We start from the raw sequence: 55,377 nt of genomic DNA on the forward strand, positions 1-55,377 counted from the left end.
TTGCAAGGTTTCAAAGCCCGGACACCCACGTGATCCATGTCGAGAAACACAGGAAAGGACCAAAGGGCATGGCCAGATGTGTGATAGGCTGTCGGCGCAGTGCAGCGAGTGTCAACATCAGTCCGAGCGCGGAGAGGGTCGCGAACAGGACCATGTTCGCCGTTGCGACGGGACCGCAAAACAGGGCCAGTGGCACCATGAGTTTCACGTCACCAAAGCCGAGCCCATCGAACCCGGAGCGCCACAAGAACATGCGCCGGATCGCTTCGAACCCGATAGGCCAGAAAACTGCGCCGGCTATGTGCGCCTGCCAAGGGACACGAGGGTCAGTGGCAATCCAGAACAGGGCGGCACAGATCAGCCCGATGGTCGCGAGGTCCGGGATTTCGAATTGCCGGAAATCGACAATGCTGACCCAGATGAAACCTGCGCTTACCGCCCAGACCAGCCAAATGCCGGGCCACGGTCCGAGCAGCGCCAATCCACTTGCATAGACCGCCATATGCAGGACAATGACAAGGCAAGCTGCTGGGATTGAGTGACTTTGTGATGCGGCAAACTGTGAATGGATCATCCGTGCTCTCGCCTGATGCGAGGCGGCACGGGTATGCCCTGATTGTTGTGTTGGGGGCGTTGGTGATTCTGACATTTCTGGCATCCCTTAGCAGTAAAACACTGCTTTCAGAACATCACAGCAGTGTTGCGACACGTGAGTTTCAGGACCGTCAGGCTTTGTCTGCAGACGGTGTGAGCTATGTCATGGATTTGGCGCGTGGTGCGCGAACGCCCGCGCGGTTGGCCTTGCCGGGCCATGACGACGTCTGGGTTGATCTGGTCGACGTCGGCGGGTTGATTGATCTCAAGACCGCCCGCTCTGCATTGTCGGCCAAGGTGATGGCACATCTGGATCTGACACAGGATCAGACGAGGCGATATCGAAACTGGCAGCGCAATCCGGGTCAGGAGGCCGATCTGTCTGCTTTCCTGCGCGCGATAGGTGGTACACCAGATCAATTGGTGCCGTTGTCCCGAGTGGCGACATTGCGGTCCGGTCGGCCAGGTATCTCCCCGATGCACGCGCCGCGTGCGGTTCTGGAATTGGTGACCGAGGCGGATGGGTCGCGTGAAGTTTTGATGTCCCGTGTTCCGCCAGCCTTTGTCAGTCAACCGCGAAGGACGCTTCGACAAGTGTGGATAACGCGGGGCGATGTGCAATGGCTTGCTGGCGAAGTTCGCGTTTCGGATGGTTCCGGCGCCGCGTGGCTATGGGCGCCTTAACTCAGCACGCCGCAAAGATGAGGGATGCAAAGACAAAGCTGTTGTTGCGCTTGATCCTTTGCGTTTTTTGCCGGATATTCAGCCCATAGTTATTTCACAACATTATAGGTGACGTGTGATCCGGACCGTGAATCGGCGCCGATGGGGTAGCCGTGCTGGCGCGACCATTCTGGAGGTGCTTGTTGTCCTGTCTATTATCGCGATGATCGCGGCCGTTGTTGGTCCGCGCGTCATTGGGTATCTCGGGCAGGCAAAAGCCGAAACTGCGGCTTTGCAGATTGACCAGCTGCGCAACGCTGTGCAGCTCTTCTATATTGATGCCGGGCGCTATCCATCGGGGGCCGAAGGGCTTTCGGTGCTTTTTGAGGCACCGGCTGGCCTTGCACGATGGAATGGTCCTTATCTTGAGACATCAGATGCCTTAGTCGACCCTTGGGGACGGGAATACATTTATGCTGCTCCCTCCAACGAGGGCGATTTTCGAATTACGAGCCTGGGGCGCGATGGCGTGGCGGGGGGCACAGGAGAGGATGCCGACTTGCCCAGCTGACTAGTCAGCGGACAGGCGAGGCATGGCGATGAAGTCGGGCCATTCCCGTGCATCTGAACCCGATATGCGTATCAGGATCGGCAGAGCGCCTTGTTCGATCCAGCTGTCGTGCCAGCCAGCCTGTCCGGCTTGCATGCCGTAGTAGCTGAGCTGCAAGTTTGAACTGGACAGGGGCAGCGTCTCGCGCGAGGCATTTTCGTCATCCAGTAGGCGCAAGTCGGTACCGTCCTCACCCGATGCCACTTGGATAATTAGGTGGCCCGTGTTCCATGCCAGCGCTGTGTCACTGCGCGCCTGAAAGGTGAGTTCGTCTGCTGTACCAGCGAAGCGTGACAGCGCATCCGGATCAGCCCGGACAATCCAATCCCTGAGCAACGCCCGATGGTGCAACTGCTCAGACTGGCGTTGAAGGTCGTCGCTACGGTCGAAGAGGCGAACGGCGTAGCCCGTGACAGACGCTACAGCAGCAGAAATCATGGCCAGCAAAAGCAACGAGATCAACAGTTCGAGCAGTGTAAAGCCCGATCGAGCTCGGGTCACAATGTCGGCCTCCACATCTTTCGCTCCGCCAACAAGCGGCCGTAGGGACCATATATGGTCAATGTGATGGTGATGCCGGTGACGGAATGGAAGGTGTTTGGAACGAGTGTCCTGTTGATCCGCCAGCCGGGTGGCAATGCGAGGGTTTCTTCCGAAGCGTCGATGTTCGGAACACGTTCAATAGCTGCAAGTGATCTTATGATGTCCGTTGCCAGAAGTTGATCATTTGACCTTTGTGCCCGCGACAGCAAATCGCCTTGCCCGGGCAACAACACGGCAAAGACAAGGGCCATGATCACAAACGCCACCAGCACTTCCAGAATACTGAACCCTGATCGTGTATGCTTCATTGGGACACCGGGTCGACGAATGTCAGGCGGCCGGTTAGTGGAGTTGCCGCAATCCACAAGTTCTGATCGTCCATCCGGATGCAAAACGGTGAACCGAATGCTGAGCCGTCGGGAAGGTACAAAATTGGGGTGGCCGACTGAGTTGCACATAAGGGACTATCGGGGCTCCATGCCTTGGCGGACCCGCTGCGGATTGCGTTCAAGCGTGTGGCAAGCGCCCTTCGTTCCAGCGATGCCAGCGCCTCCTGTTCCGCAAGATGTCGGGGAGGGGACCTGAGCGTTGGGGCAGCCACGCCAAGGATCAACGCCGCAATTGAGAGAACGACCAAGACTTCAAGCAGGGACATCCCCAGTCTGTTTTCAGAAGGCGAGGTCATTGAGATCCATGATGGCTGAGATCGTGGAGAGCACAACAATGCCGATCCCGCCACCAATGAACAGGGTCATCACCGGTGTGATGAGTTGCACAAGTTGCTGCAGTGTCCGTGCGGATCGCTGTGTCAGATCAGCCGAGATGCGGCCCAAAACCTCGGTGAGTTGATCGGATTTTTCACCGGCGCGGATCATCGCGGCAGCGATTGGATCAAACCCTTTGGCTTCGCTGAGGTGTTCTGACAAATGTGCGCCGGACTGCACGTCGTTCAGTGCGCGATTCATCATATCTGCGGTTCGGGGTGAACGGGCTGCATCTCGTGCTGTTGCGATGGCTGTTGTCAGCGTCGCGCCGCTGCTCAGCATGAGGTGCAAATTTCTGCAAATTTCCAGTGTCGCGTGCTGTATGACTATTGGCCCGATGATCGGCACGTGCCGCATTGCAGGCGCAAGGATTGCAGAGAGTGCTTTTCGACCAAATACCAGTCCAATTGCCAGGAGCCCGCTCATCGCAAACATCAAAGGCCAATGGTCCAAGACCAGTGATCGCATGACAAGCATCAGCTTGAGGGATATGGGAAGCGTCGCGCCCGCACTGGAAAAGACCGGGGCCAGTGTTGGCACCAGATAAAACACCAGAACTGCCATCACCACGACCGCCGTGATCAGCAAGATAATGGGATAAATCATGGCGCCACTTATGTTTCGATAAAACGCGGCTTCGGCTTCCAGCAAATCGGCGATCCGTTGAGCTGTGCCATCCAAAGTGTTTGACGCTTCACCGATACCGACAAGAGTTACAAGGCGACTGGGAAATAGCCCGTCCTCTTCATGCAGAGCGGTTTCGAGTGTGGCACCGTTTTCAACCGATCGCGCCACGCGGCCGAGACTGCGCCGCATTCTCTGGTCGTTTGACTGTCGGGCGCAGAATCTCAGGCTGTCGACCAAAGGCAGCCGCGCCGACATCAAAGCCGCGAACGTCGTAAAGAAGCGTTCGATTTCCTTGGTCTTGTGCGTGTGCGACGCGCCAGCGAGCGAGATTTCCCGTGCCCACCATGGATCCTGTTCCGCGCCGTTTGTCAGGCTGATCGGGGTCACACCCATAGCCGAAAGAGTTGCCAGAGCTGCGGCTTCGGATGCAGCATCCAGATCTCCTTTGGAAATTTCGCCTGATGCGTCGAACGCCTCGTACGAGAAACGTGGCATTATTCAATTATCCGATGCCCAATTCCCGGCGTTCGAATGCCGGTCTGCACAAGGTTCTCCGCACCTCGAATACGCTGACGCAATTCATTGGTCACACTACGTGCGTCGTGCCCGTTGCTGACAACCCGGGGCGTGATCAGGATCAACAACTCGGTCTTGCGCACCTTGTCTGATTTGCTGCGAAACAGTGTTCCCAGAACGGGTATGTCACCAGCCCCGGGCACCTTGGTTCTGCCGATTTCCCGGTCTTCCTGAATCAGGCCACCCATCGCGATGGTTTCCCCGTCGCCCACCACGACGGATGTCTGCAGTTGGCGGGTGGAAATGGTGGGAGAGTCGATTCCAGAGGATTTCGTGTTGGAGACATCGGAGACTTCTTGTTCGATCTCGAGTGTCACAAGGCCGCTATTTGACGTCCTCGGCCGGACCGTAAGGATGACCCCGGTGTCCCGGAGAGAAATTGAGTTTATCACGGGCCCGTCCGGATCGTCAGTGTCGCGAACCTCACGCGTTGCAATCGGGACCTGATCACCGATTTGCAATCGAGCCTCTTGATTGTCGAGCACCAGCAGGCTGGGGGACGAGACCACTTCAACATCCGTAACAGCACTGATCGCGGACAGCGCAACCTTGGATGATGTGCTGCCTTGAAAGAGGACGGACAGTCCGGGGAAGCTGCCGGCCACGGCGCCGTTTTCCAAATCAGAGAACGTGGCGCCGAAGTTGCCGCTTTCAAAAAACCAGCGCAGGCCGAAATTCAACTCGTCGTTCAATGTGACTTCGGCGATTGTCGCCTCTAGCAGCACCTGAACCGGTGTGGTGTCCAGCGTTTGGATCAGCCGTGCAACCGCCTCTTGCTCGGCCCGGGTGCCCATAACAAGCAGTGCATTGCGGCCCTTGTCAGCTACGATTCGTGCGGTGGATCTTGCTTCGCCCTCATCGCTGTCGGTGCTTTGCGCCATCATCTCGATGAGAATGGGGGCAAGCTCTTCTGCGTTGCGGTGTTGCAAGGGGAAAACTGAGGGCTGTCGTTGCGCTCCTTCGGCGGCGCGATCAAGGTCGCGTATCCATTTCTCGGCCTCCGCCAGGTATTTTGACCGCGTAGACACCACAACGACGGCACCCAGCTGTTGGGAGGGCAGGAACGAGACGACATTTTCAAGGCTGCCGCCCTCTCCTGTCTCGAAGATCAAATTCAGTTCTTCGACCATTGCTTCGGGGGTTGTGAATTTCACGGTGAACAGGCCCACTGATTTACCTTTGAGGACGTCAACATCGAACAAGTTCACGGCCTCAATGGCGGCATTGATGTCGCCGCGGGTACCCGAAATGAGAACAACGTTGCGCTTGGGAATTGGCTGAAGCTGCACCTGCTCTCCGGCAATCGGCGTCAAAAGCCGGATCATTTCGGCCGTCCCGATGTACCTCAGCGGAACAGCGACGATCCGTGAACCGGCACCGGAAACGTTTGACGCACTTGAAATGCGGCGGGTGGCCCCTTCGGCGGGAACGATTGTGATCAGATCGCCAGCGGTCTGCAAAGTGGCGCCATTGAGCTCGAGCACCGTTTGAAATGTATCAAGCAGAGCACGCTGCGTCAGTGGTCTGGTTGTTTGTAGCGTGACCGATCCTGATACGGCTGGATCAATCGAGTAGTTTCGTTTCAGAGCGTCTGCCAGTACTGCCTTGGCTGCCTGTTCGATGGGTACGTTGACGAGGTTCAGGACAATGTCGCCGGTGGCGTCGACATCCACAAGCGGTTGCGAAGCATCCATCGTTTCGTTCACAAAACTGTCGGACCCTACAACCCGGCGATCCGCATTTCGGCGTCCGAACCAAGGCAGCCGTGGCCCGCGCTCACTACGCGTGCCGGACACTCCGACGGCGTTGGCAAGCAGGGGGGCCTTGGTCGATTGGGTGACTGGTTCAGGCAACGTACACGCCGCCAGTAACGCCAGTGTGAAGACCGCAACAAATGTGCGGGGTGCGATTTCCATGATTGGTCCGTCGCTTTCGTCAATAAAGCTCGATACGCAGTTCCGAAGTTTCGGACTGCAACAGGACGCCGTTTGTCTCGATTTTTGTAAGCGTCCAACCTGCAATAATAGATTTTTCTCCATACCACTCGGGCACAGAGCCATTCATTGATAACAATGCTTTGGACGATGCGCCGTTGAGAGCGACACCGTAGACTATAACTTCTGGTAGAATATCAGATTGAACCGTTTCCGCAACAGTTTGAGACCGTGAGAGAGTTTCAGACTCGTCCGGTGCCGCCTGCGGACGTCGATCAGGTGCAAAAAGCGGACGTGCAAGAGCGTCCGACAGATCAACGGTTTCCGGCGAGCCCGACGTTTCTATTTGGTTTTCGGTATCGGTCCGTTCGATGGCAGGGGCCGTGTAAATAGTGTAGGGTGTCATATCGCGGAAAGCTTCGCGTGCCTGCCAACCGAGGACGCAGGCAATACCCCAGATGGTAACGCTTCCGATAATCGGTAAACCACGTGATATCATTGCGCCACCTGTGTCTGTTGCGGAAGGGTGATGGCAATGATGCGGAAGGAGGCCTGCAGGACCGGTTGATCAGTGTCGAAATTCAGGCTTTGTGTCCGTCGCAATGTTGCCGCCTCGACAGTCAGAGGTGGTTGGTGCTGTTCAACTGCTTTGATAAACCGGAGAACGATGTCCAACGGAGCTTGCAACTCAAGGGCCAATGCCAGTGTCTCTACTTCCCTTTCGACTTGGGATTGCGCTGGTGACACTGCGGAGAAAGCGACACCCGTTTGCTGCGCCAGTTCTGCAAGCACCGATTGTATGTCCAGCATCAGTGCGCGCCCTTCGGTCGATCGCCAGATCACATGTTCAATGGGCGCGGATCGAATTTTCTGGCGATCTTGTTCCAACGCCCTGACGCTTTGGATCAGTCGCAAGTGGTTGGATTCCGCTCGGGTGGCCTCCTGAAGGGCGTTGCGCTTCCACCCGATGGCAGGTTCAACAAGAGCCGCCCAGGCCAATGCCATCAACGCCACCGTCAGCGCGAGAGCCAGATATCGCGAAGCATCCGGTGTCATTGACGCAAAAGATGATCGTGGCGAAGCCAGAATTCTTCGGTGCCGGATGAGGTTCTTTGAACGTCACCCTGCATAAGCGCGTTTGGCAAGAGCGCTTCGTCTGCCAGAGTATAAAGAAGGTCCACCGCAGAGCCATCGATATCCATGAACATGCGAACGCCTGCGGGATCGAATGTATATTGCGAAACCCATGCTGTGTCCGGAAGGATTGTGGTTGCTGCAACTATCGCATCCAGCAACCGAGGTGCACTGGAAATTCCAGTTAGAATGCCTTGCTGCCGGTCGTGGTCGGCGCGCAGTTCCCGGACGTGCGCGCGCAACGCGATCGCCTGCTCTTGCAGGCGCTCAGACTCGGGTTGCAAAACTGCCGCTTTTTGTGAGGCTTGAAGCCCTGGCAAAGCCCAAAGGTAAAGGGCGCAAGACAGGGCGAGGATTGCAGCAACTGTATTCGCTATCGGCCAGAACCTCCTGTGTTTGCCAAGCTCTTTGTCATAATCCGCAACAACGACATCCTTCTCTCCGACGTTTGCATAGATACGTCTAAGCGGTCGGTTTGCGGCCTCCATACGCTTGCGCCATGTGCCAAGGTCGGATTTCAAGGCGATGATTTGGGTCATGTGAACCTGATCCTTATCGCGGCGAACCGGGCCGATGGCCCAAACGATTTCCTCGGCCTTGAACGGTGTTTTCTGAAGCAGATCCAAGGTTCCGACCTGCTGCATCCGCGCGGCCGCCTTTCGGGGCAGACTGACGGTGCGCGTTAGGAACAACCGTTCTGGTAAAACGGCATCGGTGATTTGGCGAAGCCGCACCCGGGGCAGCATTGTCTTTCCAGTCAGAGCGTCAACGAAAAGGGTTCGGGAACGACTGTTTCCCTTGCCGTCCACGAAACGGCAAGTGCGGGCCATGGGGCGCCCGAGTGAGAGAGCTTTAACCCATTGCGGCACAAAGCTTCTCATGGACGAGAGGTACCACCGCAAAAAGCGGGACGGTTCACGAGTTGGCATGGAAATGTGGCTCGAAGTATTGTAATATACTTTTCTACAGACCTCATTCTAGGTCATGCTGTCGGCAGCGCAAAGCTGATTTTTCTCACAGGTTTACGGAATCCCGCCTTGGCCCAAGTTTCGGCAATGGATGATGCTGCTTTGTTGGCATCGCTCAAATCAAAAGACATTCTTGCGGATGCTGACGCCGAGAGGTGTATTGCTGCGAGCCGGGAAACGCAGCTGCCAATCGAGAGAAGCCTGCTTGAGTTTGGTTTGATTGAGGAAGAACTTCTGTTTCGTGAAATCGCCGACCAGTTGGGTGTTCCGTTTTCAACGTCTGTCGCGCCCGAACCGGATCTGGGTACGCGGTTGAACTTAAGCCGCGAATTCCTGAAGTCAGCCGAGCTGGTGCCACTGACATCAGAGCATGGTATTCTTGAGGTTGCTTGCGCCAACCCGCATCCGCAAGACGCGATTGGTGCGCTTGCGTATCGTCACAAGGTGCAAGTGAAACTGACATTCGTCCCACCATCGGTCTTGGCAGCCGCGCTTGAGGCCATGGAGTGGCCGCAATCCAATGCCGAGATTGCCGGCGTGTCGGATATGGATGTGGAGAAGCTGAATGCGCTGGCCAATGGGGGGCCAGTAATCCGCTTGGTAAACGATGTGATCAGCCGTGCAGTCGGGGCCGGGGCGTCGGACATCCATTTCGAAGAAGGTGAAACCGAGTTTCCAATTCGCTTTCGGGTCGACGGGGTACTGCGTCCCAGTGGCGTCATTCCGCATGCAAGCAGAGCGGCGGCGGTGTCCAGGCTGAAAATCATGGGCGGCTTGAACATCTCGGAGCGCCGTCGGCCGCAGGATGGTCGGGCGCAGGTATCCGTGCGTGGTCGGGCCATCGACTTGCGCATTTCGACTTTGCCAAGCCAGTTTGGCGAAAGCATCGTGTTGCGTATTTTGGACCGCTCGCGGGTTCGGTTGAACTGGGCACAACTGGGTTATGATGACGAAATGGTTGGGCAGTTGCAGGAGATTTTGCGGCAGCCGAACGGGCTGTTTCTGGTGGCTGGACCGACGGGCAGCGGCAAAACAACGACACTATATACTGCGTTGACCGACATTCATGATGGCAGCCGCAAGATTGTGAGCGTTGAGGACCCGATCGAGTATGCCTTGAAGGGCGTGGTGCAAGTGCCGGTCGACAGCGCGATCGACATGACCTTTGCGCGCGCACTGCGGGCGATTTTACGTCAGGATCCGGACGTTGTGATGGTGGGTGAGATCCGGGATGCGGAGACGGCGGAAATTGCCGTGCGGGCAGCATTGGTCGGGCGGATGGTCTTGTCCACGATCCATACGAATGATGCGCCAGCGGCAATATCGCGTCTGATTGACCTTGGTGTACCGTCTTACTTGCTGAGCGCCACATTGCGCGGCGTGCTGTCGCAAAGGCTGGTCGGTACGAAGTGTAGGAATTGCGGTGGGGGAGGGTGTGACGCGTGCGGGCAGACCGGAAATACTGGCCGTACTGTGTTGGCGGAATTGCTTGAAATGTCGCCTCAACTCTTGGCCGCTATTTCTGAAGGCCAGCCGCTTGACATGCTGCGCCGCTGCGCCGATCAGAATGGCTTTGTCAGTATGGCTCGGCGCGCAACCGATCTAGCCTTTCGTGAGCTGGTGGATCAGCGTCATCTTTCTCAGATTGTCGGGGCACTGGCCGCAGATACATAGCAAAAACTAACTTAAAATCTGAATGTTAATGTCGTTGGGTGCGGATGCTTGTTTGATAAGATGTTGTCTGTATCGGCCTGATCCAAGCAATGCGAAGTGGTTACGCTTTTACGGATTGTAAATTCAACTTTGGGTTGAATAATCGAGAGGCAACCGATAGTCTGAAAGTATCAGGGCTCGGCGTCGCAACTTGCGCCGCAGGACTTGAAGACAACCGGCGGGGCAAGCTGCCGGACGAGTTTTGTATTGATTGCACACTTTGGCTTAAGGGCGCGGAAATTCTCCGGCCGGAGTGTGCCTGCCCCAATATTCGGGGGAGTTTCGGCCTTGGTCCCAATTGAGTAGAATACCAGTGATCAGGCTGTCGCGATGTTGACCCTGCTTTCTGGTCCGTGGCGACACGTAATCCCGCAAGTCGGGAGCGATTTCGCCGACATTTCCATTACGTAGCCAGAGCCCAAAAAACCTTTTCCCCGAACACACCTCTGCCTTCAACAAAATCAAAACTTTGGAGAACCCGATGCGCAAGACCGTCTTGACGGCTGTGACCGCGCTATTTTGCGGTGGCGCCCTAAGTGGCGTGTCCGCGGACACGCTGCTTTCAGCACAAAAACCTGTGACGAGTAACGTCCCTGACGCGATCGGCACGCTTGCCAGTATCACCGATGGTGACATGAGCAATGACGCGCCCTTCATATTCAACAATCAGGCGACAACAGATCGCTCAGTTACAATCGACCTAGGACGCGATGCCTATGTGACCCGTTTGGGAATTCACACTGGCAACATGTACCGATCGCAAGCCATTCGTAAATTCCGTGTCTGGTACTCGGAAGATGGAGAGAACTTTCTGAACGTTCTGGGCGCGACGCGGCAAGGTCTGACTTACTCGGACATCAAGCAGGAGATCGAGTTGGCGCAGCCGGTCAAGGCCCGCTTTGTCAAGTTCGAGAGCCTTGAACGCTGGGGTGCTTCCAAAATCCGAGAGATCGAGGTGTATGGATCGGAAGAAAAGCCGGAAATGGACACGCGGCACTTCTTCCCTCTGACCAAGGCTGATTTCCCGAAGGGCGAGGCAGATCCTGCGTTCCAGGCACGCACTCGCGAGCTGAATACTCAGGTGCTCAACCGGTTTGAGGAAAACCTCCCACGCGCGCATCCGCGTTTACATGGGGATCAGGCGCAATACTGGTCTTACTTCCGGCCCTTCGAGACGGCGACTGCGTCGGACTATCGAGGCGAAAACTACAGCTATGCAACGATCAAAAACATCTATTCGGTCTATAATCGCAACACGTATGGAATGAACAAGGCGGGGTGGAACTATCCTCATACGCTTCGGAACATCCGTGCGGCGCGGTTCTATCTGGATGTGGATTTGAACCTGAGTGACAAGGATCTGCCGAAAGGCAACGGCGTGCGCGCAATGCAGGTCCTGCATTTGATCCGAATGATCGACGCTTGCCTCGAATTCGACCCGAATTGCCGTTTCTCTCAGGCCAACAGCGACACGCCAATGCACGTCGAAGGTGAGCTTTGGGCGCTAAAACGCAAGTTCATCCGGTATGAATTCCGGGATTTTCAGCGCTACCTCACACCCGCCGCCAAACCGAAATTCGGCTGCCACAAGATTGACGGCAAAACCTTGCCACGCCCGGGGGCCTGGCATCATGGTGACGATGGGTGCCATTTTGATCTTGGTGCAATCCGCATGTTCCGTCCCTGGACAGCGATCATGGACTATTTCTGGGACGACAACAGGTACTGGGCCACGCCTGATGACAAGGCCGAAGTGCTGGATGTCATGACGTTCTACGCCAAGATGTATCTTGAACAATCCAATCCCAAACATCGAAAGCACTGGACAGTCTCACTTCAGAACAACTGGAATTCCATTACGGGTGAAGCTGCGTTGCGCTTTGCAACCTTGGTTTATGATGAACCCGGGTATGAGCAAATGGCCCAGGATTTGTTGTCTAATGTCCTGAAGTTTTCCTGGAACCATCGTCGCATATACATGGACGAGGGGATGTATCAGGAAGGCAACGGATACATGGCGACGGACTACGCCTCGACAGGGCCTACCAACAACTTCTATATGCGCACCATCGGTGAACCGATGCACGCCATGAAATGGGGCATCGGGACGGACACTGCGAAGTGGTATGTCAATGCTATCGCACCGGACGGCCATGCCGTCAATTTCGGTGACGCATGGAAAGTGCAGGGTGCCCGCAATGCTATCCCGTTGGACCTATTGCTTTGGGAAGAGATGATCGGCTTGAAAGAGCCTGGAACTAAACAGCTTTCTCAAACAGAACAGTGTGTGGCTGCGCGCTTCTTTGCCAACCACTACTTTGATGACGGCCTGTCCACACCAATGTTGTTTGGCGCACATCTGGCGCGTGATTGGTACACAGAGGCGGAAAACTGTGCTGATCAGTATGCGGAAGAGGAATACGCGGCTTACTTCCCTTTCAACGAGTCGGTGTTCCGAACCAATGCCGAGTTCGACACATGGGCCGCGGGCGGGGAAAACCCGTCGCTGCATGTCCGACAGTCCAACCAGAACATGATGGCAATGAGCTGCGTTCCGAACAATTTTCCACACCGGGAACTGGATTGCTTTGATATCAAATGGTCCGTGCAGGGCAGCCGTTTCATTGACGACACTGGCTATGGCGATTTCAACAAAGGCTACAACTACTATGAGGTGGATGGCACCAAAGGGCATGTCCCGCTGACCAGCGCCGACGATATGTTGGAGTTCTTTGTCAAGCCAGTCAAAAACGTCAACATGGACAAGGCCATTATCTTGCTGAACGTGGGTGGCAAGTCTCAGGGTATGTCCATAGGCGCTTGGATGGCGAATACCACGCCAGACGCAAATGGCTGGCATCATGTCAAGATTCCGCTGACATCCTTTGGTGCCATCAAGCCGGATCATTGGAATGCTGAAATCAATGGAGGCAAGGGGGTTGGATCCATCACCTTCCTACAGGCGAGCGGTATTCATCTCTTTAGAGAAGCAAGTTTTGGCGTCGACGAGATCAGCTTTACTCAGAGTACCGGCGCGAGCAAGCTATGGTACGGCGATGCCCGGACCGATTCCGTTGAAGGGGATGCACTGCAGTACAGCAAGCACCGCCTGTTTGCAACCGAGCGCGCGGGTAACGGGGCGAATGGCACCGATGGATGGCTCGAGATTGGGACAAACATCAAAGCTACCGGTCCTGTTGTGAGCTATTACCATGATGTTCCGGAAGACCGCGTTGTGCGAAACTACTATGACGGTTTCGCGGTGGGGGCGAACTCTCTCGTCATTCCCGAAGCGAAGTTTGTCGACAACTGGTTCGCTCGACCGGATCAGACACATGCTGGGCAGATCTTTGGTAAGGCGGCAACTGGCGATACGTTTGAAATTGATACACTTGAGGGCGATCAAGGCCTCAGAGGTGTCTATTTCGACGCGTCTGAAGTCTACGGCAAAAGCGTCAACGGGGGCTGGATGGAAAAGGCCATCCGTTACAAGATTGCGCTTCCCAAAGGCAACTTCATCATTGTTGATGATTTCCAGACCAGTCATGTTTCGGGGAACTCTGGCGAGCGTAAAAAGTCTCTGATCCAGGAGTTCTGGTATACACCGTATGACGATGTTCAGACCTGTGCCTTGCCACGTAATGGAGGCACAAGCCACCACGTGGACGTAACTTACTCCGGAGTGAATACTGTAGATTTCACGCCGCGTTGTATGATCCTGTTCCGTGGGGGCAACGTGACACCGGAAGCCAAGGGCCGGATGACAGCAGCGTCTTTGGCTGGTGACGTGGAGTTGAAGTTTGGACCACCGTCGTTCATGGCGGATGATCCTTACTTCCGGCGTTTCGTCAACAATGACACGATCACGCAAGTCAATCGCAAACGCGGCACTGATGTGCGTCGCCTGATGCGTTTTGAACCGCCTGAAGCTGTCAGCGAAGACACGCGTGCATTCCTCTTCCAAGGTGCATTGGATCATCCAAACCCGGATGAAGCGCTCAAGCCGCAAAGCCTGGAGGTCACCACTGACCCTCAAGTATGCGTCACGGAAAGCTTCTGTGTGATCGCGACTATTGGTGAGGATACCTATACCCTGAATTTCGACGGTATTTGATATCTGAAGTCAGTTTTGGGGCTGCGCCAGTCGCCCCAAAAAGAAAAAAGCGGCCCGGAAACGGCGCCGTTTTTTTTTGCCATTGTCAGGCGTTGCTACTAGGCCGCGTCAGGGCGTGACATAAACTTGGGGTGCAATGGCAAGGAAGCGGCCCCTGCGGCCAGAGCGTCCTGACCAAAAGAACTGGGAATGATCGCTACGTCTTCGGAAAGAGCGTCGTCGATGGTGTCGATTAGAACCTGTAGATGGTCATTTGGTACATGTGTGGCCAGAACGACAGTCGGAATGCGGGCAAGAAAGGACGCGGCGCTGATCATGTCCCTGACCGCTTTTGCAGCGGCTGTGATCCAAGATGTATCCGCTTGGCCGATGCCTACTGGCGACGTCGTGTGAAATGGCGGAGGCGTTTGGCCCGAGTGAATACGGCCGCTTAGACACAGGCGAGGGTGCAGGCTAGAGTTTATGTAACAATATAGAAAATCTCCGGAGCGCCGCGTCGCGCCAAAGAGCGTTTCCGCGCTGGCCAGTGCCGTTACATCGTTTTGGATGAAGGTTTCAAGCCGCGTATGGTTTTCAAGCAGTTCTTCCAAGTCCCGAACCGCGTCTTCCTGATCATCGAAGTCATCTGAAAGAGATATGCCTACACCGGCGATCAGCTCTCTCATTTTTGGAGTGCACGTGTTCAGGAGACGATCCACCATCGCAATCAAATCCGACCCAAGCCGATCATCACTTGCCGCCGGCGCTTGCACGGTGTCGACGATTTGGCCCGTGAAGTTGACAATTGCGCCGCTCAATTGACCTTCTCCCACATTGACGCCCAGAGAAAACGCGCCCTCCGGGTTCAAGATAATCGGCGTTGTCGGAGGACCGACACGCCCACGGACCGCTTCGCCTTTTACGATCAGGTTGTCGGCCTCCAGTGCGCGGACAATGACCGAGATCGTTTGCGCGGACAGACCACTCTCTTGCCCAAGTTGGAGTCGGGTCATGCCATCATTCCGCAACAGTAATGAGGTTATCAGCCGTTCATTCAGGGTGCGCGCTAGTACTTGGTTCATGCCGCTTGCGGTATTGGACACCCGCACAGCGGGTGGGGGGGCGAATCTCATGTCTGGCAAGGTCAGTCTCCGCTGCTGCTCATATTGCTCTTAAGCGCCTTGCGGCTCTTCGGGTAGCCATCCGATGGACACGACCTCTTCTGCGATGGCCTGTCCCAGCGCAAGATGCGCGGCAGCATCGAGGTGAAATCCATCGGCATCGCTTGATTTGACCACGATGGCTGAATCAAAGAAGTGCACTTCATGCATCTCGGCAATGCGTTCGTATTCGGCTGCTAAAGCGCGTGATTTCTCCGGTGCACCTTGAAAGACACCCGACCAGTCCTTCAAATCCAGTGCCGTCGGTGGCGGTGCGACTACGAGCATCTCGGGAACGCCCCCATTGATACCGGCTGGCATCGATTTCACATCGGAAATGAGCGCACCGACCCCCATCGCGATCTCTCCGGGTGTTTTGTTAAAGCGGATCTTCAGATCATTTGTGCCAAGCATGAGGATCACCAGGTCGAGTGGCTTGTGGCTCATGATGCAGGGGCGCAGATACGTGCGACCATTCTTTTCGGCCCCTTCAATCGGGTCGTCGCTGACTGTTGTTCGACCACTCAAACCTTCTTCGATCACCATCCAGTTCGGGCCAAGCGCTTGTCTCAGCACACCCGGCCATCTGACGTCGTGAGGGTATCTGTCGTCCGGCAAACTGGCGGTTGTTTGCCCATATGTATTCGAGTCTCCGTAACAGAGTACTGTCCGCATGTGGTTCTCCAGGTATTCTAAGGCAATGATTTTAATTTGCTTTTTTCATTGGTGCCATTTCGCGTCAGGCTCGAAGCTAGGTGTCTTGTGAAGTTCAGTCAATAATCATTCACTCTGAATTATTATTATTGACATCATATCTGAATTCGGGCTGTGTCGGTCAAAGCTTCGTTCAGAGGTGCATGAATCACCCCAAGAACGGCAACCAAACAAAAGGGGAGGAACCAATGACAATTTTAAAAAGACTGAAGGCCGCAGTGACTGCCGTCGCGTTGAGTCTTGCTGCTGTTTCTGGAGCGATAGCCGATGAGAATGGGCCAATACTTGTGGTCAGCGGCCCGCTGTCTTGGCCTTTCTTCGCCGCCGTTAAACAGGGTTTCGATGATGGAGCCGAAACATTCGGGCTGGACTACCAGTACATCGCGGTCACAGACACATCGAACATGACCAGCGACTACCCGCGTTTGCTTCAGCAGGCGATCAGTCGCAATCCGCGGATGTTGTTGGTCGGTGAATTTTTCCCGGACGGCATGGATCCTCTGATCAAGGAAGCTACGGCCTCCGGTATTCCGGTCCTCATTCACAATTCCGGCCAAACCCTTTGGGAACAGAACGGCTCAATCGGCTTCATCGGTGAAGACCCGTTTCAAATGGGATACAAGGCCGGAGAGATTCAAGCCAAAGCAGGTGTGAAGCTGGGGCTGTGCTTCAATCAGGTGCCAGGTAACCCGACAGTCGAAGAACGGTGCAACGGTTACGTCGCTGCAATGGAAGAAGCAGGCGTTGAAACCATTTACCAGACCATCGGAACAGGCGATGCAACAAACCCGCAGGCAATGACGCAGGCCATTAAGGGTACATTGCAAGCAAATCCGGGCATCGACGGCATTTACACCTTGAATGCTGTGCCTGCGATGTCGGCGTTGCGCGCTGTCGATGAGGTTGGCCGCAAAGGTGACGTTATGGTCGGAACGGCGGATTTGTCCAACGAAGCATTGCTGGCCATCCAGTCCGGCGACTTGGCATTCGCCATGGATCAGCAACCCTATTTGCAAGGATTCATGTCGATGCAGGTTGCCTTTCAATACCTGAATTACGGTTTGCAACCCATTGGGCACGTCAAAACCGGCCCCCTCGTTATTGACAGTTCAAACGTTGATTCAACGCTTGAAGTGAACCGGAAACATGCAGGGGTTCGTGGCGCATCCTAAGCGCCACCATTCTTGCCGCAGATGCAGTTGAAACGCCAAAGAGGCCAACTTTGAAAAACTTTGTGCGACGTCCGGAGGCTGGGGCATTTGCCGCCTTTCTCTTGACCTACCTTTTCTTCCTGGCGGCCACACCAGGAACAGGGTTTGTATCAATCAATGGCACGGCCGGGTGGCTGAACCTGGCCGCTGAGCTTGGCATCGTGGCGATCCCGGTTGGTCTCTTGATGATTTCGGGTGAGTTCGACCTTTCGATCGGGTCGACCGTTGGTGCGTCTTCGATGATCCTTGCGCTGGGCACCAATCAGTTTGGTGCGCCAACCTGGCCAATGATTGGTCTTGCTCTGATGGCCGGCGCGGCGATTGGTCTTGCCAACGGAATGGCCGTTGTGAAGACCAAGTTGCCCAGTTTCATCGTCACGTTGGCGACCAATTTCATCGTGATCGGTGCCACCATGGGCATTTCACGCCTGATTGCGAACGTGACTTCGGCATCCATTTTTGCGTCAGACAGTGCAAAGTTGGCCTTTGCGACGCGGCTGGGACAAGCAAACATCTCCATTTTGTGGTGGGTGCTTGTGGCCTATATCGGCTACCGCATTTTGAGCAAAAGCACTTTTGGGAACTGGATCTACGCGACCGGCGGAAATGAGGATGCGGCACGGGCCGCAGGTGTGCCGGTCGAACGCGTCAAAATCATGCTCTTTGTCGCGACTGGCGTGTGTGCCGCCCTTGTTGGCATCCTGCAGGGTGTTCAGTGGAATTCGGGCAACTCGACCTACGGTATGGGCTACGTCTTTCAAGCACCCATCGTGGTGGTGATCGGAGGTGTATTACTGACCGGCGGGTATGGGTCTGTCATCGGGATTGTCCTTGGCACAGCGTTGTTTGGCGTGATTTCCAGCGGAATCTTCTACACAGGTTGGAACACGGACTGGATTCAGCTGTTCCTAGGTTTGCTGCTCGCCCTTGCGGTGCTTGCCAACAACTATGTCCGGCGCCTTGCGCTGACCGCATCATAGGGAGTGTTGGGCATGGCGGATACGCTTATGGAATTGCGCAATGTCGACAAGTTCTTTGGTTCGACCAAGGCGCTCAAAGACGTTTCGATGTCGGTACAGCCTGGCAAGATTTTGTGCTTGCTTGGCGACAACGGCGCCGGGAAGTCCACTCTGATCAAGGTCTTGTCGGGCTATCATCAGCCCACGAACGGTCAGATTGTTTTCGAAGGGCAGGAAACGCGGTTTTCCGGTCCCCGCGAGGCCCGTCAGCGTGGAATTGCGACAGTGCACCAGAACGTCGGATCTATCCCGCTCATGAGTGTTGGGCGCAACTTCTTTTTGGGTGCAGAGCCGGTCACGGGCCGTTGGCCGTTTCGTAGGATCGACACGCAAAAGGCCAATGCAATCGCTGTTGAACAGATGCAGAAGTTTGGCCTGACCCGCGTCACCAACGGTGATCAGCTCGTCGGAACCATGTCCGGTGGAGAGCGTCAGGTGCTGGCCATTGGGCGCGCCATGTATTTTGGGGCCAAGATGCTGATTCTGGACGAACCGACCTCGGCCTTGGGGGTCAAGGAGGCGTCCATTGTACTCAAGATGATGCGTATTGCCCGTCAGAACGGCGCGGGCATCGTGTTCATCACCCATAATGCCCGCCATGCCATGAGCGTTGGCGATGACTTCTGCGTCCTCATTCAAGGAGAAGTGGCAGCACGGTTCAAACGCAACGAAAAGAGCCGCGAAGACGTCCTCAACCTGATGGCCGGGGGCGAAGACATGACTGAACTCGAAGACGACCTAGAGCAGATAGATTAATCAACATGACCTACTTCATCGGAGTGGACGTGGGCACTGGAAGTGCGCGCGCCGGATTGTTTGACGTGGAAGGGAACATGCTGGCGGCATGTTCACACGAGATACAGACTTGGCATCCTCAGCCCAATTTCGCCCAGCAGTCCACGGCCGATATCTGGGCCGGGATTTGCCACTGCGTTCACGACATTATCCGTCACACTGAAACGGATGTGCGGCAGATTTCCGGCATTGGCTTTGACGCAACCTGTTCACTGGTTGTCGCGGGCTCCAAGGGCGCACCCGTCTCGGTGTCGCCTGATGGTGCGCCTGAGCAGGATGTCATCCTGTGGGCAGACCACCGGGCAACCGACATCGCAAAACGGATCGATGCCACGGGGCACGAACGGTTGAATGCCTCGGGCGGCACCATCTCGCCGGAAATGCAGATACCCAAACTGGTTTGGCTGAAGGAGAACATGCCCTTTGCTTGGAACGATGCGGTATATTTCTTTGACCTACCTGACTGGCTCACATGGAAAGCCAGCGGATCCCTAAAGCGATCGCTATGTTCGGTTGTCTGCAAATGGACATACCGCGGGGAGAAGGGCGAAAACGGACAGGGCTGGGACAGCTCCTTCTTCAAGCAGGTTGGTCTTGGTGATCTCGCTAGCGAGAACTTCCGTCGTATTGGGCAGGAAATGGCAGCGCCTGGAGAACCATTGGGTAGTTTGACCGAAGACGCCGCGCGCGACCTTGGTCTATCACGAAAAACGCGTGTGGCAGTCAGCATGATCGACGCCCATGCAGGTGCGCTTGGCACGTTTGGTTGCGCCGGAGATGGGGCGACGATGGCGCTCATTGCCGGCACATCTGCATGCCACATCACTTTGTCCGGAACGCCAGCTTATGTACCCGGCGTCTGGGGACCTTATCTTGGCGCGGTCCTTCCCGGTCTCTGGGTCAACGAAGCCGGGCAGTCCTTGGCAGGGGGCGCTTTGGACACGATCATCAACCGTCATGCTGCCGGGTTCGAACTGCGTTTTAATGCTTCACAGGCAGGTAAAACACCCCATGAATATTTAGAGAGCAGTCTTCTCGGTTCTGGGGGGCGTGGCTATTATGATCATCGGGCGCGTGATCGTCACATCATCCCAGATTTCAATGGAAACAGATCACCGCTCGCGGACCCGCTGCGTTTGGGAATGGCAATCGGTCATAGCACCGCTGCCGATTTGGAAGACCTAGCGACCGAATACCTCGCGGGTGTACAATCCCTGGCATATGGAACGCGCCAGATCATTGAGCGGCTGGAAGAGCAATCTGTTCCGACGACGCAAATTGTTATGAGTGGTGGGTTGGCAAAGAACCGTGTGTATTGCCAGTCACATGCAGACATCACCGGTTGCAAAGTCGTCATTCCAGAACAGCCGGAACCGGTGTTGCTGGGGTCGGCGATGCTGGCCGCGCGTGCATCCGGCGCATATTCGACCACGCTGAAGGCAATGCACGGGATGTCAAAAGGGGGGCAAACCCTGATGCCGCGCCCCGATGTTCGTCCGTTTCATGACAAGAAATACAATGTCTTCAAGGGTCTGCAGGGGCACTATCAATCGATACAAATGATTATGCATGGGTAATGAGGCGTACATGGAACGCGGCAATACAGTCTATTTGTTTGCAAGTGGTGACAGCAGGCTCGCCGCCAACGTGACGTGCTGGCCAGCGCAAAGCGATATGGAAACGGCAGTCATTAGAGAGGTGGAAGCGCTTGGCTATAGTGTTGAGCGCGCGCATCCCTTCGATCCTGAAAAAGGCCATGGCTTCCTCGACAGCCAGCGTGCGGGTCTTGATGCGGTTGCATCAATCCCGACAGACGCCCCAGTGATCGTCGCCGAAGCCGTCTGGCAGTATTCGCATCACATTCTGCCCGGTTTGATCGGTCATGAGGGACCAATCCTCACGGTTGCGAATTGGTCTGGGCAATGGCCGGGGCTGGTGGGCATGCTGAACCTCAATGGATCGCTCGCCAAGGCAGGGACAATGTATTCAACGCTTTGGAGTGAAGATTTCACTGATGCCTTGTTTCGAACCGGGTTACGCGCTTGGTTGGAGCGGGGAGTGACCACCCATCCGCATCCCCATGTGGCAACGTTCGACATGTCCCTGGTGCCATCGAAACACCAAAAGATTGCGACCGGAATTGCGGCTGATTTACTTTACCGAAAGACGATCATGGGGGTCTTCGACGAGGGATGCATGGGCATGTACAACGCCATCATCCCGGATGAGCTTCTGGCACCGCTTGGTGTGTTCAAGGAACGTCTGTCTCAATCGGCATTGTACGCCGAAACGATGAAGGTTCCTGAACGAGAAGGGCAGGCCGTTTGTGAGTGGATGGTTGCCCGAGGTTTGCATCTTGATCTTGGCAGTGATCCGGCGTCTGAACTCACACTTGATCAGGTTCTACTGCAGTGCCGGATGTATGTCGCAGCCGTCCGAATGGCGGACAGTTTTGATTGTGATCTGATCGGCATCCAGTACCAGCAGGGCCTCAAGGATTTGCTGCCGGCGTCCGATCTGGTGGAAGGGATGTTGAACAACGGTGACCGCCCGCCGGTAACCCGCGCGGATGGCAGCGTTATCCGCCCCGGTGCGCCAATTGTCCATTTCAATGAAGTAGACGAATGTGCCGGTTTGGACGCCTTGCTGATCAATCGCGTTCACCAGGCGCTGGGTCAGCCTGTCGAGACAACCCTGCATGACATTCGTTGGGGCGATGTCGACCGCAGCGGGACCCGAGACGATTTCATCTGGGTTTTTGAGATTTCTGGGGCTGCGCCACCAGCGCATCACATTGATGGCTGGGCCGGTTCGGAAAGCAAACGCCAGCCTCCAATGTATTTCCCGTTCGGCGGAGGTACTCTGTCGGGTGTGGCCAAGCCGGGTAGCATTATCTGGTCGCGCGTCTATGTTGAGGATGGCGGTCTGTGTCTTGATATGGGGCTAGGCCACAGTATCGCATTGCCATCATCTGAAACCCGGCGCCGCCGTGATGCAACCACGCCGGAATGGCCGATCATGCACGCTACTTTGACCGGCGTGGACCGCGACCAGCTGATGGGCCGCCACAAATCCAACCATATCCAGGTTGTGTACGCCGATGACGACGTTGCAGCTCTCGATGCTTTGTACGTGCGAGCGGCACTGGCGCATCAGCTGGGGATCAAAGTGGCAATCCTAGGACTGGGAACAGATTTTAATCCAGCCTGATCGCCTTTGCGACGATTTGAAAGCACGCCTGTTGTGTTTTGGTGGCCTGCTATTGTAGGTCACCAAATGCTTTTGCTAGCCGTTCCACCGCTTCCTGGACTCGTGCGCGCGGCGTTGCGATGTTGAAACGCAGCCAGCTATCTCCACCCTTGCCGAAGGTGGGCCCGTGGTTGACCGCGATGCAGGCATCCTTTTCGACCCGTTTTGTAAACTCTTCGCGTGCCATTCCAGTACCATCGAAATCAACCCATGACAGGTAAGTTGATTCCAGCGGCATGGAGTAGAGCCCGGGGATGGCGTTGACGGCCTCGTCAAACAGTTTTCTGTTCCCGTCGAGGTAGGTGACCAGTTCGTCAACCCACGCAGCCCCTTCCGGTGAGTAAGCGGCCGTTGCCATGAACAGGCCGAACGAGTTTGGTGAGAGGCCCAACCCAGCCATCCGTTGGGCGAACTTGGCGCGCAGGTCCGGATCGGCGATGATCACATTGCCTGAGTGGCTTCCTGCGATGTTGAACGTCTTGGTCGTGGCCGTCATCATGATCAACCGATCCTCGATCCCCGGAATGTGGGACATCGGAATGTGCGTGTGGCCAGGCATGACAAGGTCGTGATGAATTTCGTCCGACACCAGGATCAGGTTGTGGCGTTTGACAAAGGCTGCGACGCCTTCCAGCTCTTCGCGCGTCCAGACCCGTCCGCCGGGGTTGTGGGGGGAACAGAGGATCAGCATGGTTTCTGATCCGTCCATTTGCGCATCCCACGCATCGAAGTCCATGGTGTAGCGCCCATCGGTCATGGACATTTCACATTCGACCACCCGCCGGTCATTGGCTTTGATGACCCGGGCAAAGGCGTGGTACACGGGTGTCATCAGCACGACGCCATCGCCGGGTTGGGTGAACGTATCCACGCACATGGCCGTTCCGTTGACCAGTCCATGGGTGGTAAAGATCTGGTCAGCGTGCACAGTCCAGTTGTGCCGTTCCTTCATCCACCATTGGATTGCTGCGCGGTATTCGCTTTCGTCCCCGAAATACCCCATGATCCCGTGATCGACCTGGGCCTGCACCGCGTCCAGCACGCATTGCGGCGGGCGGAAATCCATGTCGGCCACCCACATGGCGAGGCCCTTGTCGCCGTCCACGCCATAGATCGCTTCCATCATGTCCCATTTCACGCAATGGCTGCCGCGGCGGTCGATGATGGTGTCAAAGCTCATGGGTCTCTCCGGTTCCGATTTGGGCGCAGGCTAGCGTGCATATGGGCAGGTGCAAGGGGACATTGCGGTGTCGGGGGTGTTGGCTTACATGCAAGGGCATGAAACGACCCATAATCCTCCACCCTGATCCACGCCTGAAGAAGACGGCAGATGCCGTGTCCGATCTGTCGGACGAATTGCGTCGTCTGGCCGATGACATGTTGGAAACCATGTATGATGCGCCGGGCATCGGGTTGGCGGCCCCGCAGGTGGGCCAGTTGCAGCGCCTGATCGTGCTGGATTGCGTGAAGGAAGAGGGCGAAGCCCCACGCCCGCTGATCATGTTCAACCCCGAGATCGTGGCATCGTCCGACGAATTGAACACCTATGAGGAAGGCTGCCTGTCTATCCCCGAGCAGTTTGCCGACGTGACTCGCTCGGCTGAGGTCGAAGTGCGGTGGATTGATCGTGATGGCAAGGAACGGTCCGAGGGCATGGACGGTCTGTGGGCCACCTGCGTGCAGCACGAGATTGACCATCTCGATGGCAAGCTGTTCATCGACTACCTCAAGCCGCTCAAGCGCCAGTTGATCACGCGCAAGATGCAGAAGCTGAAACGGGAACGTGCCCGCGCATGAGCTTGCGCGAGATCCTGACATGGCCGCATCCGGCGTTGGAGGCGGTCTGTGAGCCAGTTGAGGCTGTAACCCCCGAGGTGCGCACCTTGGCCGAGGATATGCTGGAGACAATGTACGCCGCACCGGGGCGCGGTCTCGCCGCCCCGCAAGTGGGTGAGCTCTGCCGCCTGTTCGTCATGGATGTGACGTGGAAGGACGGGGAGCGCAATCCGGTCGTCTGCATCAACCCGGACATTCTGGAGCGCGGGGAAGAAGTTGCGCGCGCGGACGAGGGGTGTCTGTCCATCCCCAGTGTCACAGCACATGTCGAGCGACCTACCTCGGTCCGCATGGTCTGGACCGATCTGGAGGGCGTTGTGCAGGATCAGTGGCTGACAGGGTTCGCCGCGCTCTGCGCGCAGCACGAGTTGGATCATCTGGACGGCATCGTGACACTGGACCGAGTGGATGATGCGCAACGCACGACCATTCTGGACGCTTACGAGGTGCGGGTATGACGGTTCGCCCCTTTGTCCCTTGGCCGGACGCACGACTGCGCACGGCGGCCGAGGATGTGCCCGAGATCACCGAGGAAGTCCGCGAAATCTGGGCCGATATGGTCGAGACTATGGATGCCATGCCCGGCGTTGGCCTCGCGGCCCCGCAGATCGGGGTGATGCTGCGCCTTGCCGTGGTGGACGCCACGCAGGACCGCAGCCGCCGTATCCTGCTGGCCAATCCCGAAGTGCTGGAGGCCAGCAGCGAGATTGAGAAGCGCACAGAAGCGAGCCCAAACCTGCCCGGTGTCTCTGCCGAGATACCACGGCTCAAGACGGTCACGGTCCGCTTTCTGAATGCTGATGGCGTCATCGACCGCCGCACGTTTGAAGGGCTGGAAGCCCGCAGTGTGCAGCATCAGATCGACCACCTGGCAGGGCGAATGTATTTCGACAATCTGGGTCGGGTGAAGCGGGATATGCTGATCCGCAAGGCAAGAAAGGCCAGGTGACATGCGCGTGATCTTTATGGGAACGCCGGACTTTTCTGTCTCTACCCTGGATGCGCTGCATGCGGCGGGGCACGAGATTGTCTGTGTTTACACCCAGCCGCCGCGCCCAGCGGGGCGGGGGAAAAAGGACCGGCCCAGCCCTGTGCAGGCGCGGGCCGAAGCCTTGGGCCTGGAAGTGCGGCACCCTGTTTCGGTGCGCAATGCCGCGGCACAGGGCGAGTTTGCGGCGCTGAATGCAGAGATTGCCGTTGTCGTGGCCTACGGCTTGATCCTGCCGCAGCCCATCCTTGATGCGCCGACTCATGGCTGCCTGAACATTCATGCCAGCCTGTTGCCACGCTGGCGCGGGGCGGCGCCCATTCACCGGGCGATCATGGCGGGCGATGCCGAGACGGGCGTGTGCATCATGCAGATGGAGGCCGGGCTGGACACAGGGCCCGTCCTGATGCGCGAGGCGACGGCCATTGGCGCAACGGAAACAACGGCTGAGCTGCACGACAGGCTTGCCGGTCTTGGGGCCGCTTTGATCGTGAAGACGCTGGACCAGTTGCCTGCGCTGTCAGCTAAGCCGCAGCCTGAGCATGGCGTGACCTATGCCGCGAAGATCGACAAGGCCGAGGCAGCCATTGACTGGACACAGGATGCGTCTGTGGTCGACCGGAAAATTCGAGGGCTATCCCCCTTTCCTGGCGCGTGGTTCGACCATGACGGTACTCGGATCAAGGTGCTGGGTTCTGAACTGGCCGATGGCACCGGCGTGGCCGGGACGATCTTGGATGATGGTCTGACAATCGCCTGCGGTCAGGGCGCTGTGCGCCTGACCCACTTGCAACGGGCAGGCAAAGGCGCGCAGGATGCAGAAACGTTCCTGCGCGGCATGCCCTTGCCCAAGGGAACCCAATTGTAGGAGCGCCCATGTTTCCCACCCTGATCGGCACCGTCGTGATTGCGGGCATTGTCGGCTACATCTCGGAAAAATCGCGGTTTACCCATAATGGGATCGTGCAATCGATCATCATCTGCATCGGCGGCGCGTTCCTGTTTTACTTCGTCCGGCTGATGTTTGGATTTGGCTTTTCCAGTCCCGGGCTGAACGCGATTGTATCCTCGATTGGCGCGCTGATTATCGTTCCGACACATTGGAGGAAGTAATCATGCCTTGGGCGTTGGACTGACGGATCAGCGCTTGCGACTGTCCGCGCCATGCCCCGTTGTTCTGAAATTCGGACCAAGATGGCTGGATGGCTTGGCTGTGCGGAAATTCGGGCCCAAGTGACTGGATGGTTTGGCGGCGCGGACCCCGCTGGTGAACCGGTTTGGGGCCGGGCGCTGGATGACGTTTGGTTGCATGACGCTGCTGTTTGCGTTGCGCGTTGCGTTCTCAGCCGTGGCGGGGAGCGTCGTGCATATGAACGTCACGCCAATGATCATTTGAAGGTAGTGCTTTGGGTGAAACATGTGGTGCCTTCCGACAGGTTCGCCGCGATGCCTTGGGCAGATATAGTGTTGCAGGGCGGGCCACCCAAGCCTGTCCGGCGTTTGCACCTTGATCGTTCTTCCCTGAAGCGGAACGTGGCCCGCCGTGAGGGAAGGGGCGGGCCAAGTGCTATGCGGTATTCAAGCGTCGAGCGATCAGAAGAACTTCTTGATCAGCACCTTCTTCTTGAACTTCGTTTTCGGGCTCACGTATTTCTTTTTCTTCACGCCGTGATGGAACTTGTGACCGTGGTGATATTTGTGGCCATGGTGGAATTTATGGCCGCGGTGAAACTTGTGCTTTTTGACCTTCACTTTGAAGTTGGCGTCAATCACCTGCGCTGTTTCGGCATTGGCGGGAGTGCTGGCCCAGACGGCTTGTGCATTGGCCGGAGCGAAGCTGGTTACAGTGACGGCGGTCGCGATTGCAGCGATCAGAAGCGGGGTCTTGGTTGCTTTCAGTTTCATGGTTTCTTCTCCTTTTGCGTTGCGGCGCTGGTCCGTTCGTCTTGGGAAAGAGATAGCGGGAAGATGCTGTAACAATAAGGGACCGCTTGGTCACAAACTGTCATGGATATGGCAGGGTCGTGTGAGGGATTGCCATGTCTAGTGTGAGATAGTGTATGTTTTACAGATGGTTGATCGATCAACTGCCTGTAACAATCGATGTGACACTCATGTGCTAGATGCCCGTTTGAGCCTGGTTTGGCGGCAATGCCCCAGCGTCACTTTCCTTTGAAGGGCGCCATGCCTGCGCGCGCCAGTTCGTCGGCCCGCTCATTTTCCGGGTGACCGGCGTGTCCCTTGACCCATTCCCAGGTCACATCGTGCCGGGCTTGTGCTGCGTCCAGCCGTTGCCACAGGTCGGCATTGGCGACGGGTTTCTTGGCTGCGTTCTTCCAACCGTTCCGCTTCCAGCCGTGAATCCAACTGGTGATCCCGTTCTTGACGTAGTTGCTGTCGGTCACGACGGTGATCGTGGATGGTTTGCCAAGTGCTTCGAGGGCTGAGATGGCCGCCATCAATTCCATCTTGTTATTGGTTGTCTGTGCTTCGCCGCCTTTGAGTTCGCGTTCTTTGACGATCCGGTCGCCCTCGATGGCGCGTAACAGGGCGCCCCAGCCACCGGGGCCCGGATTTCCGGAGCAGGCACCGTCCGTATAGGCAAACAGCTCAGGCACGGGTGGCCTGCAGCACGATGAACGGGGCAACCTCGCCCGACAGCCCCGCTTCCTCGCCCGTGCGGCTGTACTGGATGTCGAACCCGGTGTGGGTCAGCAGGTCGGTCAATGCGTCTTCGGTCATGTAGGAATAGAGCCGTCCGATGCTGTCGCGGCTTTCGCCGGTGCCCAGCTTGGTTCCGAAATGGAGAATGCCACCCGGTTTCAGGGCGGTGCGGATCGCGGTGAACTGGTCGGGCCATTGTCCCAGCGGTGTGTGCAGCATCGAGAAGTTGGCCCAGATGCCGTCATAGGCTGCGCTTTCGGTCAGATCGCCATAGCTTGCCTGCCGGGCCGTGACACCGGCATGCGACCGGGCAAGCTCCAGCATCTCGGGCACCGGATCCCAGGCGTGTGCGTCGAGTCCCGCGTGCGCCATGGCAGCTGCGGCAAAGCCCGGGCCGCAACCGATGTCGAGGACGGTGCCGTTCTTTGGGACGTTTGCGATGAAGCGCTGCATCGTGGACCTTGCAGCTTCTTTGTCTGTCATTTGCGCGTATTCTGTTGCCTTTGCTGCATAGACGGAAAGGGTCTCAGGATCGCTCATCAGATCACCGTCATCGCCAGGCACGCCACGACAATGGCTGTAAGGAGTAGCCGCAGCGTCATCCACCACCTCGGTGTCAGGCCCCAACTGAAGAACGCAAAATCAAGCATGAGCAGGCCTGCGAAACCGAAAATCAGGTTCAATCCTGCGCTGGTTGGTCCACCACCCGTCATGAAGAAAGCCCAGAGCGCTGGTATGACCGACAGGACGTATCCGGTTGCCGCCTGTGCCCCTTTTGCCTTGGTCGCAAATCCCCACAACACGCCTGACATAAAGGAAAGTATGACCGAGCCATAGAACAGCTGCACGTAAGGTCCTACGAAACGGGCTCCCAATGTGTTTGCCCCCCAAGACGCAAGTCCGTCATGAAAAACGGTCACGGCGCCCCAAAGGAAAGGGATTAGGCCAGCCAGGCCCAAAGCCAGAGGTGCGCGGGGAATTCTTGTCATAGGTCCTTGACCAGTTTCTGTATGCGTTTGGCGCGTGTGTCGGCCCTTTTGGCAGTGTTGACAAGATGCAATCTGGATCGCTTCTACCCTGGCGTCAAAGCCGCCCAAGCATCAGTTTGTCCGGAGTTTCGGATCGCGTTTAGTATATCGTCGGGAACATCGACCAGATTGGGGTCGACAGGGCGAATACGCGCGTCAAATGGCGCGCCTATGGTAAGTCCACTTTCGTGTAAAAATGTCTTGCCTGTGTATACAAATGCGCCTGCAGCCACCGGCGCTTTTGTCAGGGCGAGGTTAATGGGAAACTCGCCGAACTCTCCTTCAATCCGCTTTGTGTTGGGCGGCAGGGACGCCAAAGCTGAGGCCGGCAAAAATACCACCGAATACGTTTTCGAACCCCACTTCATTGGTTCGATGACACCCTCGAACCATATCCAGTCGTCGTTCATGCACGTTCCAATGCCAAACGGCCTGCGAGCGCTGCAAAGATGGCTGCGAAGCTACGCGAAAGCCAACGCATGGCGACCTCAGACCCTAGAATCCATTGGCGAGCGAGGGCCGCAAACGTCCCGTAGAGCAGGAACACGGCAAAGGTCATGGCCATGAAAACCAACCCAAGGATCGCCATCTCGTTTGTTGCTGTAGCAGTGTTGCCAGACAAAAATGGAGGCAGAAGTGCAAGAAAGAAGATAGACAATTTTGGGTTGAGGATATTGATGAGAGCCGCCCGTCGCGCAACGCGCCAACCTGCTTCGGCGCAACGTTCGGATGCAATGTTCAGCGCGCCACCTTCACGCAAACTGCCCCAAGCGAGCCACAACAAGTAAGCTACCCCGGCGAATTTGACGACGTTGAACAACAGCGCTGATGTATGCAGCACCGCAGCTAGTCCCAGTATGGCGGCTGCCAGATGCGGCAATATACCAACTGTGCATCCAAGTGCTGCCCAGATAGCGGCGCGACGCCCTTGGCCAAGACCCAGCGCGAGTGTGTAGATCACGCCTGTCCCCGGCGCGATGACGACGACGAAAGCGGTTAGAAAAAACTGGAAAGAGAGCATGGGCACCTGCTGAGTTGAAACAGATGAAGGCTAGGCCGGGTGATTGCATTTGGCAATTGATGGTCGGGTGCGCCGGGCGGGGTGCCTGCCATGGCCGGAACACCAATGTGTCCGAATAGCCTTGCCAATGAGCCGCCACAGCAATGGACCCGGTGACCATTTGATGGCGTTGCAGTTGCCAGTTTCGTTCTTTACACTTTCCTTACGGTCGGCAGTCACCGAGGCGTCGCTGCTCCATGTGGAGTGCTAAACCTGCCATTGAAATGAAAACGCCATCGGATTCATCAGGGCGTCGTCTCGTCAAGTCAGCGACCAACGAAGCAGCAGTACGCCCGCTTGGATATACGATGACAAAAACGCCTGTCTCTCTACACGTCGATGACGTGACCCTCTTTGCCCGTTCGCTTTCGTCGCAACTTGGTGTGGACAGTCCCTCACATCTTGTTGTGATGAACATGATCGCTAGGGCAGCCGGATTTGAGAATTTCCAGCACATGCGCGCGGCTTCTGCTGCAAAGAAGCGGATGCTCAATCGGCCTGAGGATAGAGTTTCCGATGCTCGCGCGGTTGAGCGCACATTGCACCAGTTCGACGTGCGGGGGCGACTGCGCCAATGGCCCTCTCGTCGAGGGGTCCAAACCTTGGCCCTTTGGGCGCTTTGGGCAACTTTGCCAGCGCAAACCTTGATGGAAGAAAGGACCGTAAACGATTTTCTTTTCGACGAACATCTCTTCAATGACCCGGCAACACTGCGCCGGACAATGATTTCGTGTGGATTGTTGACGCGAAAGCAGGATGGAACCGATTACCTCAGGGTCGAGCAGCAACCATCTGCCGAAGCTATAGCGGTCATCCGGGTTCTTGGCTCGAGACGTCGTACACGATCTCGCCCCAGCGCCTTGGCAGAGGTAAAGAGATAGGGCCGGCTATGGGAAACCAGCACCCTCCAACTCCCTTTCAGCATCTGAAAACTGGCTTTTAGGGTTTCCTTGCGAAAGCTCAGAGAACTCTGCCCCCGTAGCAGGTTGAGTGGTTTTTTTGAGGCGAAGCTCGGGGCCGGTCGTCACATTCTAGGCCGGTTCCCGCAGCACTCGCGGGACTTTGAACTCGACATTCTCAACTGCCGTTTCAACCATCTCGACCTTGACATCATAGCGATCGCTGAAGGCCTTGATCACCTCGTTGATCAGCACCTCGGGGGCAGAGGCCCCCGCCGTGATCCCCATGGATCTGATCCCGTCCAATGCACGCCAATCGATGTCGCTGGCCCGCTGTACAAGCTGGGCATAGGCGCACCCTGCCCGTGCTCCAACCTCGACCAGCCTTTTGGAATTTGAAGAGTTGGGTGCGCCCACAACTAACATGGCATCGCATTTCGGAGCCATCGCCTTGACAGCTTCCTGCCGGTTGGTGGTCGCGTAACAGATGTCTTCCTTGTGCGGGCCAACTATGCCGGGGAAACGCAGTTGCAGCGCGGTTACGATGTCTGCCGTGTCATCCACGGAAAGCGTGGTTTGGGTTACGAAGGCGAGTTTTCCGGGATCACGCACTTGCACGGTCGCCACGTCTTCAACTGTTTCGACCAGAAGCACCTCACCATCGGGCAATTGGCCCATCGTGCCAACCGTTTCAGGATGGCCTGCATGACCAATCATGATCATCTGAAGCCCGTTGTCCGCATGCCTTTGTGCTTCGATGTGAACTTTGCTGACCAACGGGCAAGTGGCGTCAACGTAGATCATCTCGCGCGCCTGTGCTGCCTGCGGCACAGATTTGGGTACGCCGTGGGCTGAAAAGATCACCGGTCGGTCGTCAGGACATTCTGTCAGTTCCTCAACAAACACAGCGCCCTTGTCGCGCAGATCGTCTACGACAAACTTGTTGTGAACAATTTCGTGTCGGACAAATACGGGTGCGCCCCATTTCTCCAAAGCCATTTCGACGATCTTGATTGCGCGATCTACGCCTGCGCAGAACCCACGTGGCGCGGCGAGATAAAGGGTCAGTGCTGGCTTGGTCATGGCCACTCCTGTTGCTGTCCCAGAAGTAAGAGCTCCTGGCTATGCGGTAAAGGGTGTAACCTAGGTTGCCTTGTCAGACGAGCCAAAGACAAGGCGGGCTGCTTCTGCCCTATTGTGGATGCCAAGCTTGCGATAGGCTGACTTGGCGTATTCCGCCACGGTGTTGGTGCTGATCCCGCACAACCGTGCGGCTTCTTTGCGACTGAGGCCTCGGGCCAGCATATAGATGATCTCGGCCTCACGTGGGCTGAGCACGTCCATGGCGCTTGGCATATCAGGCGCAATCAGCGCAGGTTCGTGATCAGATTGCGCACCTGAAAGCTCTTCGATCCGGCGATGCACAAGCAAACAAAACAGGCGAAACTGCTCAGCCTGTGGCCACATTCGCGACCGAAAGGTTTCCCGGTCCAAATTGGTTCCGAGGTTGAAGCCGCCGTATCGGTCCGCGCCGCGCAGACGGGTCGGGATTCCAAAGCCCGACAAAAATCCCTTTGACCGCGCCATATTGATGAATGCCTTTGCCTCGTCTGGCAGATACGCATGTTGCGGCAGAAACTCAGGCCCGGTTGGTGTGATTTCGTAGCTGTCACAACAATGGCTCAAAAATGGATCGCTGTCCGGTGACGCGTTTGCATATAGGCTTGGGCAGGTGGTTAGAAGCCGGCTGGTTTTCGGCGGAGAGCCATGCGCCGTCAGATAGATGACGTGATGAATTCCGTGAGCGCGCAGTTTTTGGACTGCACCGTCCCAGAGCTCTTCTACCGTTGTCAGTTTTTCAAGTGTTTCTGCGTCTCGATGCACAGACGTATCCCCCCAATCAGGGGGATACTGACACAGAGGTTTGGTCATTAAAATACAAACGTGCGTTCGATCCAACAGCGTACGTTTGTATTTTAATGACCAAACACTTTGTGAACGGACAGCCAGCGGCACTGCAATGTCGCTGGCCGTCTTCGTGTTTGGCTTAGCCCTGGGCTTGAACCCGTTCTTCGCGCTCAGGCATTGGTTCGCGCGGCGGTCGCCCAATGACATCCTTCAGTTCGTCCAGCTCGATGAAGTTGTCAGCTTGACGCCGCAGGTCGTCCGAAATCATCGGTGGTTGGCTACGGATCGTCGATACTACAGAGACTCGAACGCCCTGACGCTGCAGGCTTTCCACAAGCGGACGAAAATCCCCGTCGCCCGAAAATAGAACGATGTGGTCAACGCGCGGTGCAAGTTCCATGGCGTCCACCGCTAATTCGATGTCCATGTTCCCCTTCACCTTACGGCGACCCATCGAGTCGGTGTATTCCTTGGCTGGCTTGGTCACCATGGTAAAGCCGTTGTAGTTCAACCAATCGACCAAAGGCCGGATTGGCGAATACTCGTCATTTTCCAACAGCGCGGTGTAGTAAAAAGCACGAAGCAACTTGCCTCGCCGCATGAACTCCTGCCTCAGTAACTTGTAGTCAATATCGAACCCAAGCGCTTTGGCCGCGGCGTATAAGTTCGATCCGTCGATGAACAGCGCCAGCCGTTCGTCTTTGTAAAACATAAAATGTCCTTCCGAAAATTCGGGTACCGCCTGTGATTTCCGTGAGTGAGTGCGTAAAAACGCGTGGAGACGGTTCTTGAAAAATAGGTGATTTTCAATATGTCGCAAGTCACTGATGACATGCAAATAGGCAAAACTACGCCATGTAACGGTACAAAATTGCTAGTTGCCCTAGGGTCAAACATGCATTCCAGTATCGGAACACCCGTCGAAACGCTCCAAAAGGCCGTCGATTCGATTGAAGAAATGGGGGCTGTGATTCGCGGGCGCAGTCGCTTTTTCCGCACTCCAGCCGTTCCTGCCGGCAGTGGCCCAGACTTCGTAAATGCGGCCATCTCGATAAATGCGCACTGGTCATCTACCGAAGCAATTGCCCGTTTGCACGAGGTTGAGTCTCGCCTTGGCCGCCGCCGTAAGGTGCGATGGGAGCAGCGTGTCATCGACTTGGATTTGTTGGCGCACGATCAAATGATCAGGCCAAGCGTTCAGGTTTTGCGTCGGTGGATGGAATTACCGGTGCAAAAACAGAAAGAAATGGCTCCTGGCCAATTGTTGTTGCCGCATCCCAGGATGCACGAGCGTGCGTTTGTATTGGTGCCTTTGGCGGATGTAGAACCCGATTGGATACATCCGATTACCCGCAAGTCCGTGTCGGAGATGCAGGACGCGCTGCCAGCTGCAGAAATTGAGGCGATCGTGCCCATCGAATAGGCGCTTGTCATTCTGTCCGATCGGGCCTAGATAACGTCCTTCTATCTATTCCGCCTGATCTGGAGCACACCCATGGCCCGCGTGACCGTTGAAGACTGCGTTGACAAGGTTCCGAACCGTTTTGAGCTGGTGATGCTGGCCGCGCATCGCGCCCGTGAAATTTCGTCTGGGGCGCCTATCACTGTCGACCGCGACAACGACAAGAACCCTGTTGTATCGCTGCGTGAGATTGCGGAAGAGACACAGAGCTCGGAAGAGCTGCGTGAGCGTCTGATCGAGTCCAATCAGAGCCAGATTGAGGTCGACGAGGCCGAGGAAGACGCAATGGCGCTTCTTATGGGGGCCGAACAGGACAAGCCGGAAGAAGACAGCATGTCCGAAGAGATGCTTCTGCGTCAGCTGATGGCGGCGCAAGGTCAGGGCTGACCCTAGTCAGGCGCGGACCGGATGATCTCTGACGACGATCTGATCGCGCTGGTCCGCAACTACAACCCCAAGACAAACGAAGACCTGATCCGCCGGGCGTATGCTTTTGGTGGCCAGATGCATGATGGGCAATTCCGGCATTCCGGGGAGCCCTACTTTTCGCATCCGGTCGCTGTTGCCGCAATCCTGACTGAGCAGCAGCTGGACGATGCCACCATCGTCACCGCCCTTCTGCATGACACTATTGAGGACACCAAGGCCAGCTATGCCATGGTATCCGAACTGTTCGGAGAAGAGGTTGCCAAGTTGGTGGACGGCGTCACCAAGTTGACCAACCTGCAGCTGTCGAGTGTCGAGACGAAACAAGCTGAAAACTTCCGCAAGCTGTTCATGGCGATGTCCAAGGATATGCGCGTCATCCTGGTCAAGCTCAGTGACCGCCTGCACAATATGCGCACCATCAAGTCCATGCGCCCGGACAAGCAGGTTCAGAAAGCTCGCGAGACAATGGACATCTTCGCCCCCCTTGCTGGTCGCATGGGGATGCAATGGATGCGGGAGGAACTGGAAGATCTGGCATTCAAGGTGCTCAACCCCGATGCGCGATCTTCCATCATTCGCCGTTTCATCACGATGCAGCGTGAAACTGGAGACGTCATCCAGCGCATTACTGGCGATATGCGATTTGAGCTGGAAAAGGTGCATATCGAGGCGGAAGTGTTTGGCCGCGCCAAGAAACCGTATTCCATTTGGCGCAAGATGCAGGAAAAGGATCAGTCCTTTTCCCGTCTGTCCGACATCTACGGCTTTCGCGTGATCACGGGTTCGGAAGAAGACTGCTATCGCGCCCTAGGGGCCATTCATCAGCGGTGGCGCGCGGTGCCGGGACGGTTCAAGGACTACATCAGCCAACCAAAAACCAACGGGTACCGGTCTATCCACACCACCGTATCAGGTCGCGATGGAAAACGCGTCGAGGTGCAAATCCGCACCCGTCAGATGCACGATGTGGCGGAAACGGGTGTAGCTGCGCACTGGTCCTATCGTGACGGTGTACGGTCTCAGAACCCGTTTGCTGTTGATCCGGCAAAGTGGATTTCGCAACTGACCGAACAGTTTGACAGTGAAGAGGACCACGAAGACTTCCTCGAGGCCGTTAAGCTGGAGATGTACTCCGACCAGGTGTTCTGCTTCACTCCAAAGGGTGAAGTGGTGAAGTTGCCGAGGGGAGCGACGCCCATCGACTTTGCTTACGCGATTCACACAAGGATCGGAAACGCCTGTGTCGGGGCCAAAGTCGATGGGATGCGTGTGCCATTGTGGACTCGCGTCAAAAACGGCCAGTCGGTTGATATCATCACCGCCGAGGGCCAGACACCACAAGCAACATGGCTGGAAATTGCTACGACTGGCAAAGCCAAGACAGCCATCCGTCGGTCTCTTCGCGAGGCCGATCGTGATCGGTTCATCACACTGGGGCGTGAGTTGGCCCGATCCGCTTTTGCCCATGTACGCAAGAAGGCCACGGACAAGGCGCTGGATGCCGCTGCCAAACGATTGCGACTTAAGAATGCGGATGAGGTGTTGGCGCGCCTTGGGTCTGCCGAGTTGACTGGGCGTGAGGTTGTGCAAGCCATCTACCCCGATCTTACACCGAAGTCTGGCAAGCAGGTGGATGCCCGCCGCGCCGTGATTGGGCTTTTGCCTGGTCAATCGTTCCAGCGCGCAACATGCTGCGAGCCTTTGCCGGGAGAGCGTATTGTCGGGATTACCTTCAGGGGTGAAGGCGTGGTGGTGCACGCCATCGACTGCGCCCGCCTTGTCGAGTATGAAAAGCAACCTGACCGCTGGTTGGATTTGCATTGGCATGATGGCAGCCATCCGGCGGTGTATGGGGTGACGCTTGATCTGACCATTGGCAACGACGCTGGTGTTCTGGGACGCATTTGCACATTGATTGGCGAGAGCAGGGCCAATATTTCAAATCTCGAATTCGTGGATCGTAAACCTGACTTCTTTAGGTTGATGGTCTACGTAGAGCTTCGGGACGCCCAGCATTTGCATACGCTGATGGGGGCGCTTCAAGCAGAGAGTGATGTGGCTGCCATTGACCGCTTCCGTCGCCCCGAGCCACCGGCAGGGCAAGCGATGGTCTCGGGATAAGGCGCAACGAAGGGCGAAAAGACATTGGTGTTCAAGCGCCGCGACCCCAAGCCATTTCTGCGCGCTGTGCTGGAATTCCTCTGGCCGCGCGGTGGGTGGGGCCGTGCGTTTCAGTATGTCAAACACCGTGTCCGTCGACTACCCGACCGCCCGGAAAAGATTGCGCGCGGCATTTGGGCGGGTGTCTTCACGACCTTCACGCCGTTTTATGGCCTGCATTTCTTTGTCGCGGCCATTATCGCAACGGCCATGCGTGGAAACATTGTTGCGTCTTTGATGGCGACCTTTTTTGGCAACCCGCTGACCTATGTTCCGATCGGCGTTGTGTCACTGCAGACAGGCCACTGGCTGCTTGGGGCCGAAATGAAGGAAGAAACGGAACGTTCCTTTGGGGGCAAGTTCGTCGATGCGGGGTCGGATCTGTGGCAAAACCTGAAGCATGTGCTGATCGGAGAGCCACGGGACTGGACCAAGCTGAGCATCTTCTATGACGAGATTTTCTTTCCCTACCTGATTGGTGGCATCATTCCCGGCATTATTGCAGCAACCATCTGCTACTACGTGTCGGTGCCCGTCATTCGCGCCTATCAGAAGCGGCGCAGGGGAGCGATCAAGGCAAAGTTCGAGGCGCTGAAGGCGAAGGCGGCAAGCAAGGCTGCCGCAGCAAAGCCAAAGACCGACTAGCGACTTGGTACAATTTTTCGGCTTTGTCCGTATGTTCAGGCATTTGCTTCCGCACTAGGTTGAGCGCGAAGACATTGGAAGGACGATGCCGATGACAGCCCCGCTGGGACAACTTCGCCTTGGTGTGAATATCGATCACGTGGCCACGGTGCGCAACGCACGCGGTGGCGATACACCGGACCCGCTGCGCGCGGCAAAACTGGCAGAGGCGGCGGGCGCGGATGGGATCACGGCCCACTTGCGCGAAGATCGCAGGCATATTTCTGATGCCGATATCGAAGGGCTGATGGATGTTTTGTCGGTGCCGCTGAATTTCGAGATGGCAGCGACCGAAGAGATGCAGTCCATTGCGTTGCGCCACAAGCCGCATGCCGTCTGCATCGTTCCAGAAAAGCGCGAAGAGCGGACGACTGAGGGTGGCCTAGAGGTTGCGCGGGAAGAAAACCGTTTGGCCCATTTTATTGCACCCCTGCGTGAGGCGGGTTGCCGGGTGTCCATCTTCATTGCAGCCGACAAGCGTCAGATTGAGGCTGCTCACCGTATCGGTGCACAGGTGATTGAGTTGCACTCCGGTGCCTATTGCGATGCCCATCACGAAGGGCGTTTTGATGACTGCGACCGAGAACTGGAGGCGATGCGCGAGATGTCGAGTTTCGCGCATTCGCTGGGACTAGAAGTGCATGTGGGCCATGGTCTGACCTATGAAACCGTGTCACCGGTCGCTGCCTTTCCAGAGGTGATGGAACTGAACATCGGGCATTTCCTGATTGGCGAGGCCATTTTCCTGGGGCTTGACCCGGCCATTCGCGAAATGCGGCGCCTCATGGATGAGGCGCGCGAGGTCATCACGTGATGCGCTTGTCGGCCCTGCTTTTTGCTTTGATGTGTGCCATTTCCGTGCCTCCGGCGAAGGGGCAACACAGCGAATGGCCTGATCTGGACCAACTGTTGTTTTCGACTTTGACGGCGTCGGGTACGGCAGAGGCGTCTTTCTGGTTGCCGGATCAAGCGGATCCCGCAGCGGCAACGCGGGCTTTGGGCATTGTTTACGAGCACATACCCGGTTCAGCCGGGAACACGTCTATCGCGGTGGGCCTTTTTCAGCGAACAACTGCAGGTTGGGGATTTGTCGGTCCGGTTGAGAACGTGTTTGGGCATTTGCCAAGTGACGCAACATTTGGTCCGACCCATGTAGAGCTGACCACAATCATGCCGGGGCCGGATGACCCACGATGCTGTCCAACACTGCCTGTGCGCTGGCGCATCAGCCTTGCATCTCGGACAGTACAGCGCTTGAATTGACCGGCGTGAGGCCAAAAACGAGGGGACCCGCTGGATGATCCGCCACTGTGTGTTTTTACGTCTGTCACCCAAAGCTGATACGGCAGAGCTGGACAAGATCATGCTGGATCTTGAGGATTTGGTGCGGCGATTGGACGGGTGTTCCGGGTTCCGCGCTGGTCCGAACCGAGACTACGAGGGTAAGACGCCCGACTATCCCTACGGTTTCACACTGGATGCCGAGAATGCAGAGGCGTTGGCCGCCTATGCGGTGGATCCAGAGCATCAGGCTTTGGGTGCGCAGCTTGTGACGCTATGTGACGTCGGCGGCGACGGTATTGTCGTTTACGATATTGAGGCACCTGCGTGATCCTGTCGTGCCCGAGTCGGCTCAGGGCCGCAAACCAAGGAGTGTTTGATGGGACCTGAATTCGTTGCCATATGGATTGCATGGCTGTTGGCCGGTGGGTCGCCGGGCCCGGCGACCATGGGCATTGCGGGCACTGCGATGTCTGCCGGGCGCGCTTCGGCGCTTGCATTTGCCACCGGGATTCTTGCCGGATCGGCAAGTTGGGGTATCGCGGCAGCTTTGGGGCTGTCGGCGATCATGCTGACCCATGTCTGGGTTTTTGAAGTCATCCGGTATGTTGGTGTGGCATACTTGGCTTGGCTGGCGTTCAAAGCCTTGAAAAGTGCTTGGCAAGGTGGAGACACCGCTGTTGGCACGCCATTTTCCGGCTCCGCGCGCAGTCTGTTTCTGAAAGGGGCAGCTATTCACATCACCAACCCCAAGGCCATCCTGAGCTGGGGATCGATCTATGCCATTGCCTTACCCGCGGATGCACAGCCGGCGGCTGTTTTCCAGTGTTTCGCCTATCTTTATGCAGGCTCCATCCTGATTTTCATCGGTTATGCGTTGCTGTTTTCAAGCGCGCGGGTTGTGACCGTCTATCGCAAGGCGCGTCGCTGGTTCGAACTGGCCTTTGCGGGCTTTTTCGGGGTCGCGAGCTACAAGATTCTGACGGCGCGGTTGCAATGATTCTGGGCGTCGGCACCGATCTGGCCAATATCGACCGCATCGCAGGCACGCTGGAACGGTTTGGGGACCGGTTTCGCAATCGCGTGTTCACAGACGTCGAACAGGCCAAGGCCGAGCGGCGCGCGGATACGCCCGGCACCTACGCCAAGCGTTGGGCGGCCAAGGAGGCCTGCTCAAAGGCGTTGGGTACTGGCCTGCGCATGGGAATTTCGTGGAAAGACATGGCTGTGACCAACCTGAGGACCGGTCAACCGGTGATGCATGTCACGGGCTGGGCCGCCGAGAGGTTGGCGGAAATGACCCCGTCCGGGCATGAGGCGATCATCCATGTGACGTTGACCGACGATCATCCGTGGGCGCAGGCATTTGTAGTCATCGAAGCCCGCCCGATACAATCTGAGCCTGCGCCTTGACACCTTCGGGCCGCGCCCGCATGTAGCCCTGAACCGACCCCGAAGGAGCGCGCAATGGCCGCCAAGGAAAAGTCTCAAAACAGCGTGATCGAGACGATCAAGACCATTGTGTATGCGCTGCTGATTGCAGGTGTGTTCCGCACCCTGTTTTTCCAGCCGTTCTGGATTCCGTCGGGGTCGATGAAAGAGACGCTGCTGATTGGTGATTTCCTGTTCGTGAACAAGATGGCCTATGGCTATTCCTATGCGTCCTGCCCATCAATCCCGGCGATTGGTCTGGATGCGAAAAAGCTGTGCGGCTTCATGGGGGATGATCGCATCTGGGCAGGTGAGCCCGAGCGCGGCGATGTCGTGGTTTTTCGTCATCCAGTTTCGGGCGCTGACTTTATCAAACGGGTCATTGGCCTGCCCGGTGACACGGTGCAGGTCCGAGATGGTCAAATCATTCTGAATGGTGAGCCTGTGCCACAGGAACCAGCTGGTACCTTTACCGAAGTCTTTGATCGTCAGGGGCCGCAAGGTTTGCTGCCGCGCTGTGAAAGTGGGGCCGTTGGGCAGGGGGCCGATTGCACGAAGTCTCGTTTCCTGGAGACTTTCCCCAATGGTGAACAGCATCTGGTGTTGAACGTCGGCGTGCAGCAATCGGACAACACGCCTGTCTACCGTGTTCCGGAAGGCCACTACTTCTTTATGGGCGACAACCGGGACAACTCGTCGGACAGCCGTTTGGCGCAAGTCGCGGGTGGTGTAGGTTATGTACCTTTCGAAAATCTGATTGGGCGCGCGGACCGCGTTATGTTCTCGTCCGCTGGTCGGTCGATGCTGTTCTTCTGGACGTGGCGCAGCGATCGCTACTTCAAGGGAATCGAGTGAAACTGGCGACCGAACTGACGGCCTTTGAAGGCCGGATCGGGCACCGCTTCGCGACGCCCGATTTGCTGGTAGAGGCGGTGACCCATGCGTCGATGTCTTCCCCCACGCGGTCGGACAATCAGCGTCTGGAATTTCTTGGGGATAGGGTCTTGGGTCTCGTGATGGCGCAGGCGTTGCTTGAAGCCGATCCAGGAGCAGCCGAGGGGACCTTGGCCCCGCGGTTCAATGCCTTGGTGCGGAAAGAGACCTGCGCCGACGTCGCCCGGGATGTCGATCTGGGGGCTGTGCTGCGATTGGGCCGGTCCGAGATGTTGTCCGGTGGTCGGCGCAAGCAGGCACTTCTGGGCGATGCAGTCGAGGCTGTGATTGCTGCCGTCTATCTTGACGCGGGATTTGATGCTGCCAAGGCGCTGATCCTTCGCCTTTGGGGGGATCGGATCGCCCGGGTCGACGCGGATGCGCGCGATGCCAAGACCGCCCTGCAGGAATGGGCGCAGGCCCGCGGTCTGACGCCGCCTCAATATGTTGAGACCGGTCGCTCGGGGCCGGATCATCAACCGATTTTCACAATTGCCGCACGTCTGTCCACGGGGGCCGAAGCCACGGCCACAGCCGGATCGAAGCGCGAAGCACAGCAAGCGGCCGCGCAAGCCCTCTTGCAGGAACTGGAGGGATTGGCATGACCACCCGCGCGGGCTTTGTCGCCTTGATCGGAGAACCCAATGCGGGCAAGTCCACCCTGCTGAACACCATGGTCGGTGCCAAGGTCAGCATTGTCACCCACAAGGTGCAGACCACGCGCGCCCGCATTCGTGGGGTGGCGATGGAAGGGAACAGCCAAATCGTCTTTGTGGACACGCCCGGCCTGTTCCAGCCGCGCCGCCGTCTGGATCGCGCAATGGTCGCTGCCGCCTGGGGCGGGGCTGCTGATGCTGATGTGGTGGTGCTGATGGTCGAAGCACACCGTGGCGTGACGGCCGGTGTCGAGCGCATTCTGGATGGCATGTCCGAGATCGGGCAGGGGCGCACTGTAGCCCTTGCCATCAACAAGATTGATCGGGTTGAAGCGCCGGTTCTACTGGGCCTGACCAAAGATCTGAATGAGCGGTTTGATTTCGCGGAAACCTTCATGATCTCGGCAGAGAAGGGCCATGGCGTGGATGCGCTGCGTCAGTGGCTGGCTGGGCAAGTGCCCGAGGGACCGTGGCTGTATCCAGAGGATCAGATTGCCGATCTGCCGATGCGTATGATCGCCGCCGAGATGACCCGCGAAAAGCTGACCCTGCGCTTGCATCAGGAATTGCCCTATCAGCTGACGGTCGAGACGGAAGCGTGGGAAGAGCGTAAGGACGGGTCTGCCAAGGTGGACCAGATCATCTATGTCAGCCGCGACGGGCACAAGGGCATCGTGTTGGGGCATCGTGGCGAGACCATCAAGGCGGTGAGCAAGGCGGCGCGGGAGGAACTGGCGGAGTTTCTGGGCCGCAAAGTACACTTGTTCCTGCAGGTCAAAGTGCGCGAGAAATGGCTGGATGAAGCCGAACGCTACGACCAGATGGGCCTGGATTTCAAAGATGGCAACGCCTGAGACATATGCCAACCGACCCTTCGGGGAGGATTTTTCTGAAACAGGGAAGTTGAGGACGTGGCACCCAAGCTGACATCGCGGTTCTGGGTGGATGCCTATCTGGCGCGGTTGCGTTTTGCTGACATTCCCGGGTTTGTCGTTGCTCATGGGGATGACACAGGCGGTGCGGTGCTGGTGAAGTTGAATACGCTTGATGGGCAAGCGGTGCTATACCAACGCTCGTTTGACCTGATGTCTGACACACGCGTCTGGGCAGAACTGTCATCTGGTGCCGAAGGCGATGTAGATGCGGCGGTTGCCCGGCAGCGTGGGTTTGATCCGGACCTTTGGGTGATCGAGGTCGAGGATCGCGCGGGCCGTCACTTGCTGGACCAGGACGGGTTGGCCTGAGATGGAATGGCGCGGCACGGGCATATTGCTGAGCGTGCGTCGCCACGGAGAAACCAGCGCTATCATCGATGTGTTTACCGAGGATCGGGGCCGTCATGCCGGGATCGTGCGGGGTGGCACAAGCCGCAAGATTGCGCCGATCTTGCAGCCCGGCGCGCAGTTGGATGTGACATGGCGTGCGCGTCTGGAAGAACATATCGGAACATTTGCAGTTGAGCCGGTGCGCAGCCGTGCAGCCCTTGTCATGGGCAATCGGTTGGCTTTGGCGGGGCTGAATGCCGTTACCGGCCTGCTGGTCTTTTGCTTGCCGGAACGTGAAGCACATGGCCCGCTTTATCGCAGAACCGAAGCGCTGTTGGATCTGTTGGGGCAGGACGAGCTATGGCCGCTGGCCTACCTGCAGTGGGAACTGGCGCTGCTAGAGGAGATGGGGTTTGGGTTGGACTTGACCGCCTGTGCCGTGACCGGTGCAACCGAAGGGCTGATCTATGTCTCACCCAAGTCCGGGCGGGCGGTGTCCAAGACTGCTGCGGGTGAGTGGGCGGACCGGTTGTTGCCGCTGCCCCCGGTACTACGCCGTGAAGGTGAGGCGCCGGACGCGGAGATTGCTCAGGGGCTGGTCACAACAGGGTATTTTCTGACGCACCATCTGGCGCCCGATTTGGGGTCGAAACCGCTGCCTGAGGCGCGCACGCGTTTCGTCGATGCGTTCAGTCGGGCGTTGTAAACACCATTTCGTCACCGTCATCGTTGCGCAGAAACAATGTGCCTTCGCGCACTTCGGACTGGGTCATGCGTGCCAGGGCATCAAGGTAGAGGACTTCTGCGTCGAGCGTGGGGCAGGCGAGATCGGTGGATACAATCGGGGTCAGTTCAAACCACGGATACGGCACCGTGTTTGTTGCACTGAACGTATTGCAAGGCGCTTGGCCTGACACCGGTCCGCCCGCTTCAAATTCGAGCGTGGCAGGGGTGGGCAATGCGGTTCCGTTCAGGCTTTGGAGTTCCCACAGTCGATCTGCTGCACCGTACCGCGCGACCGTTTCATCCGCCTGGCAGGCGGGGATAGACGCAAGCAGCGTCAGCGCGGCGGCACGGATCATTTAAGGGCCATTACCAGATCGACAAGCGCTGCAAAGCTCACCAACGCGTCGCCATCATCTGAATGCATTTGCTTCAAACCGACGAGGGAGCCATAGGCCGCCTTGGAAAACTCTTCGTTGGTGACACCGATGTCAGACATCAAATCGGTCAAGCGCGCGAGCCGTGTCTTGTCCACGTCTGCGAGTGCTTTGGCGACCGCTTTGTCCTGCTGCGCCCAAGCACGAAGCGCCGGACCAGCGGTGTCTTCCTGAACACTTTGTCCGAAGCGGATCATCTTGTCGGTGGCAGTGCCGTTCTGGGCGCTGTCTTCCTTCAAGGTGTTCAGAGCACGGGATTTCCATTCAGCAAGCAACGCTTTCTGAAAAGCCGGTACATCCTTGAAATGCCAATAGAATGAACCCTTTGACGTCTTCAGGTGGCGTGAAAGGGGTTCTGCCCGCAGGGCCAATGGCCCTTGGGCTGTGAGCTGTTCCAGCCCGGCGTCAATCCAGGCAGCGGGGGAGAGGGGAGCTTTAGCCATAGCCCTGCGATACGTCCGGGTATGCGGGGGTGCAAGCGAAAGACGCTTCAACTTCCGGTATGAGCGTTTTGCCGCACACGCAGCGAAAGAATTTGCCTATCATGCGATCAAGATGTGGTGATGGTGGGACGTCAGATTTCGGCCACCAGGGCCAGTCCAACCACAAGCAGCATTGATGCGGCCATGGCATAGTTGATCCGCCGTTGTGCGTGAGCCGGCAGGTCAAGTTGTTTCAGTCGAAAGCCGAACCAAACCCAGATCATGTGAATGGGCACCCAGATGGCGTTGACGATCAACAGTTTCAAAAATGCCTCTGCCAGAATGGCGTCGGGCATCAGTGTAAATCCCGAGAAGAGGGCTGTGTTGACGGCGTACGCCTTGGGATTGATCGGTTGAAGCAACACCCCATTCAGGACGCCAGGTTCGGTTGCGGCTGGTGCGAAGGCAAGTTTGGAGCCCGCAAACGCGATGCGGCAGGCCAAGTAGAGCAGGTACGCGGTGGAGAGAGCAAAGAGCAGCGTTCGATTGGCCAGAATGAGTGCCGCGAGACCCGTAACCACGGCCAAGATGACCAGATTGTTGCCGATGAACAGACCGAGGACATAGCGTAGCCCGGACCGTACCCCATATGCTGCTCCGACCCCCGCAGCAGAAAGAACGCCTGGGCCAGGTGTTATTATCAGAAAGAAAACGGCGGCGGCAAATGTGAGCATGCCGCCAGCTTGATGCTTTTCAGCCTATCGTCAATCGAGCGGTCGCAACAAATTCCGCTGCCGCTCGATCCTGTTGCATGCTAGCCAAGAAGCCTGCGCGCGATGACCTGTGCCTGAATCTCTGCCGCGCCTTCGAAGATATTCAGAATACGTGCATCACACAGGACGCGGGAAATCTTGTACTCCAGCGCAAAGCCGTTGCCGCCATGGATTTGCAGCCCATTGTCTGCTGCAGCCCAGGCCACGCGCGCGCCGAGCAGCTTTGCCATACCCGCTTCGACATCGCATCGACGTCCCTCATCCTTTTCGAAGGCAGAGAAGTAGGTGAGTTGCCGTGCCACCATGATCTCGACCGCCATCATCGCGAGCTTGTTTGCGACGCGGGGGAAGTTGATCAGCGCCTTGCCGAACTGTTTGCGGTCCAGTGCATATTGCATCGAGATATCGAGGGCCGATTGGGCGACGCCGATGGCGCGGGCTGCCGTCTGGATGCGCGCAGATTCGAAGGTTTCCATCAGCTGTTTGAAGCCCTTGCCTTCTTCGCCGCCGAGCAGGTTTTCACCCTTCACATGGAAGTTGTCGAAACCCAGCTCGTATTCCTTCATGCCACGATAGCCGAGCACTTCGATCTCGCCACCTGTCATGCCCTCCGTTGGGAAGGGGACTTCTTCGGTGCCAGGCGTCTTTTCCGCAAGGAACATCGAAAGCCCCTTGTAATCCGTGGTGTTCGGATCGGTGCGTGCCAGTAGAGTCATCACTTGTGTGCGGGTGGCGTGGGTGATCCAGGTTTTGTTGCCTGTAATCTTGTAGTCGCCATTGTCGTCCTTGACCGCGCGTGTGCGCAGTGAACCAAGGTCAGACCCCGTATTTGGTTCGGTGAAGACGGCCGTGGGCAATGTTTCGGCGCTTGCCAGTTGCGGCAGCCACTTCTGCTTTTGCTCTTCGGTGCCGCCGGCAATGATCAATTCCGCTGCAATCTCGGACCGGGTGCCGAGCGAGCCGACACCTATGTACCCACGGCTCAGTTCTTCCGACACGACGCACATGGATGCTTTGGACAGTCCAAAGCCACCGTATTCTTCGGGGATTGTGAGGCCGAAGACACCCATCTCGGCCAGTTCTTCGATCACCTCCATCGGGATCAACTCGTCCTTGAGGTGCCAATCATGCGCGAAAGGTTCGACTTTCTCGACTGCATAGCGGCGAAACTGCTCGCGGATCATCTCAAGTTCTTCGTCGAGGCCGGAGGCGCCCACCGTGATTTCGGCGCTGCGTTCCTGCATCAACTCGACGAGACGGATGCGCGCAGCTTGGGTATTTCCGCTTTGCGTGAGTGTTTGAACGGCAGGTTCCATCATCCCGCGCATATCGTCTTGTGTCAGACCAAGGTCCTGCAGGCGCAGGACTTCGCCCTGGTTCATCTGGATGCCGCCGTAGATTTGCCAAAGGTATTCACCAAATGCGATTTGAAGGATCAGCGATTCGACCTCACCCAGTTTGGACTGGGTGTTCAAAGCCTCCGCCCATTTGTGCATTTGCCGAAGCGATTCGCAGTATGTGGCAAGCCACGCAAGGCCATGCGCCGCAGTCTGATGCTTTTCAATAAGAGCACCAGAAACGCGTCCGTTATTGCTCAGCTGATCGCTTAGTCGCGTTCGTGCGAGTTCTGTAATTTTTTCTACAGGTTTGAGTGCAGCGCCGGTCAGCACGAGCAAATCATCGAGCAAAACTGGCGTCACCGCTCCCATATCCTGTCCGTCATGTGCCATCGCATAGCTCCTCGTTTTCCGCGTCGTAACCGCTTAACTAGTTTGCAGGTGCAGCGCAACAAATATTCATTTTTGTGCGGCTATTTGTTCAAATGTTGCGTGGCAGTATACTGCAGTGCAGCGACAGGTTGGCAAAAAGTAAGGTCAGGTATGCGTTTTGATGCATTCTTAAGGGTAGCATTGATGATCTGAAGGCCAAAGTGCCATCAGCTTTCCTGCGCCCTAGGAGCGAATCATATCAAGTTGAAACTAACCGTCTTACGGATGACGTCCGTGTGATGGATCGAGCCGTCCAAACAATTTCGAACCGACTGCAACGAGGCAAGCCGGTTCGAATAAAATACTGAAAATAGTCTATTAAATGACTTTAAGGAATATCGTGCTACGAAGCGCGACGCGCGACTGTCAGTCCCGAGACGTCTTCGATGAAGGTAACGATGCGTGATTTGATCTTATCATCTTCAATCGCAGCGAGAGCATTCACGATATCAAGACCACGATCACCGCGAGGAGCTGTGTTATTCGCATCCGCCAAACCTTCGAAGAAATAGGATGTCGGTACGTCCAGGATGCGCGACAATTCGAAAAGACGGCTTGCGGCGATTCGGTTCGAGCCGATTTCGTACTTCTGGATTTGTTGAAAAGACAGCTCCAAGCGCTTGGCTACGTCTGTTTGCGACATCCGACGCAAGGTGCGGATCTGTTTCAAGCGTTTACCTACGTGTACATCGACTGGATGTGACATGACTGATTACCTCCGGTTGTTCCACCAGAGTGATCGCTCAGTACACGCATTGGTTCAATTGAGTAGATTCACACCCTAAACCACACGTAAATGTTGCATTAATGTATGATTTCTTTAACATGGATGTGTTGTTGATCATACATCGAGTGGCATTGTGAACGCACCGACACCCAATCTGAGTGAATTGAACCAGCCTTTGCTGTTCGAGATGATCCGCTCGTTCACAACGCTCGCGGACACGTTGAATCTGTCGCACGCCGTGGCGAAGTTGAACAGTACCCGTCAAACTGTACGCCGCCACATATCGCAGCTCGAGGAATTGCGGGGCGAAGAGCTGTTCCGTACACGGGATCGGCGCTACGAACTCACAGAGGCGGGAGAGGCTGCATTGCCGGAAGCCCGTGAGTTGTTGATGCATGCTAAGGTGTGGTCACGTGGACAGACCGGCATGCGCGGCTCGCTACAATATCTGCAAGCCGAGGTAGATGGCCTAGTCTTCTACCAACAACAACAGCCGATGGGAGACATCTGGCAGGATGAATCGGTCCTCCTTCGTGAAACGTACCGAGCATGGGTTATGAGTGCGGGCGAAATCGAGAGCCCGCACCTCTCGCACGTGCGGCCATATCTTATGGTGTACCGCAATTCTGATTCGGGGTGGATCGTTGTCGAATTCGGTCAGCAATCAGCATACGTCGATTGGTTCGGTGTGGACTATGCACGTTCTAGTATTGGTCGTCCTATCGCTCGGCTTCCGGCGGGCGAAGAGTTTGGTCGAATGCTGGATCAATCCTTTCTGGATATTGAAACAACCCAGACGGCGCGTCTGGATCACGTTTATACAAGGATGCCAGCGCGCGATAACCCAAGTCAGGCCACAATGGCCTACCAACGCCTTATGATGGCTGGATTTTTTCCAGATCGGTCACCAGCTGTCATGACGCTCGTTGTGCCAACTATTAACGTGAACATCGCAGCCCTTGAGGAGGCACAGCGCGCTGCGATGACAAAGATCAAACAACCCGACTTTGACCTTGCGGAAGCCAAGTTCGAAAAAATGGCAGCAATGCCGACCTAATCGTTCTTGCACCTATTCGGCGAGTTTTTCGGGTAATTTGACAAAAATTGTCTTAGCTTTGACGTAAGTGCGTCAAAGGAGAGACTTTTATGACCATTCAATTCCCTGGAAACGCGGCGCCGTTCATTGCAACAAGCCGCAGTATTTTGATCTCACAGGGGATCACTCTGACGATCGGCACAGACTTTGAAGAGTATAAGGAAATCGTTGCCGAAGAACGGCCTATGCAGAAGCTTGGCGCACCCTTCGATCCCGAACTGCATGGCTTGAACCGATCGAATGCTTTCTGGCTAACAGGCCGAAACGAAGACGGTGAGCTGATTCATACTCAGGCAGCGAAACGCGTCCGTCTGTCGGGCAAACCGCTCAGTAGTTATTTGCTACGACAGTTTCGTGCGTTTCCTCCGCCGTTAAAGGGTGTGGATATGGCGCGGTCACGTTTCCGTGCGACGCCAGGTACTCACCGTATCGCCGGCATGGCAGCCTATCACGGAGAGTTCTGGGTCGCCCCGGAACGTGGCAAGTATCGCGGAGTTGGGCTTGCGCCCGTACTTGGGCGCACGGGGATGTTGGAGATGATGCAGCGCTGGGACCCCGACTGGATCTACGGCTTCATCCTGAATGTTGTGGCGTACAAGGGATTTGGAGCACGAATCGGATACCTGCATCTGGAACCCAGCGTACTCAAGTGGGTGGTCGATGGGCGCGATGCTCCAATTGACACTTTTCTTGCATACAACAGTAGAGAGGACTTGGAATACCTGCTCGATATTCCTTTGGCGGAAGTTGTTCCCGAGGCCGCATAGGCCCCGGTAACAATTTAGCTGATGGCGGCGGCTTTCACGTCGTCATCGATGTAAGGCAGATACTGCTCAAAGTTGTTCGAGAACATGTCGACCAGCTTGTTTGCCTGTGCATCGTATCCAGCGGCATCATCCCAAGTCCGGCGTGGATCAAGAAGAATATCTGCCACTCCAGGAACAGAGACCGGAACATCGAATCCAAAGTTCGGGTCCTTACGGAACTCGCCTTTGGCCAAAGTCCCGTCCAGAGCGGTAGTCAGCAGGGCGCGTGTCGCTCGAATCGGCATACGGCTGCCGGTGCCGTACGCGCCGCCAGTCCAGCCCGTATTGACCAACCAGCATGTTGCGCCGTGCTTGGCAATCTTCTCTTGCAACAGCTTGCCATACGCCTCAGGGCGACGCGGCATGAATGGTGCGCCGAAGCAGGTTGAGAATGTTGGCTCGGGTTCAGTCACCCCACGTTCAGTACCGGCAACTTTGGACGTAAAGCCGGACAGGAAGTGATACATTGCCTGAGCTGGGGTCAATCTTGCGATGGGGGGCAATACTCCGAAAGCATCGCACGTCAGCATGATGATATTTTTTGGATGACCGCCGAGTGCGCTGGATGATGCGTTCGAGATATAGTGCAGCGGATATGCGCAACGCATGTTTGCCGTCAGGCTATCGTCGTCGAAATCCAGATCTTTGGTTTCAGCATCAAAAACCATGTTTTCGATTACTGTTCCGAACTTCTCGGTTGTCGCGTAAATCTCAGGCTCGGCTTCTGCGCTCAGGTTGATCGTCTTGGCATAGCAGCCACCTTCGAAGTTGAATGTTCCGCGATCTGACCAGCCATGTTCATCGTCACCGATCAAAACACGGCCAGGATCAGCGGACAGGGTTGTCTTTCCCGTGCCGGACAGCCCGAAGAAAATCGCCGTATCCACTGGGTTGCCCTGTGCATGGTTGGCCGAACAGTGCATGGGCATCACACCGCGTTCTGGCAGCAGGTAGTTGAGCAAAGTGAAAACAGATTTTTTGTTTTCGCCGGCGTATTCTGTGCCGCCAATCAGGATCAGTTTGCGATCGAAATTCATTGCGATGACAGTTTCAGACCGGCAATTGTGTCGCTCAGGATCCGCCTGAAAAGAGGGGCAGTTGATCACGGTGAAATCCGCGATGAAGTCCTTTAGGTCCTCTGCATCGGGGCGACGCAGCATGTGTCGAATGAAGAGTCCGTGCCATGCCAACTCCGTGACCATGCGAACATTGATGGAGTAGCTGGGGTCTGCACCACCGGTCAGATCTTGCACATAATACTCGCGACCTTTCATGTGTTCGAGCATGTCGTCGTAGAGCGCGTCGAAGCCGTCCGGCGACATTGCGGCGTTGTTTTCCCACCAGATACTGTCAGCCACGCTGTCCGTCTTAACTACGTGCTTGTCCTTGGGGGACCGGCCAGTGAACTTGCCGGTGGTCACAAGGAAAGCGCCTCCCTTGCCCAAACTGCCTTCTTTGCGTTCGAGCGCGTGTTCGATCAAAGCGGGCTCGATCAGGTTGTAATAGACATCGCCCAGCCCTTTGATCCCTTGATCTTCAAGGCGGAACTGCGGGTTTACCCGTCCAAATGTCATGTGAACTCTCCTGATGCCGCGAAGCGGCTTTGTTAGGTCAGAGGGCAGCCAAAAGGCCCATAACCGACGTCCTGTCGGTCTGTTCCGGCCTCATAACACGTGGATTTACTTGATGAATAGGCCTGCAACCAAGGTTAGCGCCACCATGACGACCGGTTGCGCAAACAGTGACTCGTCGACATGCACCCGACACGGGAATGTGCGGCAATTTAGCCATTCCTAACCACTTTCTGGCCAGTCTGAAGCCCATTCTGGGCGTGATTCGCACTTATGGATTGATTCGGAAGGTCAAAGTCGAGACAATGTTCGAAAAACAAAAAGTACGAGCAGTATAAGGAAACAGGCAATGTCAAAGATTGCATTGGTGGATGACGACCGGAATATCCTGACGTCCGTCTCCATGACGCTCGAGGCTGAAGGGTTCGAGGTCGAAACGTATAATGATGGTCAGGCTGCGCTTGACGCTTTCAACAAGCGTTTGCCAGACATGGCCGTGCTGGACATCAAGATGCCCCGCATGGACGGCATGGATTTGCTGCAAAGGTTGCGCCAGAAAACGACTATGCCCGTCATCTTCCTAACATCTAAGGATGACGAGATTGACGAAGTTTTAGGTCTGCGAATGGGGGCAGATGACTACGTCAAAAAACCGTTTTCCCAACGCCTGTTGGTGGAACGTATTCGCGCGCTTTTGCGTCGACAGGATGCGGTCGCTGGTGATGTCGTTGGTGATACCGAAGAGACCAAGGTGATGGAGCGCGGGGATCTGCGGATGGATCCATTGCGTCATGCCGTTGCTTGGAAAGGCAAGGACGTGTCACTGACCGTCACTGAATTCCTGTTGCTGCAAGCCTTGGCTCAACGCCCGGGCTTCGTGAAGTCGCGCGATCAGCTCATGGATGTTGCATACGACGATCAGGTGTATGTCGACGACCGCACGATCGACAGCCACATCAAGCGTTTGCGCAAGAAAATGCGCAGTGCCGACAATGAGTTCTCCGCAATTGAGACGTTGTATGGCATCGGGTATCGTTACAACGAAGAATAACAGGCGCGTTTGGCGAAGCGCATGCCAAGAGGACTATCGTGCGAGACATGAGTTCCCCAGCATCCCGGGATGGTGACGTTGTCCTTGGTGAAGACTGGGTCGCACCGGAAACATCCGGTGCGACTGAGTTAAGGGATGGTCGTGCGCGGCGCGGCTTGATGTCGTTGCGCGCCTCGCCTCTGGCGCGCAAAATCATTACATTCAATCTCATCGCACTTAACGTTTTGGTCGCGGGAATTCTTTATCTGAATTCCACGAGAGAGAGTTTGGCGGTTCAAAGGTTATCCGCTCTCGTTTCACAAGCTGAGCTGGTTGCAGATGTGATCGAAGCGCAGCTTCCTGCGAATGCACCTGTGAACCTTGCAACGGGCGACGGTGCGAATGTCCCCGAAACACTCGCTCAGCTGGATTTGCGCATGGGCCATGAGGTCTATGTTTTCGACGCTGCAGAAGCCCTGGTTGGACAAAGCGAAGGCACTCTGAAACCGCTGGCAACCCAACTGCCAGAAACAGAAAATGTGGCTGTTCTGACGGATGGATTGAGCTGGCTTTGGCGGCAGGTGTCCCGACCGTTTTCCGGCCCTGACGCACCAACACCTGCATTGATTGAAGATCAATTGCGTCCGCTGGTCGCGCGCAGCCTGACAGGCGACACGCAAATCAGCGAAAACCTAACAGTGGCTGGAGGTGCCATTTTCAGCGTTGTCACTCCGATCCAGCATGAAGGGTCTGCCGTTGGCGTAATTGCGCTGACCAGCGCATCTGGAGAGATTGACGCCCTCGTAAGAGGAGAGCGCGAACGTGTTTTGCAGATGTTCGTGATCGCGACACTGGTATCAATCGGCCTCAGCCTTGTGTTGGCATCGACTATTGCCAACCCCTTAGCAGACCTTGCCACGGCCGCAGAGTTGGGCCGTGACAAAAATGCGCGGAAAGTGAACCCGGGCCGTATCCGTATTCCGGACCTGACGGCGCGCCCGGACGAGATCGGTAGATTGTCTGGCGCTTTGCGCGGTATGATAGCGGCACTGTATAATCGGATTGATGGCAACGAACAGTTCGCAGCTGACGTCGCACATGAAATCAAGAATCCTCTTGCTTCGCTGCGATCTGCCGTGGGTACGCTTCGTATGGTCAAACGTGATGACCAGCGCGAAAAACTTCTGGACGTAATTGATCATGATGTACGGCGCTTGGACCGGCTCGTGAGCGATATCTCGAATGCTTCGCGACTGGACAGTGAGCTCGTAAAGGAAGAGGAAGAGCCGTTCAACCTCTTGCAAATGCTTGGGAATTTGAGCCAATATCTCGGTGAGGATGCAAAGAGCAAAGGTATCGAATTCATCACCGATTTGCCAGCGCATCCCATCGAGGTACAAGGCCTGGAGGCGCGTTTAGCGCAAGTTTTCGTCAACCTGATCACGAATGCCATTTCCTTCTGCGAAGATGGGGATGCGATCCGCGTTTGGGCTCGCAAGCGTGAAAACCGGGTTTTGGTCGTGGTCGAAGACACCGGCCCGGGTATCCCGGATCAGGCGCTCACCAAAATCTTCAAACGATTTTATTCCCAACGTCCTGAAGAGCATTTCGGAAACAACTCTGGCCTTGGACTCGCTATCTCCAAACAGATTGTAGAGGCGCATGGCGGTGTGATCTGGGCGGAGAATATTCGCCCGACAGATGCCGACATAACGTCTGAGCCGCTGGGCGCTCGTTTCGTCGTTGGTTTGCCGGTCTAGTCGCAGATGCGTCTGCACGCGAGCGCTGTAGACGTAAGCGGACGGGGTGTACTGATCGTCGGCGCATCCGGAAGTGGCAAGTCGAGCCTTGCGCTTCAACTCATGGCTTTGGGGGCGACGCTCGTGTCAGACGATCAAACTGAGCTTGCCTGCGTCGATGACATCATACAAATGACGGCTCCGGACAGTATCAAGGGCCTCATTGAAGCGCGTGGTATTGGTGTTTTGCGTGCAGATGCCGTAGATGCCGTATTGCATCTGGTGGTCGACATGGATGAAGTTGAGTGCAAGAGATTTCCTGAACATCATTCAAAAACAGTTTTGGGGCAAACATTGCCTTGCCTTCACAAAGTGGACAGCCCCGCTTGGCCTTCTGCGATTGTGCAATACCTCAAATGTGGAATTGAGTATCCGGAATGACAGTTGCCATGACCGTGCCGCGTCGCCTTGTATTTGTGACTGGACCATCAGGCGCAGGAAGGTCTAGTGCGATTCGCGTCTTGGAGGATTTGGGGTACGAAGCGATCGACAATCTGCCGGTGCGTCTGATTGAGGCCCTTCTGAACGACCCGATGCCAGATAAACCGATGGCACTAGGCGTGGATCCGCGCAACCGGGACTTTTCGAGTACAGCCATTGCGGACGTGCTTGGACAAATCTCGGGTGTTCCAGGAATGGACCCCGAACTTCTTTATCTGGATTGCAGCACCGAAGTGCTGCTTAACCGGTTTTCGGAAACACGACGTAGGCATCCCCTGGCAGAAGCGGACAGGGTCGAGGCTGGAATTCTGCGGGAAAAGGAGTTGCTTGCCCCAGTGCGTGAGCGGGCGGATGTATTGATCGATACATCGGAGCTTAATGTGCACCAATTGCGTGCGGAAGTGGAACACTGGTTTTCTCCAGGCGAGCAAACCCAACTGGCTGTTGCGGTGCAGAGTTTCAGCTACAAGCGAGGACTGCCTCGCTCGATAGACATGGTCTTTGATTGCCGGTTTTTGAAGAACCCGTATTGGGAACCAGAATTGCGCAACAAAACCGGTTTGGACGTGGAAGTTCGCAGGCACATCTGGGCTGACCCACGCGCAACCGAGTTCGAGACTCGTTTGCGTGATCTTTTGCTTTGGCAATTGCCAAGTGTGCTCGAGGAAGGCAAGTCTCACCTCTCGGTTGCATTCGGTTGCACGGGCGGTCAACATCGATCCGTCGCCATGG

64 protein-coding genes (1 of these 64 running past the window's edge) are annotated in these 55,377 nt (G+C 56.4%); 35 read left to right on the plus strand and 29 right to left on the minus strand.

Annotated elements, in window-relative coordinates; all coding sequences use genetic code 11:
* Positions 1–10: 10 nt before the first annotated feature.
* Positions 11–502 (minus strand): prepilin peptidase, encoded by a 492-nt coding sequence (locus tag IE087_RS05230; RefSeq protein WP_189368203.1) that lies wholly within the window; start codon positions 500–502, stop codon positions 11–13.
* A 47-nt stretch (positions 503–549) separates the two neighbouring features.
* Between IE087_RS05230 and IE087_RS05235 the strand changes: the two genes are divergently transcribed.
* Together IE087_RS05235 and gspG are read left to right on the plus strand one after the other, a co-directional pair.
* Positions 550–1,278 (plus strand): hypothetical protein, encoded by a 729-nt coding sequence (locus IE087_RS05235; protein WP_189368204.1) that lies wholly within the window; start codon positions 550–552, stop codon positions 1,276–1,278.
* 127 nt (positions 1,279–1,405) lie between these two features.
* Positions 1,406–1,828, plus strand: a complete 423-nt coding sequence (gene gspG, locus IE087_RS05240; protein WP_229801270.1) for a type II secretion system major pseudopilin GspG — start codon at positions 1,406–1,408, stop codon at positions 1,826–1,828.
* Here the strand turns inward: gspG and IE087_RS05245 are convergent, their stop codons facing one another.
* From IE087_RS05245 to IE087_RS05280, 8 genes are read right to left on the minus strand one after another with little or no spacing between them, the layout of a single operon-like run.
* On the minus strand, positions 1,829–2,368 hold the full coding sequence (locus IE087_RS05245) for a prepilin-type N-terminal cleavage/methylation domain-containing protein (protein ID WP_189368205.1): 540 nt from the start codon (positions 2,366–2,368) through the stop codon (positions 1,829–1,831). It abuts the gene before it with no gap.
* Positions 2,365–2,718, minus strand: a complete 354-nt coding sequence (locus IE087_RS05250; RefSeq protein ID WP_189368206.1) for a type II secretion system protein — start codon at positions 2,716–2,718, stop codon at positions 2,365–2,367. The genes IE087_RS05245 and IE087_RS05250 overlap by 4 nt, the downstream gene beginning before the upstream one ends.
* Positions 2,715–3,065 (minus strand): pilus assembly FimT family protein, encoded by a 351-nt coding sequence (locus IE087_RS05255; protein WP_189368207.1) that lies wholly within the window; start codon positions 3,063–3,065, stop codon positions 2,715–2,717. The genes IE087_RS05250 and IE087_RS05255 overlap by 4 nt, the downstream gene beginning before the upstream one ends.
* A 13-nt stretch (positions 3,066–3,078) precedes the next feature.
* The gene (locus tag IE087_RS05260; protein WP_189368208.1) at positions 3,079–4,296 is read right to left on the minus strand and encodes a type II secretion system F family protein; all 1,218 of its coding nucleotides are present in this window, start codon (positions 4,294–4,296) and stop codon (positions 3,079–3,081) included.
* A complete protein-coding gene (gene gspD / locus IE087_RS05265) occupies positions 4,296–6,293 on the minus strand; it encodes a type II secretion system secretin GspD (RefSeq protein ID WP_189368209.1) in 1,998 nt (665 codons plus the stop codon). Before gspD ends, IE087_RS05260 begins: the two co-directional genes overlap by 1 nt.
* 19 nt (positions 6,294–6,312) lie before the next feature.
* On the minus strand, positions 6,313–6,810 hold the full coding sequence (locus IE087_RS05270; protein WP_189368210.1) for a hypothetical protein: 498 nt from the start codon (positions 6,808–6,810) through the stop codon (positions 6,313–6,315).
* The gene (locus IE087_RS05275; protein WP_189368211.1) at positions 6,807–7,367 is read right to left on the minus strand and encodes a GspMb/PilO family protein; all 561 of its coding nucleotides are present in this window, start codon (positions 7,365–7,367) and stop codon (positions 6,807–6,809) included. The genes IE087_RS05270 and IE087_RS05275 overlap by 4 nt, the downstream gene beginning before the upstream one ends.
* Positions 7,364–8,179 carry a hypothetical protein gene (locus IE087_RS05280; RefSeq protein WP_189368212.1) on the minus strand — a complete coding sequence of 272 codons (816 nt, stop codon included), beginning with the start codon at positions 8,177–8,179 and terminating at the stop codon, positions 7,364–7,366. The genes IE087_RS05275 and IE087_RS05280 overlap by 4 nt, the downstream gene beginning before the upstream one ends.
* Before the next feature lie 321 nt (positions 8,180–8,500).
* On the opposite strand from IE087_RS05280, the gene IE087_RS05285 reads away from it, so the two are divergent.
* Both IE087_RS05285 and IE087_RS05290 read left to right on the plus strand, forming a co-directional pair.
* Entirely contained in the window at positions 8,501–10,087 is a 1,587-nt protein-coding gene (locus IE087_RS05285; RefSeq protein ID WP_189368213.1) for a GspE/PulE family protein, read from the plus strand.
* A gap of 520 nt (positions 10,088–10,607) precedes the next feature.
* The gene (locus IE087_RS05290) at positions 10,608–14,240 is read left to right on the plus strand and encodes a discoidin domain-containing protein (RefSeq protein ID WP_189368214.1); all 3,633 of its coding nucleotides are present in this window, start codon (positions 10,608–10,610) and stop codon (positions 14,238–14,240) included.
* Between the two features lie 98 nt (positions 14,241–14,338).
* On the opposite strand, the gene IE087_RS05295 is transcribed toward IE087_RS05290, so the two are convergent.
* A complete protein-coding gene (locus IE087_RS05295; protein ID WP_308425428.1) occupies positions 14,339–15,352 on the minus strand; it encodes an ROK family protein in 1,014 nt (337 codons plus the stop codon).
* Between the two features lie 39 nt (positions 15,353–15,391).
* The gene (locus IE087_RS05300) at positions 15,392–16,054 is read right to left on the minus strand and encodes an SGNH/GDSL hydrolase family protein (protein ID WP_189368215.1); all 663 of its coding nucleotides are present in this window, start codon (positions 16,052–16,054) and stop codon (positions 15,392–15,394) included.
* Between the two features lie 80 nt (positions 16,055–16,134).
* Here IE087_RS05300 and IE087_RS05305 point away from each other — a divergent pair, with 80 nt between their 5' ends.
* The 5 genes from IE087_RS05305 to IE087_RS05325 all read left to right on the plus strand — a co-directional run bounded on the left by IE087_RS05305 (position 16,135) and on the right by IE087_RS05325 (position 22,328).
* Complete coding sequence (locus IE087_RS05305) at positions 16,135–17,265, plus strand: sugar ABC transporter substrate-binding protein (RefSeq protein WP_229801271.1); 1,131 nt, start codon at positions 16,135–16,137, stop codon at positions 17,263–17,265.
* Positions 17,266–17,327: 62 nt separating this feature from the next.
* Positions 17,328–18,284, plus strand: coding sequence for an ABC transporter permease (locus IE087_RS05310; RefSeq protein WP_189368217.1), 957 nt, complete (start codon positions 17,328–17,330; stop codon positions 18,282–18,284).
* Positions 18,285–18,296: 12 nt separating this feature from the next.
* On the plus strand, positions 18,297–19,079 hold the full coding sequence (locus IE087_RS05315) for an ATP-binding cassette domain-containing protein (RefSeq protein ID WP_189368218.1): 783 nt from the start codon (positions 18,297–18,299) through the stop codon (positions 19,077–19,079).
* Between the two features lie 5 nt (positions 19,080–19,084).
* Positions 19,085–20,695, plus strand: a complete 1,611-nt coding sequence (locus IE087_RS05320; RefSeq protein WP_189368219.1) for an FGGY-family carbohydrate kinase — start codon at positions 19,085–19,087, stop codon at positions 20,693–20,695.
* A 10-nt stretch (positions 20,696–20,705) separates the two neighbouring features.
* The gene (locus tag IE087_RS05325) at positions 20,706–22,328 is read left to right on the plus strand and encodes a fucose isomerase (RefSeq protein ID WP_189368220.1); all 1,623 of its coding nucleotides are present in this window, start codon (positions 20,706–20,708) and stop codon (positions 22,326–22,328) included.
* A gap of 49 nt (positions 22,329–22,377) precedes the next feature.
* Here IE087_RS05325 and IE087_RS05330 read toward each other — a convergent pair whose 3' ends face one another.
* Positions 22,378–23,547 (minus strand): MalY/PatB family protein, encoded by a 1,170-nt coding sequence (locus IE087_RS05330; protein WP_189368221.1) that lies wholly within the window; start codon positions 23,545–23,547, stop codon positions 22,378–22,380.
* 98 nt (positions 23,548–23,645) lie between these two features.
* Here IE087_RS05330 and def (IE087_RS05335) point away from each other — a divergent pair, with 98 nt between their 5' ends.
* From def (IE087_RS05335) to IE087_RS05355, 5 genes are read left to right on the plus strand one after another with little or no spacing between them, the layout of a single operon-like run.
* Positions 23,646–24,164, plus strand: a complete 519-nt coding sequence (gene def, locus IE087_RS05335; protein WP_189368222.1) for a peptide deformylase — start codon at positions 23,646–23,648, stop codon at positions 24,162–24,164.
* Positions 24,161–24,661: a peptide deformylase gene (def, locus tag IE087_RS05340; protein WP_189368223.1), complete on the plus strand. Its 501-nt coding sequence runs from the start codon at positions 24,161–24,163 to the stop codon at positions 24,659–24,661. Before def (IE087_RS05335) ends, def (IE087_RS05340) begins: the two co-directional genes overlap by 4 nt.
* On the plus strand, positions 24,658–25,152 hold the full coding sequence (def, locus tag IE087_RS05345; protein WP_189368224.1) for a peptide deformylase: 495 nt from the start codon (positions 24,658–24,660) through the stop codon (positions 25,150–25,152). Before def (IE087_RS05340) ends, def (IE087_RS05345) begins: the two co-directional genes overlap by 4 nt.
* Position 25,153: 1 nt before the next feature.
* Positions 25,154–26,059, plus strand: coding sequence for a methionyl-tRNA formyltransferase (gene fmt, locus IE087_RS05350; RefSeq protein WP_189368225.1), 906 nt, complete (start codon positions 25,154–25,156; stop codon positions 26,057–26,059).
* Between the two features lie 8 nt (positions 26,060–26,067).
* Positions 26,068–26,304, plus strand: a complete 237-nt coding sequence (locus IE087_RS05355; RefSeq protein ID WP_189368226.1) for a hypothetical protein — start codon at positions 26,068–26,070, stop codon at positions 26,302–26,304.
* 27 nt (positions 26,305–26,331) lie between these two features.
* Here the strand turns inward: IE087_RS05355 and IE087_RS05360 are convergent, their stop codons facing one another.
* The 8 genes from IE087_RS05360 to IE087_RS05395 form a co-directional block, all read right to left on the minus strand.
* On the minus strand, positions 26,332–26,610 hold the full coding sequence (locus IE087_RS05360; protein ID WP_189368227.1) for a hypothetical protein: 279 nt from the start codon (positions 26,608–26,610) through the stop codon (positions 26,332–26,334).
* A gap of 174 nt (positions 26,611–26,784) precedes the next feature.
* Positions 26,785–27,096 carry a hypothetical protein gene (locus IE087_RS05365; protein ID WP_229801272.1) on the minus strand — a complete coding sequence of 104 codons (312 nt, stop codon included), beginning with the start codon at positions 27,094–27,096 and terminating at the stop codon, positions 26,785–26,787.
* 257 nt (positions 27,097–27,353) lie between these two features.
* Positions 27,354–27,809 (minus strand): ribonuclease HI, encoded by a 456-nt coding sequence (gene rnhA / locus IE087_RS05370; RefSeq protein ID WP_189368229.1) that lies wholly within the window; start codon positions 27,807–27,809, stop codon positions 27,354–27,356.
* Positions 27,802–28,395, minus strand: a complete 594-nt coding sequence (locus tag IE087_RS05375; protein ID WP_189368230.1) for a class I SAM-dependent methyltransferase — start codon at positions 28,393–28,395, stop codon at positions 27,802–27,804. Before IE087_RS05375 ends, rnhA begins: the two co-directional genes overlap by 8 nt.
* Complete coding sequence (locus IE087_RS05380) at positions 28,395–28,844, minus strand: DUF3429 domain-containing protein (RefSeq protein ID WP_189368231.1); 450 nt, start codon at positions 28,842–28,844, stop codon at positions 28,395–28,397. Before IE087_RS05380 ends, IE087_RS05375 begins: the two co-directional genes overlap by 1 nt.
* Positions 28,841–28,915, minus strand: a complete 75-nt coding sequence (locus IE087_RS23765; RefSeq protein ID WP_189368351.1) for a YdeI/OmpD-associated family protein — start codon at positions 28,913–28,915, stop codon at positions 28,841–28,843. Before IE087_RS23765 ends, IE087_RS05380 begins: the two co-directional genes overlap by 4 nt.
* 12 nt (positions 28,916–28,927) lie before the next feature.
* Entirely contained in the window at positions 28,928–29,293 is a 366-nt protein-coding gene (locus tag IE087_RS05390) for a hypothetical protein (RefSeq protein ID WP_189368232.1), read from the minus strand.
* Positions 29,290–29,904 carry a LysE family translocator gene (locus IE087_RS05395; RefSeq protein WP_189368233.1) on the minus strand — a complete coding sequence of 205 codons (615 nt, stop codon included), beginning with the start codon at positions 29,902–29,904 and terminating at the stop codon, positions 29,290–29,292. Before IE087_RS05395 ends, IE087_RS05390 begins: the two co-directional genes overlap by 4 nt.
* Before the next feature lie 383 nt (positions 29,905–30,287).
* On the opposite strand from IE087_RS05395, the gene IE087_RS05400 reads away from it, so the two are divergent.
* Positions 30,288–30,824, plus strand: coding sequence for a DUF2087 domain-containing protein (locus IE087_RS05400; RefSeq protein WP_229801273.1), 537 nt, complete (start codon positions 30,288–30,290; stop codon positions 30,822–30,824).
* Between the two features lie 150 nt (positions 30,825–30,974).
* On the opposite strand, the gene ispH is transcribed toward IE087_RS05400, so the two are convergent.
* The 3 genes from ispH to IE087_RS05415 form a co-directional block, all read right to left on the minus strand.
* Positions 30,975–31,925 (minus strand): 4-hydroxy-3-methylbut-2-enyl diphosphate reductase, encoded by a 951-nt coding sequence (ispH, locus tag IE087_RS05405; protein WP_189368235.1) that lies wholly within the window; start codon positions 31,923–31,925, stop codon positions 30,975–30,977.
* Between the two features lie 60 nt (positions 31,926–31,985).
* A complete protein-coding gene (locus IE087_RS05410; protein ID WP_189368236.1) occupies positions 31,986–32,774 on the minus strand; it encodes a helix-turn-helix transcriptional regulator in 789 nt (262 codons plus the stop codon).
* 115 nt (positions 32,775–32,889) lie between these two features.
* Positions 32,890–33,462, minus strand: a complete 573-nt coding sequence (locus IE087_RS05415) for a LabA-like NYN domain-containing protein (RefSeq protein WP_189368237.1) — start codon at positions 33,460–33,462, stop codon at positions 32,890–32,892.
* Between the two features lie 87 nt (positions 33,463–33,549).
* Between IE087_RS05415 and folK the strand changes: the two genes are divergently transcribed.
* From folK to recO, 14 genes are all read left to right on the plus strand, one after another.
* The gene (folK, locus tag IE087_RS05420) at positions 33,550–34,173 is read left to right on the plus strand and encodes a 2-amino-4-hydroxy-6-hydroxymethyldihydropteridine diphosphokinase (protein WP_189368238.1); all 624 of its coding nucleotides are present in this window, start codon (positions 33,550–33,552) and stop codon (positions 34,171–34,173) included.
* A gap of 72 nt (positions 34,174–34,245) precedes the next feature.
* Positions 34,246–34,599 (plus strand): DNA-directed RNA polymerase subunit omega, encoded by a 354-nt coding sequence (rpoZ, locus tag IE087_RS05425; protein ID WP_039682236.1) that lies wholly within the window; start codon positions 34,246–34,248, stop codon positions 34,597–34,599.
* Between the two features lie 21 nt (positions 34,600–34,620).
* A complete protein-coding gene (locus IE087_RS05430) occupies positions 34,621–36,762 on the plus strand; it encodes a RelA/SpoT family protein (protein WP_189368239.1) in 2,142 nt (713 codons plus the stop codon).
* Between the two features lie 24 nt (positions 36,763–36,786).
* The gene (locus IE087_RS05435; RefSeq protein WP_189368240.1) at positions 36,787–37,446 is read left to right on the plus strand and encodes a DUF2062 domain-containing protein; all 660 of its coding nucleotides are present in this window, start codon (positions 36,787–36,789) and stop codon (positions 37,444–37,446) included.
* A gap of 91 nt (positions 37,447–37,537) precedes the next feature.
* Positions 37,538–38,299, plus strand: a complete 762-nt coding sequence (locus tag IE087_RS05440) for a pyridoxine 5'-phosphate synthase (protein ID WP_189368241.1) — start codon at positions 37,538–37,540, stop codon at positions 38,297–38,299.
* A complete protein-coding gene (locus IE087_RS05445; protein ID WP_189368242.1) occupies positions 38,299–38,748 on the plus strand; it encodes a hypothetical protein in 450 nt (149 codons plus the stop codon). The genes IE087_RS05440 and IE087_RS05445 overlap by 1 nt, the downstream gene beginning before the upstream one ends.
* 34 nt (positions 38,749–38,782) lie before the next feature.
* Complete coding sequence (locus IE087_RS05450) at positions 38,783–39,097, plus strand: Dabb family protein (protein ID WP_189368243.1); 315 nt, start codon at positions 38,783–38,785, stop codon at positions 39,095–39,097.
* 45 nt (positions 39,098–39,142) lie between these two features.
* Positions 39,143–39,766: a LysE family translocator gene (locus IE087_RS05455; protein WP_189368244.1), complete on the plus strand. Its 624-nt coding sequence runs from the start codon at positions 39,143–39,145 to the stop codon at positions 39,764–39,766.
* Entirely contained in the window at positions 39,763–40,179 is a 417-nt protein-coding gene (acpS, locus tag IE087_RS05460; protein WP_189368245.1) for a holo-ACP synthase, read from the plus strand. The genes IE087_RS05455 and acpS overlap by 4 nt, the downstream gene beginning before the upstream one ends.
* A gap of 54 nt (positions 40,180–40,233) precedes the next feature.
* Complete coding sequence (gene lepB / locus IE087_RS05465) at positions 40,234–41,052, plus strand: signal peptidase I (protein WP_189368246.1); 819 nt, start codon at positions 40,234–40,236, stop codon at positions 41,050–41,052.
* Positions 41,049–41,735 (plus strand): ribonuclease III, encoded by a 687-nt coding sequence (rnc, locus tag IE087_RS05470; protein WP_189368247.1) that lies wholly within the window; start codon positions 41,049–41,051, stop codon positions 41,733–41,735. Before lepB ends, rnc begins: the two co-directional genes overlap by 4 nt.
* A complete protein-coding gene (era, locus tag IE087_RS05475) occupies positions 41,732–42,640 on the plus strand; it encodes a GTPase Era (RefSeq protein WP_189368248.1) in 909 nt (302 codons plus the stop codon). Before rnc ends, era begins: the two co-directional genes overlap by 4 nt.
* A gap of 57 nt (positions 42,641–42,697) precedes the next feature.
* On the plus strand, positions 42,698–43,030 hold the full coding sequence (locus IE087_RS05480; protein ID WP_189368249.1) for a DUF1491 family protein: 333 nt from the start codon (positions 42,698–42,700) through the stop codon (positions 43,028–43,030).
* Position 43,031: 1 nt separating this feature from the next.
* Complete coding sequence (gene recO, locus IE087_RS05485; RefSeq protein WP_189368250.1) at positions 43,032–43,757, plus strand: DNA repair protein RecO; 726 nt, start codon at positions 43,032–43,034, stop codon at positions 43,755–43,757.
* Here recO and IE087_RS05490 read toward each other — a convergent pair.
* The 5 genes from IE087_RS05490 to IE087_RS05510 all read right to left on the minus strand — a co-directional run bounded on the left by IE087_RS05490 (position 43,741) and on the right by IE087_RS05510 (position 47,881).
* The gene (locus IE087_RS05490) at positions 43,741–44,133 is read right to left on the minus strand and encodes an META domain-containing protein (protein ID WP_189368251.1); all 393 of its coding nucleotides are present in this window, start codon (positions 44,131–44,133) and stop codon (positions 43,741–43,743) included. The genes recO and IE087_RS05490 overlap by 17 nt on opposite strands.
* Positions 44,130–44,654 (minus strand): TetR/AcrR family transcriptional regulator, encoded by a 525-nt coding sequence (locus tag IE087_RS05495; RefSeq protein ID WP_189368252.1) that lies wholly within the window; start codon positions 44,652–44,654, stop codon positions 44,130–44,132. Before IE087_RS05495 ends, IE087_RS05490 begins: the two co-directional genes overlap by 4 nt.
* Before the next feature lie 131 nt (positions 44,655–44,785).
* Complete coding sequence (locus IE087_RS05500) at positions 44,786–45,367, minus strand: LysE family translocator (protein ID WP_189368253.1); 582 nt, start codon at positions 45,365–45,367, stop codon at positions 44,786–44,788.
* 80 nt (positions 45,368–45,447) lie between these two features.
* Positions 45,448–47,136 carry an acyl-CoA dehydrogenase family protein gene (locus IE087_RS05505; RefSeq protein ID WP_189368254.1) on the minus strand — a complete coding sequence of 563 codons (1,689 nt, stop codon included), beginning with the start codon at positions 47,134–47,136 and terminating at the stop codon, positions 45,448–45,450.
* Positions 47,137–47,518: 382 nt separating this feature from the next.
* Complete coding sequence (locus IE087_RS05510) at positions 47,519–47,881, minus strand: helix-turn-helix domain-containing protein (RefSeq protein ID WP_189368255.1); 363 nt, start codon at positions 47,879–47,881, stop codon at positions 47,519–47,521.
* A 196-nt stretch (positions 47,882–48,077) separates the two neighbouring features.
* Between IE087_RS05510 and IE087_RS05515 the strand changes: the two genes are divergently transcribed.
* Together IE087_RS05515 and IE087_RS05520 are read left to right on the plus strand one after the other, a co-directional pair.
* On the plus strand, positions 48,078–48,959 hold the full coding sequence (locus tag IE087_RS05515) for a LysR family transcriptional regulator (RefSeq protein WP_229801274.1): 882 nt from the start codon (positions 48,078–48,080) through the stop codon (positions 48,957–48,959).
* A gap of 89 nt (positions 48,960–49,048) precedes the next feature.
* Positions 49,049–49,765, plus strand: a complete 717-nt coding sequence (locus IE087_RS05520; RefSeq protein ID WP_189368257.1) for a hypothetical protein — start codon at positions 49,049–49,051, stop codon at positions 49,763–49,765.
* 14 nt (positions 49,766–49,779) lie between these two features.
* On the opposite strand, the gene IE087_RS05525 is transcribed toward IE087_RS05520, so the two are convergent.
* On the minus strand, positions 49,780–51,378 hold the full coding sequence (locus tag IE087_RS05525; protein ID WP_189368258.1) for a phosphoenolpyruvate carboxykinase: 1,599 nt from the start codon (positions 51,376–51,378) through the stop codon (positions 49,780–49,782).
* Positions 51,379–51,724: 346 nt separating this feature from the next.
* Here IE087_RS05525 and IE087_RS05530 point away from each other — a divergent pair, with 346 nt between their 5' ends.
* The 4 genes in view from IE087_RS05530 to rapZ are tightly spaced (at most 47 nt apart) and all read left to right on the plus strand, a layout consistent with a single transcriptional unit that may run on beyond the window.
* Complete coding sequence (locus IE087_RS05530) at positions 51,725–52,426, plus strand: response regulator transcription factor (protein ID WP_189368259.1); 702 nt, start codon at positions 51,725–51,727, stop codon at positions 52,424–52,426.
* A gap of 47 nt (positions 52,427–52,473) precedes the next feature.
* Entirely contained in the window at positions 52,474–54,165 is a 1,692-nt protein-coding gene (locus IE087_RS05535; protein WP_189368260.1) for a sensor histidine kinase, read from the plus strand.
* Positions 54,166–54,171: 6 nt separating this feature from the next.
* Positions 54,172–54,585, plus strand: coding sequence for an HPr kinase/phosphorylase (locus IE087_RS05540; protein WP_189368261.1), 414 nt, complete (start codon positions 54,172–54,174; stop codon positions 54,583–54,585).
* On the plus strand, positions 54,582–55,377 hold the 5' portion of the coding sequence (rapZ, locus tag IE087_RS05545; RefSeq protein WP_189368262.1) for an RNase adapter RapZ. Its footprint extends 98 nt past the window's final position; 796 of the gene's 894 nt are visible here — the first part of the coding sequence; it begins with the start codon at positions 54,582–54,584; its stop codon lies off the right edge, out of view. The genes IE087_RS05540 and rapZ overlap by 4 nt, the downstream gene beginning before the upstream one ends.

Origin of the sequence: Tateyamaria omphalii (assembly GCF_014651375.1) — a bacterium.
Lineage (GTDB): Bacteria > Pseudomonadota > Alphaproteobacteria > Rhodobacterales > Rhodobacteraceae > Tateyamaria > Tateyamaria omphalii.

Bases quoted from the DNA above. Each gene is read 5' to 3' on its own strand.
- IE087_RS05445 (WP_189368242.1), top strand. From the start codon at position 38,299: ATGCGCTTGTCGGCCCTGCTTTTTGCTTTGATGTGTGCCATTTCCGTG.
- IE087_RS05535 (WP_189368260.1), top strand. From the start codon at position 52,474: ATGAGTTCCCCAGCATCCCGGGATGGTGACGTTGTCCTTGGTGAAGAC.
- IE087_RS05275 (WP_189368211.1), bottom strand. From the start codon at position 7,367: ATGACACCGGATGCTTCGCGATATCTGGCTCTCGCGCTGACGGTGGCG.
- gspD (WP_189368209.1), bottom strand. From the start codon at position 6,293: ATGGAAATCGCACCCCGCACATTTGTTGCGGTCTTCACACTGGCGTTA.
- IE087_RS05525 (WP_189368258.1), bottom strand. From the start codon at position 51,378: ATGACATTTGGACGGGTAAACCCGCAGTTCCGCCTTGAAGATCAAGGG.
- IE087_RS05380 (WP_189368231.1), bottom strand. From the start codon at position 28,844: ATGACAAGAATTCCCCGCGCACCTCTGGCTTTGGGCCTGGCTGGCCTA.
- IE087_RS05365 (WP_229801272.1), bottom strand. From the start codon at position 27,096: ATGAAACTGAAAGCAACCAAGACCCCGCTTCTGATCGCTGCAATCGCG.
- lepB (WP_189368246.1), top strand. From the start codon at position 40,234: ATGGCCGCCAAGGAAAAGTCTCAAAACAGCGTGATCGAGACGATCAAG.
- ispH (WP_189368235.1), bottom strand. From the start codon at position 31,925: ATGACCAAGCCAGCACTGACCCTTTATCTCGCCGCGCCACGTGGGTTC.
- IE087_RS05360 (WP_189368227.1), bottom strand. From the start codon at position 26,610: ATGTTTCACCCAAAGCACTACCTTCAAATGATCATTGGCGTGACGTTC.
- IE087_RS05540 (WP_189368261.1), top strand. From the start codon at position 54,172: ATGCGTCTGCACGCGAGCGCTGTAGACGTAAGCGGACGGGGTGTACTG.
- IE087_RS05355 (WP_189368226.1), top strand. From the start codon at position 26,068: ATGTTTCCCACCCTGATCGGCACCGTCGTGATTGCGGGCATTGTCGGC.
- rpoZ (WP_039682236.1), top strand. From the start codon at position 34,246: ATGGCCCGCGTGACCGTTGAAGACTGCGTTGACAAGGTTCCGAACCGT.
- IE087_RS05300 (WP_189368215.1), bottom strand. From the start codon at position 16,054: ATGCGGACAGTACTCTGTTACGGAGACTCGAATACATATGGGCAAACA.
- IE087_RS05255 (WP_189368207.1), bottom strand. From the start codon at position 3,065: ATGTCCCTGCTTGAAGTCTTGGTCGTTCTCTCAATTGCGGCGTTGATC.
- IE087_RS05505 (WP_189368254.1), bottom strand. From the start codon at position 47,136: ATGGCACATGACGGACAGGATATGGGAGCGGTGACGCCAGTTTTGCTC.
- recO (WP_189368250.1), top strand. From the start codon at position 43,032: ATGGAATGGCGCGGCACGGGCATATTGCTGAGCGTGCGTCGCCACGGA.
- IE087_RS05375 (WP_189368230.1), bottom strand. From the start codon at position 28,395: ATGAGCGATCCTGAGACCCTTTCCGTCTATGCAGCAAAGGCAACAGAA.
- IE087_RS05530 (WP_189368259.1), top strand. From the start codon at position 51,725: ATGTCAAAGATTGCATTGGTGGATGACGACCGGAATATCCTGACGTCC.
- IE087_RS05500 (WP_189368253.1), bottom strand. From the start codon at position 45,367: ATGCTCACATTTGCCGCCGCCGTTTTCTTTCTGATAATAACACCTGGC.
- IE087_RS05290 (WP_189368214.1), top strand. From the start codon at position 10,608: ATGCGCAAGACCGTCTTGACGGCTGTGACCGCGCTATTTTGCGGTGGC.
- IE087_RS05410 (WP_189368236.1), bottom strand. From the start codon at position 32,774: ATGACCAAACCTCTGTGTCAGTATCCCCCTGATTGGGGGGATACGTCT.
- IE087_RS05295 (WP_308425428.1), bottom strand. From the start codon at position 15,352: ATGAGATTCGCCCCCCCACCCGCTGTGCGGGTGTCCAATACCGCAAGC.
- IE087_RS05325 (WP_189368220.1), top strand. From the start codon at position 20,706: ATGGAACGCGGCAATACAGTCTATTTGTTTGCAAGTGGTGACAGCAGG.
- IE087_RS05270 (WP_189368210.1), bottom strand. From the start codon at position 6,810: ATGATATCACGTGGTTTACCGATTATCGGAAGCGTTACCATCTGGGGT.
- acpS (WP_189368245.1), top strand. From the start codon at position 39,763: ATGATTCTGGGCGTCGGCACCGATCTGGCCAATATCGACCGCATCGCA.
- IE087_RS05250 (WP_189368206.1), bottom strand. From the start codon at position 2,718: ATGAAGCATACACGATCAGGGTTCAGTATTCTGGAAGTGCTGGTGGCG.
- IE087_RS05260 (WP_189368208.1), bottom strand. From the start codon at position 4,296: ATGCCACGTTTCTCGTACGAGGCGTTCGACGCATCAGGCGAAATTTCC.
- era (WP_189368248.1), top strand. From the start codon at position 41,732: ATGACCACCCGCGCGGGCTTTGTCGCCTTGATCGGAGAACCCAATGCG.
- IE087_RS05430 (WP_189368239.1), top strand. From the start codon at position 34,621: ATGATCTCTGACGACGATCTGATCGCGCTGGTCCGCAACTACAACCCC.
- IE087_RS05440 (WP_189368241.1), top strand. From the start codon at position 37,538: ATGACAGCCCCGCTGGGACAACTTCGCCTTGGTGTGAATATCGATCAC.
- IE087_RS05450 (WP_189368243.1), top strand. From the start codon at position 38,783: ATGATCCGCCACTGTGTGTTTTTACGTCTGTCACCCAAAGCTGATACG.
- IE087_RS05520 (WP_189368257.1), top strand. From the start codon at position 49,049: ATGACCATTCAATTCCCTGGAAACGCGGCGCCGTTCATTGCAACAAGC.
- IE087_RS05390 (WP_189368232.1), bottom strand. From the start codon at position 29,293: ATGAACGACGACTGGATATGGTTCGAGGGTGTCATCGAACCAATGAAG.
- IE087_RS05235 (WP_189368204.1), top strand. From the start codon at position 550: ATGCGGCAAACTGTGAATGGATCATCCGTGCTCTCGCCTGATGCGAGG.
- IE087_RS05315 (WP_189368218.1), top strand. From the start codon at position 18,297: ATGGCGGATACGCTTATGGAATTGCGCAATGTCGACAAGTTCTTTGGT.
- def (WP_189368222.1), top strand. From the start codon at position 23,646: ATGAAACGACCCATAATCCTCCACCCTGATCCACGCCTGAAGAAGACG.
- def (WP_189368223.1), top strand. From the start codon at position 24,161: ATGAGCTTGCGCGAGATCCTGACATGGCCGCATCCGGCGTTGGAGGCG.
- IE087_RS05320 (WP_189368219.1), top strand. From the start codon at position 19,085: ATGACCTACTTCATCGGAGTGGACGTGGGCACTGGAAGTGCGCGCGCC.
- IE087_RS05510 (WP_189368255.1), bottom strand. From the start codon at position 47,881: ATGTCACATCCAGTCGATGTACACGTAGGTAAACGCTTGAAACAGATC.
- IE087_RS05230 (WP_189368203.1), bottom strand. From the start codon at position 502: ATGGCGGTCTATGCAAGTGGATTGGCGCTGCTCGGACCGTGGCCCGGC.
- IE087_RS05285 (WP_189368213.1), top strand. From the start codon at position 8,501: ATGGATGATGCTGCTTTGTTGGCATCGCTCAAATCAAAAGACATTCTT.
- IE087_RS05495 (WP_189368252.1), bottom strand. From the start codon at position 44,654: ATGGCTAAAGCTCCCCTCTCCCCCGCTGCCTGGATTGACGCCGGGCTG.
- IE087_RS05395 (WP_189368233.1), bottom strand. From the start codon at position 29,904: ATGCTCTCTTTCCAGTTTTTTCTAACCGCTTTCGTCGTCGTCATCGCG.
- IE087_RS05330 (WP_189368221.1), bottom strand. From the start codon at position 23,547: ATGAGCTTTGACACCATCATCGACCGCCGCGGCAGCCATTGCGTGAAA.
- fmt (WP_189368225.1), top strand. From the start codon at position 25,154: ATGCGCGTGATCTTTATGGGAACGCCGGACTTTTCTGTCTCTACCCTG.
- def (WP_189368224.1), top strand. From the start codon at position 24,658: ATGACGGTTCGCCCCTTTGTCCCTTGGCCGGACGCACGACTGCGCACG.
- IE087_RS05490 (WP_189368251.1), bottom strand. From the start codon at position 44,133: ATGATCCGTGCCGCCGCGCTGACGCTGCTTGCGTCTATCCCCGCCTGC.
- IE087_RS05415 (WP_189368237.1), bottom strand. From the start codon at position 33,462: ATGTTTTACAAAGACGAACGGCTGGCGCTGTTCATCGACGGATCGAAC.